The following is a 57,671-nucleotide window of genomic DNA, read 5'->3' as shown; positions in this document are numbered from 1 at the left end:
AAACGATGTTTCTTTCTTTATGTACCGGCCGGTCCTTCTTACTCGGTCCGGTCCCGTGCAGCTTGATTCACTGCTGATTGCAAATGATATGATTTGTTGTGTCCAGCCGCTTTTAAGCGATCCCGGTGATGTGTTTCAAACTGCTTCACAGAGAAATTGGAATGTCATTACCAATGGAGCGGTACGTCCGCTCTTAAATCCCTTAATATCGCTTCGCCGATCCAAGGCGGTTGTTTCTGCCTTTCTGCAGAGCAAAGGGGTGCCGGATATGGATGTGGAGATGATTGTGTATGCTCCGGACTGTTACATTGAGTATAAAGGGAGTAAGCCCGAGGGGTTCTTTGTTGACTTGAGAAATGAGGCAGCATGGTTCCAGAAAGTGAATCAGCATTCATTGCTTATAAAGCGAGGACAGATCGAATGTGTCGAAGCGCTGCTTGATGATAGCGAAACTGTCTCCGAGCCAAGGACAAGCTGATTAAAATCATTTGGATTTTTATGATTGTTGATTGAAGGCGAACGTGGTATATTTTTAGGCATAGTCTGTTTTTTGCATGAGATAAAAAGCAGATCTGGAAAGGCAATGGTGGAATGCTTTGATTCGATTTTTCGATGGCGATGATTGGAAAATTTCTCCCGCAGGAGGATTAACAGGAGAAGCCTTCATGGCGAGTTCAGGGGAAAATAAGCTTTTTATAAAGCGAAATTCTTCCCCTTTTCTTGCTGTCCTCTCTGCGGAGGGCATCGTCCCCAAGCTGCTTTGGACGCGGCGTATGGACAACGGTGATGTATTGACCGCGCAGAAGTGGATGAAAGGCCGAGTGCTGATGCCGAAAGAAATGTCTTCAGAGCAGGTTGCGGGTCTGTTGAAAAAAATTCACACATCTGAACCTCTCCTGAGCATGATGAGACGCTTGGGCAAGAAACCGATGACGACCACACAAATACTCAATCAATTGGAGAGCCGGGCCAAGGGACGAACTGAGACGCGAGCGCTCAGGCAATCCCTAAATCTTTTGAAAGATAGGGCCGAACTCGCCGAATTTCCGAATAAAATGGTCTGTCACTCAGATATTAATCATAATAATTGGTTGCTCAGTCACGATGAAAAAAGTTTATATCTTGTTGATTGGGATCAGGCTGTAATCGCTGATCCGGCTATGGATTTAGCGATGCTGCTTTACTGGTATGTCGAAGAAGATCAGTGGGAAAATTGGCTTGGTCTCTATGGACTCAAGCTCACGCGTTCTCTGAATTTGCGTCTTGTATGGCATATGGTGGCTATGACCTTAAGATTTATGTTTTGGCATCAGGAGCATGCCGAAATGAAAAAAATGATTTTATTCGAGAAAGATCTGCTTTGGCTCAATGAATATGCTGCGGATATTCTGCGTTAATGTATACGCTCGGATGATCTGATGCACTGAAAAAATCGTATGAAGCATCTTCCTGAAAAGGCGGGAGGATGCACTTTGTTGTGGATAAGAGCATTTGATCGAAGCAGTCCAATGTGGAATCAGGTTCCCGCCATGGTAAAATAGGAGAAAAACAATACAATAATTTGCCGTGAGCCGTCAAGCGGTATTCTAATTAGAGTTTCAAGTGAAAATAAGGGAGAGTTATTCATGAGAGTACGCCATAAACCTTGGGCAAAAGGAAAACTTGATCAGCATTCGGATATTGTGATTCAATCGCCTAAAGAGTATAGCGGCGAATGGCGTGATTTATTTAAGAGAGACGCGCCGCTTCACGTAGAAATAGGATCTGGAAAAGGCAGTTTCATTACGGGAATGGCCAAAAAATACCCAACAATTAATTTCATCGGCATAGAACTGCACGAGAGCGTAATCGTCACTGCTCTTGATCATTGTTTGGATGAAAACCTTAAAAACGTACGATTGATTAACGAGGATGCAAGAGGTTTAACTGAGTTCTTTGCCGAAGATGAAGTAGACGCGCTTTACCTGAATTTTTGCGATCCGTGGCCGAAAAAACGCCATGAAAAAAGAAGGCTGACCTATTCTGCTTTTCTTGCTCAATATGAATATGTATTAAAAAAGGGCGGCATCTTGAACTTTAAAACAGATAATCAGGGATTATTCGAATATTCGCTTGAGAGCTTCTCTAAGTATGGTTTTGTCCTTCAGAATATTAGTCTCGATCTGCACCATTCAGGGATGCAGAATAATGTAGTTACTGAATATGAAGAAAAATTTTCTGAAAAGGGTCAACGAATTTATCGCTGTGAAGCCATTTCCAGCGAATAATAAACCTCACTGTGCATCAAAGGCAGTGAGGTCCGGTTTGTCAGTGCTGCGCGGTCAATTCAAGAATCGTTCCGCTGTGCGCATCAGCAATGAAATCGAAATGGCGGTTGATTCCTCGGTCACTTGAGATCAGGCCGCCTTTATAGACCATATAATTCAAGCTGTCTCTTGACCAGATATGCGGGGAAAGATAGATCCAGGCACCTTCGATCGGCAACTGGTCATTTACTGCAGACTTGACCCGTTCCAGTATATGTTCCGAACTTAAAGCTTTTTTTTCACTTGTAAGACGGCAGTTGGCAACTCCGGCGAAATAGCCGGCGATTGCGCCAACCACAAGAGCTATTGTAAAGCGCCTGCTCATAATGATTTCTCCGCATCCTTTCCTACAGGGCAGTACCAGGCAGCTTTGTCCGGGCTGTATGGAATTTCCTGTATCCAGATTTCTCTTTCTTACTAAGTATAATGAATTCAAGCGATTATACCAAGGATAAACGTAAAGATTAAGAAAAGGGAAAGATGTTCGGCGAATCTTTAGTGGTAATATAACTCGTTAGAATCAATCACATGAAATGAATCAGAAAGAAGGGATGTTCATGATCATTATTGGCGTTGGAACCAAGAACCCAGCGAAGATCGATGCAGTCAGGCAATTACTTCAAGAAGGATCGATCGATGCAGAAGTCCGCAGTTTTGATGTTCCATCAGGTGTTTCCGCAATGCCGATGTCTGATCTTGAAACAAGGCAGGGAGCGATCAATCGTGCGAAGGCCGTGTTGGGCCAAAACCCCGAAATCAACTTTGGTATCGGAATGGAAGGCGGAGTGTCGGATATCGGGGGCGAGATGTACTTATGCAACTGGGCAGCAGGGGCGAATCGTGACGGTCGGGTGATCAGCGCAGGCGGGGCTCGAATTCTTCTCCCGGAAGTGCTTGCGGAAGGTATTCGTTCCGGCAACGAACTTGGCGACATTGCTGATGCATATGCCGATCAAAAGGACGTGAGCACTCATGGAGGCACAATCGGCATTTTAACGGAAGGACGCATCACGCGCACCGAGATGTTTTTACATATTTTAAAACTCATTGAAGGCATGTATGCGCATTGCAAGAACTGACTGTCTACCACCATGTATCCGGTCTATGCTAAACTAAGAGCATGTTATTTGATGACAGATGTTACCCTTAGTTGACGAGTGAATGATTGATAAGGGGCTGATAACTATGGATCGCGCCGAGCTGATAAAAATTCTGGAGCAAAGATTAAATACAGGAGACCGAACGATTCGTTTTGATCATAAGAAAGAAACGCTGCGCATTGATCAAACAGAAAGTGGCAAGGGAGTTACCTTGTCGATTGCTGAGCTGCAGCAACGCATTCAGGAAGGTGGTCGTGACGCGCTTGATCAGACTTTGATCGCTATTGATCGTGGGCTTAAAGCGATGGCTGCCTCACCCCATTTAAAAGGGAAAGAAAATCAAATTTTTCCGGTCATTCGTTCCGTGTCTTTTCCGGAGCGTACACGTGACGGTCATTTGCTGATTTCGAAAGAGCATACGGCTGAAACAAAGATTTTTTACGCGCTGGATCTTGGCCATGCATGCCGACTTATCGATGAGCCGTTTCTTGCTCAGGAAGGCATGGATAAACAAGCGATCATGGAACTTGCCATGTTCAATTTGAGTGCGCTTCCGACAACATTTAAAAAGGATGTTGTCCGACACAATACGTTTTATTTTGTCTCGATGAATGACGGCTATGAAGCCAGCAGGATTTTGAACCGGAAGCTGATTGGAACAATGCGTACCAAGGCGAAGGGCGATCTGACTGTTGCTGTGCCTCATCAGGATGTACTGATCTTCGGCGATATTGTTAATCCTGAAGGCTATGATATTCTCGCACAGATGACCATGAAATTTTATACAGCAGGCAGTCTGAGAATCACGATGCTGCCGTTCATTTTTGATGATAAGGGCGCACTTGAGCCGATTTTCATCATGGCGAATAAACGACCGATGACAGGCAAGCCGAAGAAGTAAGGGAAAAACAGTGCACGCATAACAGGTGTGCGGCAACATAATGGGCCGGAAGGGGATTGAATGAATGATTCTTTACTATAATCGTCAGGGGATTGGCGATATTTTAATCATTTACTTGAAAGACGGAGAGAAAGAAAAAAGCGAAACGAAAGGAAAGGTGACGCGAATTTTCGATGGAACCACGAATGAGACGCTCGGATTCAATATTTCTCATGCCTCACAGTTCTTAAAAAACCAACAGACCGGATTGCTCAATGCAGATACCGAACTCATCGAGCTACTGAATCAGAAACTGGCTGATGAGAAAATAGATTTTTCGCTTCCGAAAGCAGCCAAACCATTGATTGTGACCGGGTATGTCCGCCATTTAAAGGAGCATCCGAATTCGGATCATATGCATGTGTGTCAGGTGGAATGCGGAGATGAGATACTGCAGATTGTCTGTGGTGCACCTAATATCAACCAAGGTCAGAAGGTGGTTGTCGCCAGGCTGGGGGCGCTAATGCCGAACGGAACGATTATAAGGCCTACGGTGCTTCGAGGAGTGGTCTCTGACGGAATGATCTGTTCTGCTCGTGAATTGGCGCTTCCGAATGCGCCGCAAAAGAGAGGAATATTAGTGCTTGATTCGTCCATTCAAATAGGACAAGATTTTTATGCTTTCGTGGCAAAGAACATGCGCGTTTAATACAGAAGTATTGTGCGAAGGGGAGGTGAATGAAAAATGGTTGAACATTGGTGGCAGCGATTGTTTCGTTTGGATGACGATGCACAAATTCAGGGCAGCGAGCAAGGGGATCCGTCTGCTGCGGCTCCAGTCGGGCGTTTCAAAGATACCAACAGGCATGTTGAAGTAAAGATGCTTGCCAAGTATCCTGAGCATAGCACGCAGGCTGAGAGAAAATCGGTGAAGAATAAAAATGCAAATGAATTTATTCCTGATCAGGAGCAGCACGCAGCGCATTTGAGGAAGAAAGCGCCATTTCGCCTAACCAAGGTGCCCTCCCCTGTTTTCGGCTACCATCGGCCCTCAGAAACAATCAAATCGAAGAAACCCGATCCGTCTTTTTATCTAAACAACGATAAAGAAGAACAGGAAAAACGGCAGATACATGATCGGAAAAAAGATGAACAATTGCGTCCGACTGAATTGCCTCATTCTGCGGATCCCCCGGTGCTGGATCGGCAAATTACCGATCAACCGGCCGTGAGCAGAAAAAAAGAGGCATGTCACGATGATGCTAACGAGAAAATGCCTGTTCATCAAAAAACGGTTGGTCATGAAGCACATACCTTGTCAAAAAAAGCCGTTCACTCAGAACAAATGGAGACAGGCCGCATTAATGAATCAAGATCTTTTGAAGATGACGCAGAAAAAGAACGCCGTTCATCCCAAGAAAATGGCAAAACGGAACCGAAACAAAATCACCATGAGATACTTCGGGTGAGCAGCCGTCTGCCGCGTTCGCCGCATCGTCACGAAGCACAGTCAAAAATTCCGTTCAATGTTCTGATGTTTCATTCGGATCGCAAACCGAAACAAGCTACAGCTTCTGATCCCACTGCCGAGCCGCGGAGGGCAGGTGAATTGCAGCTGCCGCTCAAGTTGCTTAATGATTCAGAGCAGTCAGAGAAAGACAGCGATTCATGGATTTCGGATAAAAAAGAGACACTTGTTGAGACATTAGAAAACTTCCATGTCGATGCTGATGTCATTGGTTATGTTCAAGGCCCGAGTGTGACCCGATTTGACCTACATCTGCATCCGGGCGTGAAAATTAACAAAGTGCTCAGTTTAAATGAAGATATCAAATTGAGTCTTGCTGCAAGACAGATCCGTATTGCGCCGGTTCCCGGGACGAGTGCGGTGGGGATTGAAATACCGAATAAGGTGCGTAGGCCGGTATTGCTCAAAGAACTGCTTGCATCTACGGAATATATAAAGAGCCGGGCGCCTCTGACAGCGGCACTCGGTCAGGATGTTTCCGGGAATCAGGTGTTTACAGATCTGGCGAAGATGCCGCACGGTTTAATTGCCGGGGCCACGGGATCGGGAAAAAGTGTCTGTATTCATTCCTTGATCTTAAGCTTAATTTACCGGACATCGCCTGAGGAGCTTCGCTTTTTGCTGATCGATCCGAAGGTCGTAGAGTTGGCTCCGTATCAAGAAATACCGCATTTAGCAGCGCCTGTGATTACAGAACCGAAAGAAGCGGCCGCGGCACTCAAATGGGCTGTGGAAGAAATGGAGCAAAGATATCGTTTATTTGCTGACAATGCGGTGCGCGACATGGACGGCTATAATCGAAAGGTTCACTCAGGAGATGCAAGCGGCGAGAAGCTTCCCTACATAGTGATTATTATTGATGAACTTGCTGATTTGATGATGGTGGCCCCGCAAGACGTCGAAGAGTCGGTTTGCCGAATTGCTCAAAAAGCGAGAGCAGCAGGAATTCATTTGCTTGTCGCTACTCAGAGGCCGTCGGTAGATGTCATTACCGGATTAATCAAATCCAATATCCCAACCCGAATCGCTTTCAGTGTCTCTTCTCAAACGGATTCCAGAACCATTTTGGATTGCGGCGGTGCCGAACGATTACTGGGTCGCGGGGATCTGCTGTTCGCGGAAAATGGATCCAGAAGCTTGCGCAGGCTTCAGGCTTGTTATGTATCTGACGAAGAAATCAACCGGGTAACTCATGCATTCCAAAATGATCCCAAACCGGGCTATCTCTTTTCACCGGAGACGGTTCGGACTGATTATGAGCGATCCGAACAGGAAGATGAACTACTTAGTGAGGCTGCTGAGTTTGTTGTAAGTCAAGGGCAGGCTTCAGTGTCTGCCATTCAACGCCATTTTCGAGTCGGATACAATCGTGCAGCTCGTCTTGTCGATGAATTGGAAATGCGCAGCATTATTTCTGCGAATAATGGCAGCAAGCCGCGTCAGGTACTGGTTTCTAAGGAGAAACTGAAAGAACGTTTATCTGAAAACGAGCTGGAACAGTTCTGAGTGAGCCAGCATTTAGCTGGTGTACCTGGAAAAATAAAATATACTTTTACAATAGATTAAATAAAGGTTAAAATAAGTGTCGGGCATGATGGGCATTCATTTTGAAAGCCTGAATCACGCCCGAATTTTGTGCTTTCACCTTTGAAGAAGAATGATTGCACGTCCGCATTTGTCGATCGGTTTCTGTTTTTATTGATAATGACAAATCTGCAGCACACAGGATAGTCAATAATTGAGTATACTATTCATATTGCAGCGATTTAGTCATGCAAGAAGCAATTTATGGAGGTCATTGTATGACGAAATACCATTTTGTTGGCATAAAGGGTACAGGAATGAGCGCACTTGCCCAGATTCTTCAAGGTCTGCATCATGAAGTGCAGGGATCGGATTATGATAAGCGCTTTTTTACACAGAAGGCACTTGAGGATAAAAAAATAAAGATATTGCCCTTTACGGAAAAGAATATCTCTTCTGACGAAGTAGTGATCGCTGGAAACGCATTTCCGGATCAGCATGAAGAAATCGTTAAGGCTAAAGAAATTGGTGTACCCGTGTATCGGTATTATGATTTTTTAGGAGACTTGGCAAAGAAGTACACGAGTGTTGCGGTTACCGGAACACATGGCAAAACGTCAACGACAGGCCTGCTTTCTTTTGTCTTTGAAGCATTTGCGCCGACAGCATACTTGATTGGCGACGGCACCGGTGCAGGCAATGAAAAGGCTAAATATTTTATTTGGGAATCTTGTGAGTACAAACGGCATTTTCTTCATTCAAATCCGGATTATTGTTTGATTACCAATATTGAATTTGACCACTCGGATTATTACAAGGATTTGGAAGATGTCGTCAGCGCTTTTCAGGAACTGGCACTTAAGGTGAATAAGGCAGTTTTTGCCTGTGGCGATAATGAACAGCTGCAAATGATTAAATCAAATGTGCCGATTATTTATTACGGATTTAACGAAGAAAATGATTTTCAGGCAAGAAATGTGGCCTTCCTTCCTGATGACTCAGGAACTGAATTTGATGTCTATGTACGCAATGATCTCTATGGGCATTTCAAAATCACCGGTTATGGTAATCATAATGTGCTCAACGCACTTGGTGTTATTTCGTTCTGCAATTATATGAATGTGCCGATTGAACTCGTGAAGGAACGTCTTGCTCAATTTCATGGTGTCAAACGCAGATTCTCAGAAACAAAGCTCAAGCAAGATGATCAAGTATTGATTGACGATTATGCACACCATCCGACTGAAATCCGTGTGACGATCGAAGCGGCACGTGAAAAGTATCCGGATCGCAAGCTGGTGGCTATTTTTCAACCGCATACGTATTCCAGAACGATGACGTTTATGGATGAATTTGCAGCGTCTTTGGCAACAGCTGATGAAGTTTATCTTTGTGATATTTTTGGCTCCGCACGAGAGAAGAGCGGAAAAACATCCATTCATGATCTTCAGGATCGTATTGAAGGAGCTCACATTTTGCATAACAGCAACATCGAAGATTTGAAGCATTACCAACACAGTGTCTTGCTGTTTATGGGTGCCGGTGATATTCAAAAATATCAGAATGCTTATAAAGAAACCTTGTAACTCCTTTTCAGCGAATGCTTTCTGCCTTTTTTTACCGATTTTTAAATGGTAAGATAGGAGAGTGGACAAGTAATTCGTGATTTCGATCACGCACACGTATAGAAATGCGAGGATTCATCAAACTAATACGGAATCGATTGAAAGGGAGGATGTACGTTGATCATTATCCTGTATTTAGCAGTTGCGGTTATTGCCATAGCATTTGCCGTTCTTGTTTATTTCCTGTCACAAACATTGCGTGCTGCGCAGAAAACGATGGAAGACGTTGCATCAACGCTTGAAGATGTTCAAGTGCAGGTGAAGGGTTTAAACGATGAGACGACAGAACTCTTGCATCGGACGAACCTGCTCGCGGTTGATCTTCAGAGAAAATCCAAGAGCCTGAACAGCGTCTTCGATGCAATTGAAGGGTTTGGCGAATCTCTGGGTACGATTAATACGTCGGTTAAACGTGTAACGGCCAGCATTGAAAGCAAGGGCTTTGAAAATTCGGGTAAAATTGCACAAACCATGCAGTGGAGCAAAGCAGTGATGGATTTAATTCATCGTTGGCAGAACGCTCGTAAGTCGAATCAAGACTAAAATCTAGGGGGCTTTTCAATGGGACAGGGCGGAGTTGGCAATTCCGGAAAAGGCATCGCTTTTTTCTCCGGTCTTGTCGCCGGAGGCGTGCTCAGCGGATTCGTCATTTATCTGTTAGCAGCGCCTTCCGGGAAAAAAGTCGTGCGTCAGCTGCAGCATGAGAGCATCGTGCTGAAAGGCAAAAGTGCCGAACTGCTTCAAACAGCAAGGCGCAAGTCGATTGATTTGACTCATAAAATTTCGACTGCAAAAAGTGAAAAAAAAGAAGAGAAGGAACAAATGATTCCGATACCGAAGGATTACTGATTCGCTATGCGGCCTACGTATTGTTCTGTGCTCATCGCCAGTAATGAGACAATAACTGCAGAAATCTCCGCTTTTTCGCAGCTTGAACAAGAAAATATAGCGAAATAGGTAAAATTTTGATAATATTGGAATAGGCATCAATAGCTCATTGATGCGTATTTTGGTTACGATAAAATGAAAACGGTATAGAGCGTGAACCGGAGTTCAAGCTGACTATAGAAAAATTGGATGATTTTGAGGAGGAATGAGCATTGAGCGCAACGATTTATGATGTAGCCAGAGAAGCTGGTGTGTCGATGGCTACTGTTTCCCGAGTAGTGAACGGCAACCCAAATGTGAAACCAACAACAAGAAAAAAGGTTTCCGAAGCGATAAAAAGATTGGGATATCGTCCGAATGCCGTCGCCCGTGGACTCGCGAGCAAAAAGACAACGACAGTGGGTGTAATTATTCCTGATATTTCCAGTGTTTATTTTTCCGAGCTTGCGCGGGGTATTGAAGATATTGCAACAATGTACAAGTACAATATTATCTTGTGCAACTCGGATCAAAATAAGGACAAGGAAATTCATCTCATTCAAACACTTCTTGGCAAGCAGGTTGACGGGATCGTTTTTATGGGCGGCAAAATTGACCTGGAGCATATTGAAGAATTCAAGCAGTCTAATGTACCCGTCGTTCTGGCGTCGACTGTGGACGAGCAGCATGAAATTCCCTCGGTAAATATTGATTATGAACAAGCTGTGTTTGAAGTCATTTCAAAATTGATTGAGTCGGGCAATCAGCGTATCGGCTTTATTAACGGACCGGTGGATGTCCCGATTAATGGTAAATATAAGCTGAACGGCTATAAGGCCGCCCTTGAAGCGCAACATATTCCGTTTGAAGAATCGCTCGTAATTGAAGGAGATTATACTTATGAGTCCGGAAAGGAAGCAACAGCGCAATTTCTGAGTCAAGAAATCAAACCAACGGCGATTTTCGTCGATTCTGACGAAATGGCGATCGGAGCGATTCATGAGATTCAGGATGAAGGACTGAGGGTTCCGGAGGACATCGAGGTTGTCAGCAGTGAAAATACACGCCTTGTCCAAATGGTACGCCCGACACTGACCAGCATTGCTGAACCAACCTACGATGTTGGTGCTGTTGCTATGCGCTTACTGACTAAATTAATGAATAATGAAAAAGTTGAATCAATTACGGTTGTTCTTCCCCACCGAATTGATGTAAGAACATCGACAAAGTAAAAAAAGAAACAGAGAATAAGCAAGTCCCCCGCTTAAGGCTGAATTGCCTTAATAACGGGGGACTTTTAATTTGTTACTTTAATCATCAATATGAATTTCAAAAATATATTCCGCAAAAAACATAATCGTTTTATGGACGGATTTTACCGAGTATTTCCGGTTTGGCCGCATTCAGATCTGTATATGGGAAATGTGAGTTAAAGAAATCTGGTTTAATTCTAAAAAGACCGTTATCCTGTTGCTGATTTTCACCGTTCTGATCTTGATCGGTAACCGATTGATTATCCTGCTGCTGCGTCTGGTTGAAGGGTTCGAGTGCTTCAATTGCTTCTGTTGGTGTGTATTTTTCATTAATTAAATCATTAACCTCAAAGCCTGCGGCTCTGCAATATGTGGTCGTTTTGCCATCTGTCAGCCCACAGAAGGTTTCCTTTTTTACGCCCTGGGGCTGCTTAAACCGCTCCTTAGGGGCCATTAAATCCGGATCTACATGATACGCACTATTGGCAAATCCGGCGAAAAGCTGCTTACTTTGGTTTGAATAGGCATTTCGGTTAAGCTGTTGATTATGGGCATAGCCGATCCAAACCCCCATAGTAATATTTGGATTGGATGCGACAAGCCAACCGTCACGCCAATCTTGAGATGTTCCGGTTTTTCCGGCCCAATCCGCAGAGAAATTGAGCATACGAGGCAGAGAAGCACCTGTTCCGTATTTGAAGACATCGCGCATCATGTCAAGCATGAGATAATTCGTTTGTTTTGAGAATACCTTTACCGGCTTCGTTTCATGCTGATAAATAACTTTTCCGCTGCTGTCTGTAATTTTATCAATCATATAAGCGTCAATAAATTTTCCATTGTTCGCGAATGTTGTATACGCATTCGTGTTTTCCTCTATCGTTATGCCCTTTGTAATACCACCGAGCGCTGCCGAAACGTTATGGCCGTCTGACCCTACCAGCGAAGTGATGCCCATCTTCTCCAGATAGTCCGGTGCCTTGTTTGTAGCCATGCTTAATCGAGTAAAGACACTGATAGCAGGCAGATTGTGCGAAGCCGCCAGAGCAGCACGAGCAGTCTCAAACCCATGAAAGATCGAGCTCGACGAGGTTGAGGCATAATTGGTAGGCGAGTAAGTTTTGCCGTTGACCACACGCTTGTATGGTAGATCTGGAACGATTGAACCCGGCTGGATCAGGCCGAGCTCCATTGCCGGTGCGTAAACGAGCAGAGGCTTCATTGTTGAGCCATTCTGCCGAGTTACCTCAGTGGCATAATTCCACTGTGAACTGTCAAAGCCGCGGCCACCGACAAAGCTGACGATCTGCCCCGTTTTGTTATCAATAAGAACAGAGCCGACCTGCATTGGATCGATGACTTTTTCCATTTTTCCGTTCTTGTTTTTCACCTCTATTATTTGACCGTTTTTGTTTCGCGCATACTGATCGGGACTGTAGCCCGAATAATTTCGGGCAAATGATTCCATATCATCATAGATTGGTTTGCTAATGGTTGTATAAATGCGGTATCCGCCGTTTTCTAAATCAAGCGATGCGTTCTTCGTAAATTCCGTAAATAATGAATAATGTCTTTTTATTGAAGCATAGTTATATTTATGCATTTTTGCAATTTGTTCCAGACTTTGCTTTGGATACACTTCGCGATGCTCATAAACCACTTTTTTGTAGTTCGTATAATCATCATAAAGCGTGTCACTGCTGTAGCCCTGCTTTTGTGCCATCAGCTTTGCCAGAATGGTACTCGAACGGTTCTGTACTTCCTTTGACAAATATGGATAGTCGCTGTTAATTGATTTACCAGCTTTTGTGAAATGTTTCTTGTAATCGTACGTCAGCGCCTCGTCCATTTGTTTCTTACTGATGTAACCGGCGGTGTACATACGGTGCAGTACCGTATGCGCGCGATTGATTCCGGCAGAAAGATCTTTTTTTAATCCGCCGTGGTTTTGAAATGGGGAGTATGTAAATGGATTTTTTGGCAAGCCGGCGATAAACGCTGCTTGAGGAAGCGATAGTTTATTGGGCTTGACTCCGAAAATACCTTCGGCTGCAGTTGACGCGCCGGCAACATTTTTACCTGAAGCGTCACGCCCAAACGAGGCCATATTGAGGTAAGATTCAAGAATTTCGTCCTTCGTGAAGAAGCGTTCGAGTCGCAGCGCGAGCAATATTTCTTTAAACTTGCGATCAAGAGACACTTCATTAGTCAGTATTTGGTTTTTTACGAGCTGCTGAGTGATTGAACTGCCTCCGGTTACCTGCGGCTTATTGAGCAATTCCTCGGTACTGGCACGAAGAACAGCCTTGGGGACAACGCCATGATGCTGATAGAAAAGTTCGTCTTCCGTTGCAATCACAGCATGAATCAAATAGGGCGACATATTGCTTAACTTTGTTTTTGTTCGTACGAGATCGCTGTTCATTTTACCGATTGGAATGTTTCCCGCAAAATAACTGACACTGCTCTCAGAATAATTGCTGATATCTTGTTTTAACGTCTTATAGCTGAGAACCGGCTGATCGCGTACAAGTGCGGCGAAATAGCCTGAAACAGTGCCCGCTGCAAAAAATAATCCGATAACGGCAATGGATACTGTAAGCAGCAGCGAGTTCCAAAGAATACCGGTTATGGATTGAATGGTTTGGATGATTGAGCTTGAAGCCCATTTTTCCGCCAAACGGTCGAAAAAACCTGAAAAGCTTTTTAATAGGGCATGCATTCGCAAATCTCCTCTAAAATTTTAGAATTTAGTCCTTATTAGGATGTAACATTCTGAAAAATTTAATTAAAGCTTCTTATATATTAGCGTAAATAACAAAGGTTGAAAAGAAAAAAGCGAACAAATGGTTTCTGCCAATCCTGAACCTTCTTTTGCCTTTCGTTTTGTAAAATAAAAAAGCTTTCCGTCGAAACGGAAAGCTTTTTCACAACAAAATCGATTATTTTGAATAGAATTCGACGATCATTGCTTCTGTAATTTCAGCAGGAAGCTCTGAACGTTCCGGAAGACGTGTATAGGTGCCTTCCAGAGTCTTTTCGTCAAAGGTCAGATATTCAGGAACAAAGTTATTCGTTTCCAGAGCATCTTTGATAATTACGAGGTTGCGCGATTTTTCGCGAACGCCAATTGTTTCGCCGGGTTTTACACGGTAAGACGGAATATCAACGCGTTTACCGTTAACAGTGATGTGTCCGTGGTTTACAAGCTGACGTGACTGTCTGCGTGTTCTTGCGAGACCCAGACGATAAACAAGGTTATCGAGACGGGATTCAAGCAGAACCATGAAGTTTTCACCGTGAACACCTTTCATTTTTGAAGCATCGTCAAAAATGCGGCGGAATTGACGTTCGTTAATTCCATACATGAAACGCAACTTCTGTTTTTCTTGCTGCTGACGGCCATATTCAGACAACTTAATACGTTGAGTAGGACCATGTTGTCCCGGAGCATATGGGCGCCTTTCAAGTTCTTTACCTGTGCCGCTGAGCGAAATACCCAAGCGACGTGATTTTTTCCAAACCGGACCAGTATAGCGAGCCATTGAATGACTCCTCCTTCGTCATTTTATTCGAGAGTGCTATGAGACGGATCATCCGTTCGCAGCATTCTCTGGTCGGTATAAAATGACACCTCCGCATGCGCTCTAAAGATATTTTGCTATCTTGCACCTTCGCCCAGGCAGTCTAGGTTACGCAGTACACCTCTCTTTAACAAGAGGAACAAAATAGAAAGGCTTTAGACCCATACGGTGCTGCCTCATTTTACACGAAGGCAATTATACCTTTTTCGATCATAATTTGTCAAGCTTATAAATAGGCGACTAAGGTTTCCGCATACGCCTCAAGAAATTGCTGGTCGTCTTCGGAAAAACGGTCGCAAACCGGACTATCAATATCAAGTACGCCGAGCAGTTCACCATCTTTGATTAGTGGAATCACAATCTCTGAGCGTGATGCCGCATCACAGGCAATGTGGCCAGGAAATTCATGGACATCAGGTATGCGAAGAATTTCTCGTTCTTGAGCAGCCGTTCCGCACACCCCTTTTCCCATGGCAATGCGCACACAGGCGGTCTTCCCTTGAAATGGGCCGAGCACAAGTTCATTGTCCTCAATAAGATAGAAGCCGACCCAATTTATTGTATCGAGGCATTCGTTCAGCCACGCTGAAGCATTCGCCAGATTCGCTATTTGGTTTGATTCATCCTTAATTAGTGATTCAAGCACTTGAATTCTTGTTATATTGACAGAATTCATTTCTTTTCACCCCGATCAAAAGAGAAAGTACTTTAATTTTAGCAGAATGAATCGAATTTTTCAGCATATATGTCGAAAGGTTTTAAAAGGGTAGACGCCATTTAAGACGAACGTTTATAGTAAAGAGGTCAGTTGAAGACGGACTGTCAGCAAAAGAGAGGGGATCACAGGATGCCGACTAAGAGCGTCAATCCGACAAGTGGAAAAAAATCGAAAGACGCAGTGATTCATTCAGCACTTAAATTATTTAATATGAGCGGCTACGATGGAGTATCCGTGCGCGCGATTGCCTCGGATGCAGGGGTAAATATCGCGCTTGTTTCTTATTATTTCGGCGGAAAACAAGGCTTGTTAGAGCACCTGATGGCTGCGTTTTTTGAAGGCTATCTCAGTACTTTGGAGAAATCAGAAAAAGATTCGAAGGATCAGAATTCGCCTGTTGAACGATTGACCATCATTGCGGAGCAATTGATTCGCTATCAGCAGCGTTATTTTTATCTTTCGCGCTTTGTTCATCGTGAAATGACATTGGACAATCAACTGGTCAGGGAACTGATGTCGAGTTACTTAGTAAAGGAAAAGTTTCTTTTTGAACGCATATTTAAGCAAGTATTAAGTAATTCACAGATGAATCCATTGCAAGCGGAATTTGTAGCCATTGAATATCGAGACATGATCATCATGCCGTTTCTTCAGCCGCAATACTTAAGAGAAGTCTATTTTATGCAGCCGAGCGAGCATTCCTTTCTTATACAATATACGCGTCACATTCATGACTGGGCATGTCGCTTGTTCACTCATGAAAAGAAAATTTACAAGAATACGTAATCAACAGTACCTTTTATAGGAAGAAATACGGTGATATTTTTAAGTCTGCAAACCGAAGGGTGATTTTCCATAATATAGGAATGTCCAAGCTCACCGTACTGATGGAAAGAGGGCTTCGATCTTTGGTGATCCATTGCGGAACACGCGGAAGCCATGCGTTTTTGATATCTGTCCGTACAAAAACTTAAAAATGTTTTGAGTCCTTTCATTACCACAGAACGATTCAAGTTTCACCGATTAATCCGACAATCAGGATTAACCAAGGCGGGTTTGATCATGACGTTTCTCTCCCCAGATTGAATTATTGTTCCTCATCATCGCACTTCATCCATTATTTCAAGTGTTTGTCTATGATAAAAAGTACATTTAGCCTTGCTATTTAAATGAATTATTAATTGGCTGAAATAACAGTTGAAATTTCACATTCATATCTGTAATTTCCTTTTTAAATTTTAATTTGAAATATAGCATGAAAAACGAAAAAGGTAATCTAATCCTTTTCGAATGGTTGGTTTTCGTTCACTAAATATTATTTAATAGAGCAGTTTTTGTTTTATACTCTTGGCTTGACAGCAGTAAAGAAAACGGTTAAATACTTCTTCCCGAAAAGTCGTTTTGACAGTGAAAAAATCGCACATGTCTCAGCAAATATGCGGGTATGCAGAAGTATCTTCTCAAGTAACTTAGTACTAAATGATAATTAATTTATAATAGTTAAAAATTTCTAGAAAATAAATTATAATTATTATAAATAATATGAATATCGAGAAAAAAGTGAAAACTTATGAAAATTGTGTTAATAAGCTGCTAAATATATTTACTTTTCGTAAGATTTCCTTTAATTTTGAAATATAATTTATATCAGTTATAAATTGATGCTCAATATTGTTGATAATCATTATAAATACATTAATCTATTTTGTAATAATTATTATCGTATAGTTTTATAAAATGATAATAATTACAATGAATCGATTGATGAGGTGAACGGCAATAGTGAACGAATTTCTAAGTAACTGATAAAAAATTTAAAGAAGGAAGGCAGAAGTTAAGATGAGACAAGTGGCGATTTATGGTAAAGGCGGTATTGGAAAGTCGACGACGACACAGAATTTGGCAGCAGGACTTGCTGAAATGAAGAAAAAAATTATGATTGTTGGATGTGATCCAAAAGCAGACTCAACTCGGCTGGTGCTTGGCGGATTGGTTCAGAAAACGGTTCTGGATACGCTGAGAGAAAATGGGGAAGATGTGAAACTTGATGCTGTCTTGAAAGAAGGATATGGAGACATTAAAGGTGTGGAGTCAGGCGGTCCTGAACCTGGTGTTGGTTGCGCGGGACGCGGAATCATTACATCCATTGGTTTGCTTGAACGACTAGGTGCGTACGATGAAGATTTGGATTATGTTTTTTATGATGTCTTGGGGGATGTTGTGTGCGGCGGTTTCGCCATGCCAATTCGTGAAGGAAAGGCGAAGGAGATTTATATTGTATGCTCAGGCGAGATGATGGCACTTTATGCCGCCAACAACATATGTAAAGGAATTACAAAATACGCACAGCGAGGCGGCGTTCGTTTAGGAGGACTCATTTGCAATTCACGTAAAGTTGAAGGAGAAGCAGAACTTGTGGCTGCCGTAGCAAAAGAGATTGGAACTCAGATGATCCATTTTGTACCAAGAGACAAAGCGGTTACCCGAGCAGAGATCAATAAGAAAACAGTAATTGATTACAGCCCTGAAGAGAAGCAGGCAGATGAATATCGCGCTTTGGCACAAAAAATTGATGATAATGATATGTTTGTCATTCCGAAGCCAATGAAGATTGAAAAGTTAGAGGAAATTTTACGGGAACACGGTATTCTGGACTGATTGGAATGCTTTAAATCGACGTCCAAATACTGTAAGGTAGCTGTCGAGTTGGAATATTTGATCAATGTTATAAAAACTGCTCTGTGACATACGAACGTAGGAACAGTGATGATGCGCAAGGGACAACGCCGGCAGATAAGAGAGTTTCTGAGACGATGTACTTTAACTATTAGTGATTGGAGGAATTGTAATCATGCCCTATCATTTGTTTAAAGTGAGTGAATGCATTCCCGAGAGAGAGAAACACGTTGTCGAAAAAGGAAAAGATGAAGAGATAACCGATGCACTACCACTTGGCTATTTGAATACAATTCCCGGAACGCTTTCGGAAAGAGGATGCGTATACTGCGGCGCAAAACATGTTATTGGAACACCGATGAAAGATGTCATACACATGAGTCATGGTCCTATAGGATGTACTTATGATACATGGCAGACAAAACGATATATTAGTGATAATGACAATTTTCAGATTAAATATACTTTTGCGACGGATGTCAAAGAATCGAACGTTATTTTCGGAGCTAATGAACTATTAAAAGACAATATCATTGCTGCTTTTAAAGCATTCCCCGAAATAAAACGGTTGACGATCTATCAGACTTGCGGCACTGCGTTAATCGGAGATGACCTTGAATCTATAGCAAAAGAAGTCATGGATGAAATGCCGGAAGTAGATATCTTTGTGTGCAATGCACCTGGATTCGCGGGGCCAAGCCAGTCGGGCGGTCATCATAAAATCAATATCGCATGGGTAGAAAACAAGGTAGGCACGCATGAGCCTAAGATTACAAGCGATTATACGATTAATTATGTAGGTGAGTACAATATTCAAGGTGACCAGGAAGTCATGCAGGACTATTTTAAACGAATGGGAATACAGATTATTTCTACATTTACCGGAAATGGTTCGTATGACGATTTAAGAGGCATGCACCGTGCAAAGCTGAATGTTCTTGAATGTGCACGTTCCGCAGAATATATCTGTAATGAATTGAGAAAACGATATGGAATTCCAAGAATGGATATTGATGGATTTGGCTTTAAACCATTGTCGGATTCGCTTAGAAAGATTGGAATATTTTTTGGAATTGAAGAACGAGCCGAGGCCATTGTTAAGGAAGAAACCGCTAGATGGAAACCGGAACTCGATTGGTATAAAGAACGGCTGAAAGGCAAAAGAGTATGCTTGTGGCCGGGCGGTTCTAAATTATGGCACTGGGCACATGTCATACATGAAGAAATGGGCGTAGAAGTCGTTTCTGTATATACAAAGTTCGGTCATCAGGGCGACATGGAGAAAGGCATATCGAGATGTGATTGTGAGGGAGCTTTGGCCATCGACGATCCGAATGAACTTGAATCACTTGAAGCAATGGAGACGTTAAAACCCGATGTTATTTTTACTGGAAAAAGACCGGGTGAATACGCGAAGAAAATCGGTGTCCCTTATATTAACGCACATGCCTATCACAATGGTCCCTATAAAGGATTTGAAGGCTGGGTCAGATTTGCACGTGATATATACAATGCGATTTATTCACCGGTCCATGAACTGTCCTTTGTTGACATCACAAAGGATGAAATAACCGAAGAGAATAGCTTTGTGACTCGGAGAATGAAATCGGATATCAATTTAAGCAAAGAAATTGTGGATTCAACGTCAATCAGAGAATATACGGGTAATTTTGATTGCGTTTCTCATCTTAGAGAAAAAAGTTATCCATACTTGGAAGAGCAAATAGAAAAGCATAAACAAATGGCTGAGTAATATACGATGGAGGTGCGCATCTGTGAAAGATGATATGGAAGAGAAAGTCGATCAGCTCGTAAACTACATCATGAAAAATTGTCTATGGCAGTTTAATTCTCGGGCATGGGACAGAGAAAACCAAAACGAAGGAATTCTTAAAAGGACCATGCAGGTTTTATGTGATGAACCGGTTGAAAAGGACACACCGGCCGGAAAGTATTATTGGGCTGAAGCCGTCTACTTGGCGAGACTCTACAAAAGTGAATTTAAGTGGATCAATGATATGAGCAAAGAAGAAATCAAAGTCCTGATAAAGAAGTTGAAAGAGAAGATTGATTACTTGACCATCTCTGGATCATTGAATGAAGAACTTAAAAATCCGCTATATTGAGGAAGGGATGTTAGCATGGCTTGTGTGGTAAAGGAAAAAGAACGTGCGGGTATTATAAACCCTATATTTACATGCCAGCCTGCCGGTGCGCAATACGTCAGTATTGGCATAAAAGATTGCATTGGTCTGGTTCATGGCGGTCAAGGATGTTGTATGTTTGTAAGACTGATCTTCTCTCAGCACTTTAAAGAAAGTTTCGAACTTGCTTCTTCATCATTGCATGAAGATGCTGCTGTCTTCGGCGGCCTGAATCGTGTTGAGCAGGGAGTGGATGTACTTTTAATGAGATATCCGAATTTAAAAGTTATACCGGTGATTTCTACCTGCTCGACAGAAATTATCGGCGACGATATAGACGGTGTGATAACAAATTTAAATGATGGACTTTTAAAGGAAAAATATCCGGGAAGAGAAGTACATCTTGTTCCCATTCATACACCAAGCTTTGTCGGAAGCATGGTAAGCGGATATGATATAGCCGTAGAGTCGTTTGTAAGAGCATTTGCAAAGAAGGATAAACCAAATGGGAAGATAAATCTGATTACCGGCTGGGTAAACCCTGGTGATGTCAGGGAGTTAAAGCATATTTTAAAAGAAATGGATATAGATGCGACCGTCCTATTTGAAATCGAAAAATTTGATGCTCCATTAATGCCTAAGGAACAGGCACAGCCTCATGGAGAGACGACAATTGATGATCTAACAGGTACTGCAAATGCGATTGGAACCATTGCGCTTAACAAATATGAAGGCGGAAAAGCAGCTGAATATCTCGAAGATACATTTGATGTACCGGCTGTAATCGGACCTTCGCCGATTGGAATACGAAACACGGATCTATTTTTAAAGAAATTGAGTCAGATGACGGGAAAGCCGATTCCAAAGTCATTGGCTTATGAACGTGGGGTTGCTCTTGATGCTCTGACCGATTTAACCCATATGTTCTTTGCGGATAAAAAAGTAGCCATTTTCGGTAATCCCGATCTTGTAATAAGCCTTGCAGAATTTTGCATTGATCTTGAAATGAAACCGGTGCTCTTACTTCTTGGGGATGACAACCGAAGTTACAAAAACGATCCGCGCATAACACAACTTCAGGAAAAAGTTGATTTTGATATGGATATCATTTTGAATGCCGATTTATTCGAATTGGAAGATCGGATTAAAAAAGGTTTGAAACTGGATCTGATCATGGGGCATTCTAAAGGTAGATTTGTAGCTATGGATAATAAAATTCCAATGTTAAGAGTGGGATTCCCTGTATTTGACAGAGCAGGTTACTACAGACATCCAAGAGTTGGATATAACGGTGCCGTATGGCTTGCGGAAGAAATGGCAAATGTAATGTTTAATGATATGGAATATAAGCGTAATAAAGAATGGCTGCTTGCAATGTGGTAAACAATCGTTAATGGTCTGAGATGTTACCCTATATTGTTGGCATACGGAGATAAGGCTGTTCAGTGTTTGAGAATGCTCAAAAAAGCTACTTTTTGCGAAAAAATAACTTATTCAAGCAGGGGCGAGATCCTTTCCGTTCATTTATTTAAAATAAATTATTCTATACTGAGTCGGATCTTTGGAATCGTTTGATCTGTCACATGTTGCTTGTCACCTCAAAATGGTCGACAGAAATTCAATTATATGACAGAATTTTCGAATTTATTGTGCGCGCCATTCAAATTAAAAGATGAGGAGATTGTCATTTGAAAGGGATATCGTACAAACAGAGAATTTGTAATGATAAAGAAAGAATTGATCGATTTTTAATCGAAAAAAGAGTTGGATCATTGGGAATGAGTGATAAATCCAAACCCTATACGATACCTGTAAACTACGTGTTCTTAAATGGAAAAATTTATATCCATGGTTTAGGAACAGGCAGAAAGAATCATATTTTACGGGAAAACGCTCATGTTTGTTTTACTGTATTTGAAGAATTGGGTACTGTAAAAAGCTCGGTTCCCTGTAAATGCGATACTTCTTATTTTAGTGTTGTTATCTTTGGCAAGGCAATGCTCGTGGAAGATCCAAATGAAAAAATTGAAGCGTTGGGAAAATTTTTGGAAAAGTTTACTCCGGGTCTTTTTGACAAGAATGTCTTGAAACAAGTTGTTGAAAGATACCATTCATCGTTGAACAATAAAGCGGTATCTGTATATTGTATCTGTCCGGAACATCTAACTGCAAAAGAAAACCCAGTAGATATGAATCATATGTTTACCGCTATTGAAAAAATGAGATGATTTCCTGAAGCCGGCAGTTGAACATTTTGTCTTGGATACAAATTGCCGCACCTTGCATGGGACCACTATAAAAATGGAAGGAGGAAGATTCTTGATGAGTGAGGACACGATAAGCGAAAATAAAGAATTGGAAAATTTGAAAGACCGGATACTCGAAGCGCTTGAAGATGTTATTGATCCGGAATTGTCCGTAGATATTATTAATCTTGGTTTGATATACAGCGTTGGTATTGATGATGAGAAGAATGTTCTAATAAACATGACCTTGACGTTTATGGGCTGTCCGCTTGCGGGATCGCTTTCCTATGATGTAAAACGTACCTTAAAAAAAATCAAAGAAATAAACGAAGTCGAAGTGAATTTTGTTTGGAATCCGCCGTGGACAAAAGACCGGATGACTCGAAAGGCAAAAATTGCTTTAGGCTTGTGCAACTAGGACGCAATAAAAATCGGACAGTCACTTAATTATTTCTTATCCGTCTCTCATGATCGGCCGACGAATTGATCTGCATATGTAATGAAACGGTGACAAAAGGGGTAAAGGAGGGAAATAGTGATGGATAAAATGAATACGAGTGAAACAATGAGTATGAATGAAAAAAATGATCCTCGCTCGCGTATCTCATGGAATTTCAATAACAATGCGCAAAAGAAAAAAATAGCGGTCCTAAATGATGAAATTCATTTAGAAGAAAGAACCAGGGAACATCCTTGTTTTGGTCCCGGTGCATGCAGAAATGCCAGAGTACATCTCCCAATAGCCCCCAGATGTAATATCCAGTGCAATTATTGTGTCCGAAAATTCGACTGCTGTAATGAAAGTCGACCGGGTGTTACGTCAAAAGTATTATCGGCAAATGAAGCTTTTGAACAATATATTGAATTGAAAAAACATCTTAAAAACCTGAAAGTGGTTGGGATAGCCGGACCGGGAGATGCATTGGCAAATTTTGAGGAAACAAAAAAAACGCTGAAACTCATTCGCATGTATGATCCGGAGGTTACCTTTTGTATTTCGACCAATGGGTTAATGCTGCCTTTTTATGCTAGGGAATTGGTTGAGTTGGGAGTGACCCATTTTACTGTAACGGTGAATGCTGTAGATGTAGAAATCGGGGCGAAAATCTATAAACATATCAACTATTTTGGAAAGCTATACTCCGGACGAGAGGCAGCGACTATTCTGATGGCTAATCAGCTTGCCGGATTGAAATTATTAAAAGAATATGAAGTGGTTACAAAAATAAATTGTGTTGCTTTGAAAGGAATTAACGACCATCATATTCCGGATGTTATAAAAAAAGTCAAAGATCTGGGTATCTACATGTCCAATATTATGCCGCATATTCCGGTCGTTGGTTCAGTATTTGAATATTTAGATACGTTGAAGAGTGAGGATATTGATGAATTGCGAAATGTTTGTGAAATTGACCTTAAGCAAATGCGCCACTGCAGACAATGCCGGGCGGATGCTGTAGGAACGCTTGATAATGACTTATCCCTATCTGAAATTTATCGGCAGTGTTCTACGAAATGTACAGTGAAAGAAAAAATGAAACCGAAACAAAACCTTAATTCATCCACGTATTCTTCTGATGAAGAACGTAAAAAACGTGATCGTTCACACTTAAAACGCTATGCGGTTGCCACAAGCAATGGGGCAATCGTAGATACACATTTCGGTCAGGCTGAAGAATTCTATATTTACGAAAGTGACGGTAAAACCACACAGTTTGTTGAGAAGAGAAGGGTTGAGCATTACTGTAACGGTTATGATGATTGCCAAAAGAGAAAAGAAGATAAGTGGGAGGGAATATTGAAAACGATCGTTGATTGCAGCGGGGTTCTGGCACTGAGAATTGGCAAAGTGCCCAATAAAAAGCTGTTGGATATGGGCATTGATCCTATTGTGACTGTTGATACTGTTGCCCATGCCGTTAATCAGGCGGCACAGTCGGCTCGCTCATTCAAATGATAGACAAAAAGTTCCGAATGTTTAAAATGAACAAAAAATAGTGTTTGCGTCTATGCCAAACCGCAATGAACAAGAAAGCCGCTTTGTAAGCAGCATTTCACAGAAAATGAAATCAAAACAAAAGGAACTGATTGAGGGTGGTAGGCCATGGAAAATTTTGATCTGATCGATGATCAAACGATCCGGGTACGGACAGGTGGTGTCTTCGGTTCTATAGAATCTTATCGTTGCTATTCGACCGGTGAGTTGGAAGGTATCCAGTTATCTGATAAAATCATGATCGTCACTCAAATTGGCGAATTAGTTCCTTTTTATACCGAGACGGCACGCAGGAAAAACAAATATTCGATTGAGTTTTATAAGGACGCGGCGATCAAAGCAGTATCTTTGGAAAACCAACAGGAAATTTACACACCGATCGGAGACTTTCCGGCCGAATTTGTCACTTTTTATAATACCGGAGAATTAAACCGTTTTTTTCCTCTTGATGGGAAAATCAGCGGATTTTGGACGGAAGACGATGAAAGATCCTTGCAAACGCCACTGACTTTTGATCTGGGCTTTACTAAGTTTAAGGCGTTCATTAATTGTGTTGCACTGTGGAAGGATGGTGGCATTCGCAGCATCACTTTATTTCCGGGGGAAGTGATTAATATAAAAACAGCTCTCGGAGAAATTGCGGCAAGAAACGGGTTTTCGTTGTATCCGTCGGGAGAACTGGAATCATTAGAACCGGCGGGACCCGCTATTGTCCATACGCCGATCGGTTTAATGACAATTTTTGATCCGGATGCTCTTGGCATTACTGCGGACAGTAACTCGTTAGTCTTTGATAAAAAAGGACGTGTGATTAAACTGATCACATCAGAAAACAGGATCGATGTTCGGAATGAGGAAGGTTATTTAGAGAAAATCGAACCAAAGCTTGTTGTTAATCAGCTTGATGGCGAAACGATGGTTCGCAAAGGAATCGCCATTTGCTTTAATTATGAAAGGGATCAGGTTGTCATGAACAATGGAGATGGAGAATGTTGTTTTTCTCTTTCGAATTCCGGATTTACGATTGAAACGGTAGAAAATCCTTATTGGACATGTTCGCCGTCACAATGTGCGGGATGTTCAATGGCGACTTTCTGTTTTAAGAGTTAGTGATCAGAAGACCTGGCTTCATCAAGCCCTTGCGTAAGGTGAAGGCTTAATCTTTAGTTGTGACGGTCATGGATGGGGCTAAGGTCCGATGAACCGCAGGAAGCAATTCGCAGGATACGGCGGCTGTGACGTTGTTCATAGGCTGAGATGATTTTCGCGTTTCGTACAGGACATACGCGTGCTTAGCGAAGGCTCCTTTATTTGCCGGATCACTCACCTGCCCCGCTAATCGTCTAAGATTTTACTTTCTTATTTTGTATAAAAATAGATTGATAAAAGCATTTGTTTGCAGATGTTAAGGGGGAGCAAAAAGATTTAGGGAGGATGTTCATAATGATCAGAGCAAAAAAAACGATGGATGGGAATACCGCTGCCGCATACGCGAGTTACCCTTTTATTGAAGTTGCGGCCATCTATCCGATTACGCCTTCATCACCTATGGCTGAAGCAACAGAAATCTGGTCTGCCGAAGGGCTGAAAAATATATTTGGTGAACGCGTGCATATTTACGAAATGCAGAGTGAGGCAGGCGCGGCGGGAACAATGCACGGAAGTTTAAACGCCGGTGCATTGACGACGACCTATACCGCCAGCCAGGGCTTACTGTTGATGGTCCCGAATATGTATAAAATCGCGGGAGAACTGCTTCCCTGTGTTATTAATGTTACGGCACGCGCGCTTGCTTCCCATTCGCTGAGTATTTTCGGCGATCATCAGGACGTATATGCATGTCGGCAAACCGGTTTTGCCATGCTTGCAGAGTCAAATCCGCAGGAAGTTATGGATCTGACGCCGGTCGCTTATCTGGCCACATTGAAAGGAAGAATTCCTTTTGTAAATTTCTTTGATGGCTTTCGTACCAGTCATGAAATCCAAAAAATCGAATCCTGGGATTACGCGGAACTTGCGAAAATGGTTGATCAGGACAGTCTGAGCGCATTCAGAAACCGCGCCTTGAATCCCGAACACCCAACGATGCGCGGCAGTCATCAAAACGACGATGTGTATTTTCAAAATCGCGAAGCCTGTAATTCGTATTACGATGCATTTCCTGAAATTGTGGAAGATTATATGAATCAAATCAATCAGAAAATCGGTACGAATTACAAGCTGTTCAATTATTATGGCTCTCCCGAAGCGGAGCGTGTGATCATTGCCATGGGTTCCTTCTGTGACGTCGTTGAAGAAGTTGTCGATTATTTATTGGCGCAGGGGGAGAAAATCGGCCTGATCAAAGTTCGCTTATATCGACCGTTCTCTGTCGCTCATTTTCTCGATGTACTTCCGGAGAGCGTTGTAAAAATTGCTGTGATGGATCGAACCAAAGAACCGGGTTCGTCCGGAGAGCCACTGTATCTTGACGTCATCAGAGCGCTTTATGGAAAAACGACTGCGACAATCGTTGGCGGTCGTTATGGTTTATCGTCTAAGGATACACCACCGTCAACCGTTTTTGCAATTTTCGATGAGTTAAAAAAAGAAAAGCCAAAAGAACAATTTACAGTTGGAATTGTTGATGATGTGACCCATTTAAGTCTTAATGAGCGTACCGATACTCCGATTACCACGCCGCCGGATATCTTTTCGTGTAAATTCTGGGGTATTGGCGGTGATGGGACGGTCGGGGCAAATAAAAATTCAATTAAGATTATTGGTGATCACACCAATAAATATGTTCAAGGTTATTTCCAGTATGATTCGAAAAAAACCGGCGGGGTCACAATCAGTCATTTGCGTTTCGGCATTAGTAAGATCAAGTCCCCTTACTATGTCAGAAAAGCCGATTTTGTCGCCTGTCATAATCCGTCTTATATTGAGAAACAATTTCGCATCGTTGAGGATGTCAAACCCGGCGGTACTTTTTTGATTAATTCTCAATGGACAGATGAACAGTTATCGGAAAAGTTAGGCACGGATGCCGTCAAATATATTGAAGAAAATCAGATTCAGGTTTATGCAATTAACGCGACGGATATTGCCCGTAAAATAGGCATGGGAAAAAGGACAAATACGATTTTGCAAAGCGCTTTTTTCACACTTTCAGAGATTATCCCTCAGCAACAGGCAATTCGGCTGATGAAAGAGTTTGCCTATAAAAGCTATGGAGCAAAAGGTGATCACATTGTTCAGGCAAATTATGAGGCGATTGATGAAGGTACGAAGAATATTCGCCGCGTCAAATTACAGTCAATCAGCTCAAAAAAAACATATCATTTTTCTTTGAAGGCCGATACAAAGAATTCAGATTTAGTCAATATGGTAGAGCATATCCAGCATCCCGTCAGCCGTATGGAGGGAGACGATTTACCTGTTTCGGCATTCGTTCCTCATGTGGACGGCACTTATGAGCTTGGTGCGGCGGGCTTTGAAAAAAGAGGCGTCGCAGTCGAGGTCCCTGAATGGAATCCGGATCTGTGCATTCAATGCAATCGCTGCGCCTTTGTTTGTCCGCACGCAGCTATTCGTCCGTTTGCTTTAACGAATGAGGAAGCAGGTGCACTGCCAAGTCAGGCGAAAATCACGCCAATGAAGGGAAGAGGCGTAGAAAATTATCAATATATTCAAACGGTTAGTCCTCTCGATTGTATGGGCTGCACGGTCTGTATCGATTCTTGTCTGAAACCCGGTGCATTGACGATGAAGTCACGTGAAAGCCAGATGGATCAGCAGCCGGTATTCGACTACCTGGTTGACCACGTCGATAAGAAACCGGGCATGATGAACGCCTCAACAGTGAAAGGAAGCCAGTTTAATAAACCGTTGCTTGAATTTTCTGGGTCCTGCGCCGGTTGCGCGGAAACATCTTATGCACGGCTGATTACCCAATTGTTCGGTGATCGAATGCTTATCTCCAATGCGACAGGCTGCTCTTCGATTTGGGGAGGTCCGGCGGCAGCTTGTCCCTATGCAACAACCTTGGATAATAAAGGGCCGGCATGGTCCAACAGTTTGTTTGAAGATAATGCGGAAAATGGTCTCGGCTTGTACCTGGGACAGAAAGCGATCCGTGAACGATTAATCAAGCTCGTGCGCGATCTTGCCAATTCAGTGGATGATCCAGCATTGAAGAAAGCGGCTGTCGACTATCTGCAATCGAAAGACGACGGAGAGAAGAATAAAAATGCGACAAAGACGCTTCTCAAAGAATCAAAGCGCCTCTCTGATCATGATGAACGCTTGAAGATACTGATTAAGAATAAGGACTATCTTGGTAAAAAATCAGTCTGGATCTTCGGCGGCGATGGCTGGGCGTATGATATTGATTCGGCGGGCTTAGATCACATACTTGCTACCGGAGAAGACGTAAATGTATTTATTTTTGATACGGAAGTTTATTCGAATACCGGCGGGCAGGCATCGAAAGCGAGCCGTATCGGTCAGGTTGCACAGTTTGCTCATTCAGGGAATGAGCGTGCGAAAAAAAATCTGACGGAAATGGCCATGATCTATCGCAACGTGTATCTTGCGCAAGTTTCCATGGGCGCCGATTTGAATCAAACACTGAAGGCTATTGTTGAAGCAGAAAGTTATCATGGCCCTTCGCTGATCATCGGTTACTCACCTTGTGAGATGCACGGCATTAAAGGAGGTATGGCGAATTCGCAAAAAGAGATGAAGCGAGCAGTTGAGACCGGTTATTGGCATAATTTCCGATTTGATCCGAGAAATAGTGCCAATGGAAAAAATCCGCTAACCATCGATTCGCGAGAGCCAACAGGTGATTATCTCGATTTTATTAAAAACGAAAACAGATATACCCGTCTGCAGCGAACCTTTCCTGAACGGGCGGAGAAGCTATTTGAACAGGCAAGAGTAATTGGTCAGACACGCTATCGTTATTTAAAGAAATTACAGGCCCTTTATGAACCGAGTGAATCGTTTGATTCGATGCCAACAAAATAATAAATAGAGGAGTAGGTGAAAATGGCATATAAAATCAACGAATTTTGTATCGGCTGCGGTGCATGTGAATCGGAATGCGGGAGCGAAGCGATCTCTTTTGATGGTGTCCAGTATACGATTGATCCTGCACGTTGCACGGAATGCGGAATTTGTGCAGATGTCTGTCCGAACGAAGCGATTGAGCCGCCAAAATAATCATTGTATTTGTAATTGCCCAACATAGGGAGTAGAGGGCACTAGCGATTCAGCAGGAACAAATTTCGTGGATTTCGGATCGAAGGAGGTAATCAGGGTGTTCACTATGCTTCGGGAAGACTTGGCAAATGTATTCGATCAGGATCCGGCGGCGCGAAGTAAATTAGAAGTCATCCTGACTTATTCCGGGATGCATGCTATTTGGAATTATCGTATTGCTCATTGGTTTTGGAAAAAACATTGTTTTTTCATCGGTCGTGTACTGTCCCAGTTTGCGCGTTTCATGACAGGGATTGAAATTCATCCCGGTGCCGTTATCGGAAGACGTTTTTTTATCGATCACGGGACAGGCATTGTGATTGGTGAAACCTGTGAAATCGGTAATGATGTAACTTTATTTCAGGGGGTTACGCTTGGAGGAACAGGAAAGGAAAAAGGGAAACGGCACCCGACAATTGGTGATGATGTATTGATTTCCTGCGGAGCTCGTGTACTTGGATCGATCATAATCGGCAATCATTCAAAAATCGGCGCAGGGTCTGTCGTTCTGCACGATGTACCGTCGAATGCAACCGTTGTCGGTATTCCCGGCCGAATTGTCCGTCAAAATGGATTGAAGGTGCACCAGCATGATCTGGATCATACAAATCTTCCAGACCCTGTTGCAGACAAATTAAATGAGCTAGAAAGACAGATTTGTGATTTAAGGGAGCATGTCATGGCAGCACACATTGAATATAAAAGGGAACATTCAAAAAAGCAGATTGAAAGCACGAGAGTACTCTACAAATAAACTCTGATTATCAATGGAGGTTCTCTTAAGCTGAACTAAGCGAACGAAAAAAAACGATAGCAGTACGGCTTATGGCTTGATCATTTGGAAAAATTACTGAAGGGCATTTATAGCAGCTCGCTGTCAGTGAATAATAGAATTTTTAAACTATGGGGATGATAAAATGGTCAAGATCATCGATCGAACTTTATCTTGTCTGGATGATTACTCGATAGATAAAATTTCACTGAAGCGATTATTGACTTTGTTGTTACAAATAAACTGCGATAAGGTTGAACTCTCAGAAAAAATCTATCAAGCTATAAAACCGCTTCCGCCACAGGAAAACTATGTGCTAAGAATCAATAATCTTTCGAATCGAGATAGATATCCGGAATTTAATGAATTTGTTTGTGAAAATTTCCATAGTGTTGAAGACCAATCCGTAACGACAGAAATTAAAATTGATCATGTTACTGAAGTTGACAAGTTGAACCACTATTTCCAGTTTCGAAAGATACGGGTCAGCGGATTGGATGATGCGATGCTCCACGACTATGAAACGATTTTTAAAAAGATTCGCGGGGTGACTGGTGAGACAATAGAATTTTGCCCGATGAATCGGCTTAAATGTGCGACTGCAATCGCTTCGGAATGGGACGTTTCGTGCAACAATGCAACGATTGTCACTTCATTTGGTGCGTTAAAGGATTGTACGCCGCTTGAGGAATTGATGCTCACTCTTCATATTCATCGACGGTTAATAGATAAGTATGAGTGTCAGAATTTTTTGCGAATAAAGGAATTGATTGAAAGCATCATACACGTTCCTTTTTTGAAACACAAGGCAATTATCGGGAGCGAAATTTTCCATGTTGAATCGGGTATTCATATCGACGGTATTCGAAAAAATCCATATTGTTATGAGCCTTATGATCCGGAATTCGTCGGTCAAAAGCGGCAGATCATTTTAGGAAAGAAAAGTGGGAGGGCATCAATTGTATTAAAAATAAAGGAGCTGAATCTTAACTTAGACGAACGGCTTTTGCCGCAGATTTTACAAAAGGTCAAAATGTTAAGTATCAATAAAAACGATAAAATAAGCGATGCGGAATTCAGAAAAATTGTCGACGAAGTCGTCAAAATGGGCTGTGTCAATTAATGGGAAGGTAGAATCTCTTAAACGATGAATCAGGAGATGAGTTCGATGAAAGAGCGAAAATATATTGTTGATACCACTTTAAGAGATGGCGAACAGTCCCCGTCGGTAAATTTTACGCGTCAGCAAAAAATTACCATTGCTTCTTTGTTGGATAATGCCGGCGTCAGCCAAATTGAAGTAGGCATACCATCAGAAAGCACCTATGAAAAAGAAACCATTTGTCAAATCATTGAAAATATGAAAAATGCAAAGATAGCCGTCTGGTCCAGACTTTCATTGAGCGATTTACAGCACTGCATTGACTGTCGGCCGGATATTATTCATATCAGTATCCCGGTTTCAGATGTTCAAATTCATTCAAAGCTTCAAAAGGACAAAAATTGGATACTGGAGCAATTATTTGCTTGTCTGGAGCTGCTGATTAATTATCGAATGAAAAATATATCGATTGGCTTTGAAGACGCTTTTCGTTCAAATGATGAGTTCATGAATCAAATTACTGCTATTTTGCTGGATTTTAACATTAGAAGAATTCGGTTATCAGATACGGTCGGTATCGCAACCCCTTCTTTATGCAGATATAAATTTGGACAATTGTCGCTGTCTGCCAAGCCTCAACCGGAGTTTGGGTTTCATGGACATAACGATTTGGGCATGGCATTGGCCAATACCATTGAATCTCTAAAAAGTTTCTGCAGCTATGCGGATACAACATTGCTGGGTATTGGGGAAAGAACAGGAAACTGCGATTTTTTACAGCTGATTCGCATTACTCGGCCCATCTTTAATTTTGGAGTGTCTATTGAAAAAGCAGAGAAACTCCCAAAAGAATTTTTAAAAATCACGAGTCTGGCATAACGTAACCATACACATCAGCGTTCAAAAAGGATTAAAAATCAGAAAAAATAGACTGCTTTCGCTTACTTTATTCACTGAAAATTGCATTTATTTCAATGGTGATCATTTTCTATGAAAATAGAAACGGCACCTTTATTTTTGTAGAGGAGCGATAACGATCAGTTAAAATATGCATAAAACGGGGGATGGACTACATGGCTAAGATCGTCGTGTTTTCATCGGAAAACGGGCTGTGCTCATTTAGAGTGGCCGATCAATTGATTGTTTATGAAAAGCTCGAAACAAGATGGGGAATTAAAAAGAAAATAAAAGTAAATAATCAACAGCCGCGCTCTATTCAGGCACAAAGAAAGTATGTTGAGGATCTGCTTCCTTTAATTAAGGATTGCAGAATTCTTGTCGGGAAAGAGATTAGCGGAATTCCTTTGGTCGTTTTTGATAAAGCAGGGTTTCATATTTTTCAGGCAAATCAAATATCGGATGAGCATTTTGAAGAAGTCATCAGGGAGATTCATTCGATTGAAAGGGACAATAGAGCCAAGAAAGAACTATCGAAAAAAGCAGCTCCGAAATTAACTAAAAACAAAGGGGTCTATTTTTTAGATTTGATCAAGCTTCAGGAGCAGTTCCCTGAGGTCACATCAAAACAGGCGCTAAAAGGATTTTTATCTCAGACCCCCTTTTTAGAACTGCATTTATATTGCAGGCACACGCCGCCTTGGATCAAAAAAGACGGCAAATATATCGTTGAGTCTAAACCGGTAAAAAGCGATCAATATATTGTGATCAAGCCAAACCATAAATAGTAAAGGCAGAGAACGGCAGATTTATTTTTATTGTGTTGCTTTTGAATTTTAAAGAACGGACTGTATGCTGTAAAGGCAGTGGATGGCCGGTCCGTATTTTAAAAAAGGCTAATGAAATCGGAGGACAACTATGGAACCAAAAAAGGCCAGAGAATCATTTTCAGTAACATCAATTCACGTTTTGCCAAACGACACAAACAATCACGGCACATTTTTCGGTGGAAAACTGATGATGCATGTGGACAATATTTCATTAACTGCTGCTACGCGTCATTCGCGCAGGCTTGTTGTCACTGCTTCAATAGATTCGGTTGATTTTCTGCGGCCGATTTACGCCGGTTCGTCGGTTTGCTTAGAGGCGTTTGTAACTTGGAGTCACAACACATCCATGGAAGTATTTGTTAAAATAATTGATGAAAATCTCAGAACCGGCGTGCGTCAATTATGCACGACGTGTTTTTTGACTTTTGTAGCGCTTGATGATCATGGGAAACCGACTCCGGTTCCTAAAGTAATTCCTGAAAGTGAGGAGGAGCAGATTCTTTTTGAAAGCGCGGAAGAACGTTATCTGAGCCGAAAAAAACGCAAGCAGCAAACAAAGACGTTTACTTCCGGGTTGACACTTGAAAAGCCTTGGGAATAACTGAGGTTTACATCATTTTGCGCCACAAGAATCTCCAAAGCATGTCCTGCTAATAATGGCCAATAAAATTAAATTGAAGGAAGGTCAAAAGTTGCTACATAACCATTTTAAGGATGGAACAAAAGAATTAACCTTATTACAAACAGATTTTTAGCAGGTAACAATCGAACAAGATTGTACGACTTATACGAGTCAATGGAAATCCTGTTGGGAAAGCATATTTATCTGATCAAATAATTGGCCCTGGTCATGTCTGTCATGAGCATGGCTGATTATTTTTTTCAAGAATAATGGCCAATTGCGGAGAATGCGTGCCAAATGGATCGCAATAGACACACAGTTTTATTCATACGCGTACAGGAAAAGCTAAAGTTTCCTCATCGATTTTTTATTTACATGAAGTCCCAGTACATTAAAATCGACAGTTTCTTTAATTTATTGACCTTAAATCACTTTATTTTGTTACAATATAATCATTACATCACTGTGTGCGTTCCATGCGAGAATGGGGGAAATTCCGTATGTTGTTTGTGTTAGTCGGTCTGATCATAGTTATTGTCTTTATTGTTGCTTATGGCACTTGGATGAGGAAGAGAACGTTTGGCGCTATTGATGAGTCGGAGAAGCGCCGAGTGGAACTCATGAATCGTCCGATAGCAAAAGAGCTTTCGAAAATTAAACAGCTTAATATGGCCGGAGATACAGAAACAAAATTTGATAAATGGCATAAGGACTGGGATACGATTATGAGTCAATCGCTTCCCGGAATCGAAGAGACACTCTTTAATGCGGAAGAACTGACGGAAAAGTATCGCTTCCACAAAGCAGAGCTTCTTATTAAAGAAGTAAACAAAAAAATGGATACGATTGAGAAGCATATTAAGGAAATCTTAAGCGAATTGAATATCATCGTAGAGAGTGAAACGAAGAATCGCGAAGATGTTACGCCGATTAAAGAGATTGTCCATCAAATAAAAAAGGACATTATTACAAAACGAAGCCAATTCGGCCGCACCCTCTCCGTGCTCGAAAGTTCTATTAAAGAAACTGAAGATAAATTAAGAAAATATGAGTCGGAGACAGAAAATGGAAATTACCTAGATGCACGGCAAATATTAATCAGTGTCAGAAAAGATGCCGATCAGCTTGATGATCAGATCAAACGCGTTCCCGAATTGTATCGCGATCTTGAAAAAACCATTCCGGACCAGATTCGCGAGCTGCGGCAGGGCGAGCAGGAAATGAACGAAAAGGGCTATCTGCTGGTCCATTTGCAAATGAACAGTCAGCTGGAAGAGGCAGAGAAGCATCGGCAACTGCTTGTAACGGCAGTTGATCATCTTGAACTTGATGAGGCGGATGAGGGATTGAAAGGTGTCCATGAACAGTTGGACTGGCTCTATGCGCAGCTTGAAAGAGAAGTCGTCAGCAGGCGCAGGCTTCAAGAAATAACACCGCCGATTGAGGAACATTTGGATCGTGTTGAGGGAAAGATTAAGCAATTGAATGATGAAACCGAAAACATCAGGGACAGTTATCATATTACCGATGAAGATCTGAAAATGCAGCGCGATCTAAGTAAATCGTTTCAAAAGCTGGAAAATACATTCACTGAATCGCAAGGTAACGAAAACGAAGAACCGTTCAGTGTGATCTTTACGAAACTCGAACGCTTAAAAAAAGAATTGACGGACATGGAGACAGTGGCAGACGAATTTAATGCTAAAATCAAAGCGCTGCGTAAAGATGAGATGAATGCACGTCAGCAGATTCAACAGTTAAAGCGCCAGTTATTTGAAACAAAACAAGTGATTCTTAAGAGCAATCTGCCAGGTGTGCCCGGCTCCTTTGCAGCGGCACTTCAAAAAGCAGGCGAACAGCTTAAGTCCGTGTACCGGAAATTGGATGATAAGCCATTGAATATGGCAATTGTTCAGACCTTACTGGATCATGCCGGTGAAGACATCGATGACGTCTTTCATCAGGCGGAGAAATTGGTTGATACAGCAAAATTTGCTGAGGAAATGATTCAGTACGGCAACCGTTACCGAACAGATAATCCGGAGATTGATCAGGCTCTAAAAACGGCAGAACAGTATTTTAGAAATTATGACTACCAAGCGTCGGTAGAAACTGCGGTACGTGCGGTTGAAAAGAAAGAGCCGAAGATATTGAAACGTGCCGAACTATTTGCCGACCGCCAAGCGTGAATGATGACAAAAATGAAAAACTCATGTTAAGATTCAGGCAAGGTGGGCAGTAATGAATTAAAGTCAAATGCCGAACTTTGCGGTTTTCTGAAAGGAGTCACCTATTTTCATGATTTATTTAGATAACAGTGCAACGACACAACCGTATCCGGAAGTTATGGACACTTATCGAACGGTTTCTGAATACTATTTTGCAAATCCGTCGTCACTCCATAGTTTAGGCGGAAAGAGTGAACACCTTCTTACGCGCTCGCGCGAACAGGCGGCCGCGCTTCTTGAAATCGAACCGAATGAAATTGTGTTTACTTCCGGAGGTACCGAGGGGAACAATCTTGCGATTAAAGGTGCGGCATTCGCTTACCGGAACCGAGGCAGACATTTAATCACTACAACAATTGAGCATGCCTCGGCCGGCAATGCATTTGCTCAGTTAGAAGCACTTGGATTTGAAGTCACTTATTTGCCGGTCAACAGTGACGGCCGGGTATCGTTCGATGAATTTATAAAAGCATATCGCAAGGATACGATTCTTGTGTCCATAATGCATGTGAATAACGAAGTCGGTACGATTCAGCCGATCGAACAAATCGGCAATTTTTTAAAGCAAAAACCGAAGACCGTTTTTCATGTTGATAATGTTCAAGGCTTTTCAAAGGTTCCGCTGCATTTAAAGGAAAGCGGTATTGATCTGTGTACGGTTTCCGGACATAAAATTCATGGACCAAAAGGTACCGGGATACTCTATGTACGTAAGGGAACACAGCTTTCTCCGCTGTTTGCCGGCGGCGGTCAGGAGCATCAATTCCGGTCAGGTACTGAAAATCTGCCGGGCATTTGCGGGATGGTCAAGGCGCTTCGCATGACCCTGGAGAATGAGCGCGAGGGTATTGATCATTTAATGAAGCTGCAACAGCAGCTATTTGATGGATTGGCGAAGATTGAAGGAGCTGTTGTTCATACACCGAAACATTTTTCGTCTCCTCACATTGTCAATGTGTCGTTTCTTGGAATTAAATCGGAAGTGCTGGTGCATATCTTAGAAAAAAATGACATTTATGTGTCGACCAAATCTGCCTGCTCGTCAAAAGAAAGCGGAGCAAGCGGTACATTAACAGCGATGGGCATATCAGATCAAGAAGCAGAACAGGCAATACGGATCAGCATGGCCTACGAGACAACAGAATCGGATCTAGGTGTGTTTCTGCAAACACTGACCGAAAAAGTTGGCCAGTTAAAGACTGTAATGAGGTGAATTGAGTGATTTATGATTATTTGGTGGTTCGTTTCGGAGAGATCACCTTGAAAGGCAAGAATAAAAAACAATTCGTTATTAAGCTGGAAAATGATGTACGCGAAAAGCTGCGCCAATTTCCTCAGGCAGAAATTAAACGCCATTTTGATGACCTGGAAATTAAATTAAATAATGAAAAGTCAGCCGATGTACTCAATGTTTTGAAAAAGGTTTTCGGTATTCAGAATATCTCACCGGCGATTAAAGTAGGTACAGATCTTGATGAAATCCGTGCAGGCGTTCTTAGAGTAGCTGAACAAGAAAAAGGTGCACAGACATTTAAAATTGCTGCGCGTCGAAAAGATAAACGTTACCCGATCCATGGAAGCGAGCTGAATCAAGATCTGGGCGGAACTGTATTGAGGCATTGTGATTGGCTGAATGTTGATGTACACAATCCGGACTTGATGATACGCGTTGAAGTCGGCTACCATGAAGCACGTATTTATGGAAAAGAAGTTGTCGGGGTCGGCGGACTTCCGGTAGGCACAAGCGGTAAGGTTATGCTGCTCTTATCCGGTGGAATCGACAGTCCGGTTGCTGCCTATTTAACAGCAAAAAGAGGAGCTTTGATTGAAGCGATTCATTTTCAGAGCCCGCCGTATACAAGTGATCGTGCCAAACAGAAAGTAATCGACTTATCGAAGAGACTGCGTGAGTTCGGCGGCAAATTTGTCCTGCATCTTGTCCCCTTTACGAATGCGCAAGTTGCGATTCGCGATGCGGTACCTGAAGATTACCGAATCACAATTATGCGCCGCCTGATGTTTCGTATTGCTGAAAAAACAGCTTTGAAACGAGGAGCGATGGCACTCGCGACAGGTGAGAGCCTGGGTCAGGTGGCAAGTCAGACGCTGGAGAGCATGAATACAATCAATGCGGTCACTAATCTGCCGATTCTCCGTCCATTGATTGCAATGGACAAACTTGATATTGCTCAGATTGCAAAGCAGATTGATACGTATGAAATTTCCATCCGTCCGTACGAAGATTGCTGCACAATCTTTCTGCCCAAAGCGCCGAGAACACGGCCGGATCGGACTCATGCAGAACGCTTTGAACACAAGCTTGCTGTTGATGCATTAGTCAATGAAGCTGTTGAAGGTATAGAAACGATCGTTATTGATTCAGGTTCAACTCAAGACGCTGTGAGCGAGCTCTTATAATCGGCAGCCAGTTATTGAATTGAAATAATTACCATTCCTCCTTGTGCATGTAGAACTCAGACTCTGCACAATATAATGGCACAAGGAGGTGAGAGACATGGCAGAAAATAATAGCAATCAGATCCTTGTTCCAGGTGCGGAAAAAGCACTTGAACAAATGAAAACGGAAATCGCTTCTGAATTTGGTGTACAACTTGGCCCTGATACAACTTCACGCGCTAACGGTTCTGTTGGTGGTGAAATTACGAAGCGCCTCGTAGCAACTGCATTGAGCAGCGGCAAGTTCTAATCTGGAATGAACCTTCAAAAAAGATCTTTAAAGAGCGGCTTCGGCCGCTCTTTTTCAATTTGTTGAATTTACTTTAAACTGTATGAATCGAGTTGACAGAAAAAAGAATGCCTATTGACTATTTCAGGTATTTCCTCTAGAATACACATTACATACTTTACTGTGCTAATGAGATGAAGCGATTGAAGGTTTCTTTTTTTATACGATAAGATCGTTTATAATTTTAAGGATTATAGTTTAAGCGGTCCGGCAGAACGCCGCTTCCTGCGGCCTACCGGGCACCAGACCTTCCACGGCTGTCGCAACGAATCCTTTGCATTCGCCAGAGGCTTGGCGAATGCAAGTTTTCTAATCCATTTCATACATAATTAAATAAAGAGAATGAACCTTGAGAGGAAGAAACGACTGATGTCACAACCCTATATGTTTGAAAAACCGCTCGGGCTGAGAGATACACTACCGCGAGCACAACAGGAAATTTCACGATTAGAGCTCATTTTTCAGCGTGAGCTGCAGCGCTGGGGTTACGATTTTATTAAGACTCCTGCTTTGGAATATGCGGAAACGATTGGTCGGGCATCAGCGATTGCTGACAATCGTCTGTTTAAATTTCTAGACGCTGAGGGGCATCCTGTGGTTTTACGTCCCGATATGACAACGCCGATTGCCAGAATAGCAGCATCCAGCTTAAGGGATGCACCTCTTCCCCTTCGTCTGGCGTATACGGCCGACCTTTATCGGAGCCAGCGCAAGGAGGGCGGCCATCCAAGCGAATTCGAACAGACGGGAGCAGAGCTTATTGGCGACGCAACCCCCTATGCGGATGTTGAAGTGATTTCATTAATGATGAGCCTTCTTGAAAAAAGCGGACTCGCATCGGTGAGACTCGCCGTCGGTCATGTCGGCTTTGTGAATGCCTTTTTCTATGATCTTGTTAAAGATAAAGAAATTGTAAAACGGCTGCGGAATCTGCTGTACAATAAAAACGATGTTGGTTTTCATGAATATGTCGCATCATTGAATTTGCCGGATAATGCGTCAAAACGGCTGAATACATTCGTTGATTCCCGAAGAATGAATAATGAAGAAACATTGGCCTACATTGAGACCCTGGTATCGGGCTCCGCGACGCCGGTACATTCCTATTATCGGAATATTTTAGAATTGATTCATTTACTTAAACTGGATCATTTGGAATCACGGATTGATTTAGATATCACACTTGTCCCTCATTTAAGTTATTACACCGGATTCGTTTTCCAAGGGTTTGGCGGCAATCTCGGCTTCCCGGTTGCGAGTGGAGGAAGATATGATGACCTGCTTGCAAAATTTAATCGTCCATGCCCCGCCACCGGATTTGGAATTCGGCTTGACAGGCTGATGAGTGCTATTAAAATTCCTGAAGATAAAAGAGCCAAACGCAAAAGTGCAGTCATCTATAATCGCGAAAATGCAGGAACTGCGATGCGATTTGCTGCTGAGGAAAGAGAAAAAGGCCGCGCCGTTGTTCTGCAGCATGCCGATGGGATTGACAACCCGGATCAATTCGAACAGCAGTTTGAAACGGTTAACTATTTTTTGGATAGAACGGAGACAGGAGAATGAATCAATCAGTAATAACGATAGCGATGCCTAAAGGAAGAATTTTCGGTGATGCATGCCGTCTCTTAAGAAATGCCGGATTTCAGCTGCCGGATACGTTTGAAACAACAAGGAAGCTGATTCTTGATCTGGAATCCGAGCCGTTTCGTTTTATTCTCGCAAAGCCTGTTGATGTGCCGACTTATGTTGAATATGGGGCAGCAGATCTTGGTATTTCCGGGAAAGACGTACTGCTTGAGAGTGGAAGAGATGTTTATGAAATGGTCGATTTGGGAATCAGCAAATGCCATATGGCGGTTGCCGGACTTCCGGCTCATCAAAATCATAATCCATTTCTTAAGATCGCGACAAAATATCCGAATATTGCCTCCGATTTTTATCGCAGACGCGGAGAACAGGTGGATTTGATCGCCTTGAATGGTTCTATTGAACTGGCTCCTATTGTGGGCCTTGCCGATGCCATTGTCGATATCGTTTCTACAGGGCAGACGCTGAAGGAAAACGGACTTGTAGAGTATAACCGGCTCCTCGATATCAGTTCAAGACTGATTGTCAATCCGGTCAGCTATCGTTTGAAAAAAACACTGATCGATCAAATTGTTGAAAAAATGATCAGAGCAACGGAGGGGACCAAGATTGGAATGGATTAAGGATGGAAATCTGGATTTCTTAAACAAAAGAAAAGTAGAGGCTAAGGAAGAGGCACAAAAGTCGGTTGCGTCCATCATTGCAGCAGTAAAATCTGATGGAGACGAAGCGTTGAAGAACTACACGAAGCAATTTGACGGCATTGACCTTGATTCCATTCGTGTGACTGAGGAAGCGATGCATGAAGCCGCATCCCGCGTTCCGGAACAGGTGTTAAAAGCAATCAAACAAGCCGCAAGCAACATCCGTGCCTTTCACGAAAAACAAGTACCGAAGTCTTGGACAGAGACTGTAAAAGAGGGAGTTGTGCTTGGTCAAAAAGTAACCGCACTAGACTCAGTCGGCGTCTATGTCCCGGGTGGCACAGCTTGCTATCCGTCATCGGTTCTTATGGGCGCTATCCCCGCACTTGTGGCAGGGGTCAAACGCGTTGTGCTTGTTTCTCCCCCGCAAAAAAACGGGTGGATTGCAGACGGCGTACTAGCTGCGGCACTGGAGATCGGTGTTCATGAAATCGATCAGGTCGGCGGCGCACAAGCCATTGCGGCACTGGCTTACGGAACAGAGTCCATAAAACCTGTGGACAAGATTGTCGGACCCGGCAATCTCTATGTCATGCTTGCGAAAAAACATGTATTCGGTGATGTCGCGATCGACAGCCTTGCAGGTCCAAGTGAAATTGCTGTTGTGGCGGATGAGACGGCCGATGCTTCATGGATTGCGGCGGATCTCTTATCTCAGGCTGAACACGACCGGCTCTCTATGCCGATACTTGTGACAACTTCCGAAGCGTTTGGAATTAAGGTAGAAAAAGAAGTTGAAAAACAGCTTCAAGAGTTGCCCCGGGTTGAGATTGCCTCCGCTTCGGTATATAAACAGGGAAAAATCATTTTGGCAGCAGATGGTCACGAAGCTGCGGCAGTCATTAACAGGATCGCACCAGAACATCTGGAGCTTGCAACGCGTGATCCGCATGAAATTTTTGATTTGATCCATAATGCAGGAGCTATTTTCTTGGGCAAGTACAGCTCGGAACCGGTCGGTGATTATTTCGCGGGTCCGAATCATATCATTCCGACCAATGGTTCGGCACGCTATGCCAGTCCTCTTGGCGTCGAAAGCTTTATCAAACATTCAAGTATTATTGAATACAGCGATGAGGCACTTCAAGCGAACGGACAGGCAATTGCTGCATTTGCCCGTTTTGAGGGGCTGGAAGGGCACGCACGTGCAGTAGAAAAAAGAATGAAAGGTGCGGTGATTCATGGATAAAAGGACGGGCTACGTGGAACGTGATACTTTTGAGACACAAATTAAGTTAAAATTTTCCATTGACGGAAATGGCGAATCACATCTTGAGACAGGTGTGCCTTTTCTGACTCATATGCTTACGTTGTTTACCAAGCATGGGTTGTTCTCACTTGATGTGGATGCACAAGGCGATACTGAGGTCGATGATCATCATACGACCGAAGATATCGGGATTTGTCTCGGTAAAGCGATCCGTGAGGCCGTTGGTGATAAAAAGGGCATCAATCGCTACGGCTATGCGGTTGTTCCGATGGATGAGGCACTGTCGGAGGTCGCTATTGATTTAAGCGGGAGACCTTATTTTGTTTTTAACGGGGAACTTCCTTCACAGAGGGTCGGAACATTCGATACAGAGCTTGTAAAGGAATTTCTTGACAAATTATGTATCGAGGCTCAGATGAATCTTCATGTGACCATTCGTTATGGAGAAAATACCCACCATATGATTGAATCGGTATTCAAGGCACTCGGTCGCGCCCTTGACGCAGCGACTGTTCAAAATCCAAGAATTCAAGGGGTTCTGTCGACGAAAGGAACACTGGGATGATCGGAATTGTAGATTATGGCATGGGCAACCTGTACAGTCTCAGTCAAGCATTGAAAAGGCTTGAACAATCCTATATTATCAGTGATGACCCTGGCGAACTGGACACAACCGATGGATTGATTTTGCCGGGGGTCGGCGCTTTTAAGGATGCCATGGGCTTGCTTAAAGAGAAGCATTTGAGTGACTATTTAAGTCGTTGTGCACAAACAAAACCGCTGCTTGGCATTTGTCTCGGTATGCAGCTCCTGTTTGATGAGAGTGAAGAAGGTGTTCTGACAAAGGGGCTCGGCCTGATTCCCGGCCGCATCTTTCGTTTTCCAGGTGTAACGAATGAAGGCGTTCGCTATAAAGTGCCTCATATGGGTTGGAACACATTGACTTTTGTCAATTCCCAGTCTGCCTTGATTCAGGGGCTGGAACCAAATTATGCGTATTTTGTTCATTCTTACTATGCAGACCTGAAAAACAGCAATACGCTGATTGCTGTCGCAGATTACTATGGTCATGTACCTGCCATCGTCGGCAAAGGCCTCGTATTTGGTACTCAGTTCCACCCGGAAAAAAGTGGTGTGTTCGGTCAAGCCTTGCTAAAAAATTACTTGCGGCTGGTGTCCCAAATAGATGATTCATGTTCATGCGGAGAGGAGAAGTGCTGATGTTCACAATCTATCCTGCGATTGATTTAATTGACAGCAAATGTGTGCGGCTGTTTCAAGGAGATTATGATCAATCCACGATTTATGGTGACGATCCCGTCGCTATTGCGCGTTCCTTTTTCGAGCAAGGAGCTGAATGGCTTCATGTCGTCGATCTTGACGGAGCGAAAGCAGGAAGCCCGGTCAATCATGATTTAATTACACAAATGGCTGCAGAGGTGCCGATCAACATCGAGGTCGGAGGCGGCATCCGTTCGATTGAAACAGTGGAAAACTATTTAAATCAAGGGGTTAAACGTGTGATTTTGGGCAGTTCGGCAATCAGTGATCCGGAATTTTGTAAATTAGCGTTAAGCTGCTATCCAGAAGCTGTCGCTATTGGACTGGATGTGAAGAACGGCAAGGTAGCGGTTCGGGGCTGGCTTGAGGTCTCTGATTTGAGTGCTGCCGATCTCGCCAAACGATTGATTCAGGAGGGTGCCCGGCAGTTCATCTATACGGATATCTCAAGAGACGGCGCGCTTCAAGGCGCTAATGTTGTGGCCGCCGAACAGCTTGCCGACGAAATCGGCAAGCCTGTTGTTGTCTCGGGGGGCGTGACGACACTTGAGGAAATCACGGAGATGATTGGTAATCGCCGAGTAAGCGGCGCGATTATCGGCAAAGCGCTCTATACGAACCAGATCGCGCTCAGCGATGTGATCAAGGCGGTGAAGCTCTGATGCTCGCAAAACGAATCATACCGTGTTTGGACGTGAAAGACGGCCGTGTGGTCAAAGGAAAACAATTTGTGCAATTGCGTGATGCGGGCGATCCTGTGGAACTTGCCATGTTCTACAATCATGAAGGCGCGGATGAACTTGTTTTTCTTGATATATCGGCATCGAATGAAGGACGAAACACGATGGTCGAAGTCGTGAAGCAGGTTGCGGCCAAACTCAACATTCCGTTCACGGTCGGAGGCGGCATCCGTTCATTGGAGAATATTAAAACCCTGCTGCGCGCAGGCGCCGATAAGGTATCCTTGAACAGCTCAGCCGTAGCGAATCCTGAATTGATCACTGAAGGTGCCAATTTTTTCGGTAATCAGTGTATTGTGTGCGCGATTGATGCACGGCTGAATTCGGAAACCGGTACATATAAGGTTTATACTCATGGCGGACAAAAAGAAACACCGCTTGACGCTGTTGTGTGGGCGAAGAAGGCGGTTGATCTCGGCGCAGGAGAAATCTTGCTGACAAGTATGGATCAAGATGGTGAAAAGAATGGATTTGAACTGAATCTGACGAGGAAAATCAGCGAAGCGGTTGACGTTCCGGTCATCGCTTCCGGAGGCGCCGGGAAAGCGTCCGATTTTCTTGATGCATTTGAAGAAGGCAAAGCGGATGCCGCGCTTGCTGCTTCGATTTTTCACTATAAAGAAACATCGGTAGCGAGTGTAAAGAAGTTTTTAAAACAAAAAGGAGTGGCCATTCGATGAATATCGAAACACTGAAATTTGATCATAACGGACTTATTCCTGCAATTGTTCAGGATGCTCAAAGCAAAGAAATCCTGATGATGGCTTATATGAACAAGGAATCGATTGCAAAATCACAGGAAAGCGGCGAGACGTGGTTCTTCAGCCGCGAACGCCAGGAACTGTGGCACAAAGGTGCGACATCAGGCAATACGCAGAAAATTGTTGACTGGTCGGTGGATTGCGATGCTGATGCGTTACTTGTCAAAGTAAACCCTGCCGGTCCGGCGTGCCATACAGGAAAATACAGCTGCTTCGTCCCGGAAAAGAGTGATAAGCAGGAAGCTGTTGCAGCCGGAGCCGACCGCTTTGAGATTCTTTCCGAATTGGAGCATGTTATTGCCGAGCGTGAAACAGAACGTCCAGAAGGTACGTATACGACGTACTTGTTCAACGAAGGAATTGACAAGATCCTTAAGAAAATAGGAGAAGAGACATCGGAAGTCATCATTGCTGCGAAAAACCGATCGGTCGCCGAATTGGAATGGGAAGTGTCCGATGTCATCTATCACACCTTAGTGATGCTGCGCGAACAAAAGGTCGGATTTGACCGCGTACTGCGCGTTCTGGAAAAGCGGCACCGCGACAAGAGCGAATTCCAGCGTGAGAAAGCAAAAGATATTGACTAACTATTTTTTCTGCCCGGGAGGATGACCTCTCGGGTTTTTTACAAAAAGGAATTATAAAAGGGATAAGAAATAAGTAGGTGCCTCGTATAAGAAAAGCTACGGTTTGATCTGCGATAAGATTTATCCAAACTAAGATCTTTTTACATGTTTTGGGTTGATTTGCCGGATACTATCTACAAAAGCATGAAAAAGGAGCGTTTGCGGTGCGCCTGCTTATCATTTTTTCGGCAGTGTTTGTGAGTCTCTTGGTGCTCGTTTTTTTTATCATTATGAGAAGTACACTCACAATCCATGTCAAATTCCTGATCAGTATGCGCCGGCTGCAATGGAATACAGAATTTTATTTGTGGGGAAAACACATTTGGACAATTAAATCAGGTAAGCAAACAGAACCGGTAAAGAAGAGCACAGGAGCGACGGTAGATAACAAAGATGCACGCAACCGTCAAAAAATTAATCCGAAATTATGGCAGAAACAGATGGATCAAAGCCTTGATTTGCTGCGCGCATGGAAACTTGACGAGCATGTAATTGTTAAACATGTAGTTTGGGTGACGACCTGCGGTACCGGTGATGCAGCGGAAACGGCTTTGCTCAGCGGTATCATTTGGTCCATTAAGGCATCAATTTTGCCATGGATCGCACAATTTTGCAGTGACCATCCGAGAATTAATGTTGTACCGGCTTTTCAAAGAAAAACGCTGAATTCAAATCTTTCATGCATGTTTCAAGTGAAGATCGGAGACGCTATAGCTATGATCAAGAAAATCAGAGGCCAGTGGAAAGAAGGTTAAACATATGGCAGATCATCCGATACAGGGTTTGATGAAGACCGCGCTTGAAAGCCTGCAGGCCATGGTAGATGTCGGCACAATTGTCGGAGATCCAATTGAAACCGAAGATGGGCATACCATTATTACTTTGTCAAAAGTAGGGTTTGGTTTTGTTGCCGGCGGCAGCGAGTTTACAACAAAAAATGAAAATCAGGATGAGGATTTAACCGAAGATACCGAAGCCTATTTGCCGTTTGGCGGCGGTACGGGCGGCGGCGTTTCCATTACACCGATCGCCTTCCTGATTATCGGGCGCGAGGGTGTCAAGACCATTCATTTGGACAACACAACTCATTTATATGAACGATTAATTGATCTTGCTCCGCAAACGATTGAAAAGATTAAAGAGGTTATTGAAAAGAATGGCGGAACTGGCGCTTCGAAACGAAAGAGACGCAGAAATGATTGGCAGGACGATGATGTTTAACACGAATAGCTTTTTCTGATGCAGAATGATCATGGGCTGTCATTCTGTTTTTTTCGTGCGTAAAAAATTTTAATGAAAATTCTTTGCGTTTCAAAATAGATAGACTCAGTGGAAAAAGAAGCACTTATAATATGAGAGATATGAAAATATTTTTCGTCTGATTGAAACAGATGGATCAGCATTTACGTAAATAGTGACGATTGTTCATGAACGTATCACTGTTGTGTGACAATTGCCCTGTATCCGTTTTTAGTCTATAGTAAATATAGGAGTGAGCGTGATCATGACTGGAAGAAGACGAATGAAAGATGAGCAGGGATGGATGTCTCAGGTATTTACATTAATTAATATGGGCAACCTTTTGTTAAAAAAGATACATAATCTCTATCAAACCAGTCAGTACTCGCCATTTTATGGTCAAATATATATGACGAATTCAGGAATTAAGCGGGTAATCTTTTCAGCTTAGCTGTATAATATACATTGTAAGCGCTTTATACTTGGGGGATATCATTTTGCAGACAACGATAGTAAGTGAACTCTTTTCAGTATACGATCAAGCAGCACTTTTTATTAAGAAAAATAAACAAACGGATTATTTAACCGGTTTATGTGAAGCTGCTGAGGGATTGGCTCAAGACGCGATCCATGATGATAAACTGGCGGATAAGCTAAAACCTCTTTATGATCGTTATTACAGCCAAACAATGACTGCTGAAGATGTCAGGCGTGCCCTGCAGCTTGCCATTCTAAAGGGAATGAAAGCCTCGCCGCAGCCGAATCATGAGTTGACTCCGGATACTTTAGTACTTTTAATCGGTCACATGATTACCATGCTTGAAGGAAAAAGGCCGTTCTCGATACTTGATCCTGCGGTTGGAACGGCAAATCTATTAACCGGTATTTTGAATCAGTCGGAAACCGATGAGATAAAAGCCTATGGCATCGATGCGGATCCATTGTTAATCCGTCTTGCGGCTGCAAATGCAAATCTGCAGCAAAAAGAAATACAGCTCTTTCATCAAGACGGGCTGAAACCAATTCTGATCGATCCGGTTGATGTTGTCGTCTGCGATGTTCCTGTCGGTATTTATCCTGATCAAGACTCAGCAAAAGTTTATACATTAAAAGATGTTGCTGAAAAGCCACTGACTCATTTTTTATTTATAGAGCAGGGACTGAACAGGTTGAAGACGGAAGGATATTTTCTTTCACTTGTCCCAAATCATCTTTTTTCCGATGATCGCAACCACGTTTTTCATGATTTTCTTCAAAGAAATGCAACGATTCTTGCGTTGATCCAGCTTCCGTCTTCTCTGTTTACTAAGGCAGATCAAGCAAAGAGCATCCTTTTGATGCAGAAGAAATCGGGAGAAGCGGCACTGACCAAGCAAGCACTTCTTGCAGAAATGCCTGATTTCTCAAATGAAGTGAAGATGCGCAAATTCGTGCAGCAGCTGGATCATTGGTTTCTGCACCGTTCGGTTTAAGAAGACGAGAGGGTGATCAACAATGGCATTAATTCTCGCGATCAACGCAGGCAGCTCATCATTGAAATTTCAACTTCTTGATATGCCTGCTGAGCATTTGGTAACCAAGGGTTCTGTTGAACGTATTGGTTTGTCGGATTCGATTTTTACAATTAGTGTACGTGGTGAAAAAAAACAGGAGATCGCTTCGATTTCAGATCATGAAGTGGCGGTTCGTATTTTGCTTGAGCGACTTACTGAATTGAAAATTGTCCACTCCTTAAAGGAAATTGAAGGAATCGGCCATCGTGTCGTCCATGGTGGAGAAACATTTGATGATTCTGCGCTGGTGACCGATGATGTGATTAAGAAAATTGAAGAATTGTCCGATCTTGCGCCGTTGCATAACCCGGCAAACTTAGTCGGCATACGTGCGTTTCGAGAAGTGCTTCCTGATGTTCCTGAAGTTGTCGTATTCGATACAGCTTTTCATCAAAGCATGGGCAGTGAGGCGTATTTGTACAGTCTTCCCTATGATTACTACAAGCAGTTCGGTATTCGCAAATACGGATTTCACGGTACGAGTCACAAATATGTTGCTTATCGGGCCGCAGAGCTGCTTAAGCTTCCCATTGATGATCTGCGCCTGATTTCCTGCCACTTGGGAAATGGTGCCAGTATTACCGCTGTCAGGGGCGGCAAATCAATGGATACATCCATGGGCTTCACGCCGCTTGCCGGTTTGACAATGGGGACGCGTTCCGGTGACATTGATCCGGCACTCATCCCTTATATCATGGATAAAACCGGCATGAACGCCACTGAAGTAATTAACGTACTGAATAAAAAGAGCGGATTGCTCGGCCTGTCCGGATTCTCTAGCGATCTAAGAGATATCGAAAAGGAAGCGAAAAGAGGAAACAAACGGGCAAGGCTTGCAATCGAAGTATTCGTTGAACGGATTCAAAAGTATATCGGATCATTCGCAGCGAAGATGAACGGCGTCGATGCGATTGTGTTTACTGCCGGTATTGGTGAGCATAGTTCGATGGTCCGCGCGCACGTGCTTGAAGGACTCGGATTCATGGGTATTGAGTGGGACGCAGAAAAAAATAAGATTAACGGTAAGGAAATCTCGATCAATACCGATCAATCGAAGGTTAAAATTCTTGTCATTCCGACCAATGAAGAGGTAATGATCGCGCGTGATACCGTCCGGCTTTCGAAAAAACATCAGGAAATCTGAATTTAAACAATTAGAAACCGCCAAGCCTTTTTCGGGGGACGAAGTTACTGTCGCGACGGCCATGGATGCCTGCCTGAATCAGGTGGGCCGCAGGATACGGTGACTCTGGCGTTACTCATTGGATGTGGGCGACGTTAGTCGAAAATCACGTATTAAACTTTACAATATAATCTATTTGCGAAAAAATGCGTTGCAGGACTTGGACCTGCAACGCATTTTGGGCTAAAGGCGAGAAGAGATTGACGTTCACTTGGAATTGCATCGAACATGTCTGAAATCAACTGATGATTTGAAGTTTCTTTGGATAATGAGTCAATGTCTCCGGTCCGTTTTCGTTTAAATAGACATCGTCTTCGATTCGGACGCCGCCGATTTCGGGAACGTAAATGCCCGGTTCAATTGTAAATACCATGCCGGTTGTTAATGTTTTATTATTTGCCGCACTCATGGACGGCTGCTCATGCTCGCCGAGTCCCAGACCATGTCCAAGCCGATGGGTAAAATAATCACCATACCCGGCATCAGTAATTACTTTTCTGGCTACTATGTCCAGATCACCGATTCTAAGCCCCTGACGGACGGCTTTGATTGCAGTCAGATTTGCTTGCAGTGTTGTTTCATAAATTTTGTACTGTTCGTCGGAGGCATGTTTGTAACATACGGTCCGCGTGATATCAGAGCAGTAGCCGTCAATCACAACGCCTAGATCGAAAAGAACGAAATCACCTTCACGGATCTGACGGTTCCCAGGATAGCCGTGTGGCTTTGCCGTATTTTCTCCGGCAAGAACCATCGTATCGAACGCCATCTCAGAATAGCCTTGCTTGGCCAGTTCGTGCTCAATTTCCGCAATGATTGCTGTTTCTGTTCGGCCTTTTTTAATTGCATCGATACCTAATTTAACTGCGTAATCCGCAACCTCTCCTGCTTTTTTCATTGCAGCAAGTTCGCTTGCATCCTTAATATTGCGCATGCCGGCAAGAAAATTTTCAATGGACTGGAATACGATCTGGGCGTCAATAGCTTTTAATGCCAAAGCTTTGTTATATGGCAGAGTACTTGGTTCGATAAATACTTTACTGAATGCAGCATGCCGGCCGCTTAAAGCTTTTTTAACCGAATCCCATGGGTCCTGATCGTCGCGATAGCCGATCACCTCATGGCCGAAATCAGAAGCTTGTGCTTGACCAACTTCGAGTTCCGGACAAATTAAGAAAGGTTCATCATCCGGAAAGAGAAACAAACCAAGAAAACGTTCGTGAGGATCACATTTAAAATGAGTAAGATAGAAGACATTTGTCGGATCGGCAATATAGGCGAACCTGCCTTCCTGCTTACGCAGCCAAGCTTCAATTTGCTCCATTTTCTCTGACAATTAAGGTCACTCCAGTTTGTTCGTAATACTAATAATGTATCACAATTTAAATGAATCAGGGGTTCATTCGCGAGGATTTCGTAAGAAAAAGAGAGTAGATTCACTACTCACTGTCTGCTCCCATCCTGTATTATGCGAATTCTGGTCTATCTAGTGTATAATAAATTTTAAATCAATAAGGTGAATGAATAAAAAGTTTTTGCTGTTAAAAAACGAACTGATGTTCTATAATAAGGAGTGACATAATAAATGAAAATTACCTATGTCGGTCATTCGACAATTTTAATTGAAACGGCCAAAGGAAATTTAATCATCGATCCTTTTATTAGCGGAAATCAGAAAACACCTCTAACTATTGATGATCTGCCCAAGATTGATGCCATTCTTTTGACCCATGGGCATGGCGATCACATTGAAGATACTCAGCCGATCGCCGAACGTGATGGCGCTCTGGTTGTCGCCATTGCCGAGCTTGCGACCTACTTTGGCTGGAAGGGGTTGAACGTCCATGGCATGTCTATCGGCGGTTCGCACGAATTTTCGTTTGGGACAGTCAAGATGACCCAGGCATTCCACGGTTCGAGCATCACGGACAGTGCCCGCCGGCAGATCATTTATGCGGGCATGCCCGCCGGTCTTTTACTGACCATTGAAGGAAAGACAATCTATCATGCAGGAGATACTGCACTTTTCTCTGATATGAAATTAATTGGTGAACAAAATAGTCCTGATCTGGCACTTTTACCGATTGGTGATAACTTCACAATGGGACCTGACGATGCGTTGCAGGCAGCAAAATGGCTTAAGGCAAAGACTGTCGTTCCGATTCACTACAATACATTTCCCGTTATTGTTCAGGATGCCGGGAAATTTGCCGATCAGCTTGATGGACATGGATATGTCTTGTCGCCTGGTCAAACACTAAACTTGTAAAGATCCGTTTGGAGCGATTGATATGGAGACAAAACATGACCAAATAGTAAAATATATAGCTGATCTTGAAATTGGAAGCAAGATCTCTGTTCGACAGACAGCTAAAGTGCTTCAAGTGAGCGAAGGGACGGCATATCGGGCGATCAAAGATGCGGAAATCCGCGGATTGGTCAGCACGGTTGAACGTGTCGGGACGATTCGGATTGAACAGAAAACACAAGAAAGTATTGAAAAACTGACATTCAAAACGGTCGTCAATATCGTTGACGGACAAGTACTCGGGGGAATCGCCGGCCTTTCACGAATACTGAATCACTTTGTTATCGGTGCGATGGAAATGGATGCAATGAAACGTTACATAGGTGCGAATGACCTGATGATTGTCGGAAATCGCGAATCCGTTCACGAATATGCACTTAAAGAAGGGGCTGCGGTGTTGATTACCGGCGGTTTCAATACAAGCGACCGAGTAAAAAGGCTCGCTGATCAAACACAGCTCCCGGTGATTTCTACTTCATATGACACCTTTACCGTAGCAGCGAAAATTAATCGGGCGATTTATGATCAACTGATTAAAAAGGAGATTGTTCATGTTTCAGATATTATGATTCCTTTTGCTCAAACGCAGTTTATGTTTACTTACGATTCGCCGAAACGATGGTATGAATTAAATCATCGTACATCGCACAGTGGTTTCCCGGTTGTGGATCAGCAGATGAAAGTGGTCGGTATTGCGGCAATGAAGGATATTTTGAAGGATCAAAAGGCTCAGACGATTGAAGAAGTGATGACGCCAATGCCGCTTGTTGTCAATCCGACAACCTCTGTTGCGGCGGCCGCGCATCGTATGATCTGGGAAGGCGTCGATGGTTTGCCGGTTGTTGATATGCAGCATCATCTCCTTGGGATGATCACACGTCGTGATGTGCTTAAAGCACTGCAGATGATTCAGCAGCAGCCGCAAATGGGTGAAACGATTGAAGACATTGTATCGTCCCAGCTTAAGGATTATTCAGAAGACAATCATTATATGTTTCAATTCAATGTAACACCGCAAATGAGCGATTATTTAGGTTCGGTTTCACATGGGGTCATGACTTCAATGGTGGCGACCGTGTGCCGGCGCGTACTGAATCATTTGCGTCGAAGCGATCTAGTTGTGGATAACCTCTCATTTTACTTTTTCAAGCCGGTGCAATTGGAACAAACTGTAACGGTGCGTCCGAAAATTCTTGAAATGACACGAAGAAACGGAAAAATGGATATCGAGTTATTTGTCGATGGTCAGCTCTGCGGAAAGGCGTTGCTGAATGCTCAATTCATCGACCGTTACTAAGGCCGATTAGGTAATGCAGACTGCGAATCACCGACCGATTTAAGGAGGATTTTCATTGATTGACAAAATAATGAATCTGATTAAACAATACAAGACGATTATTATACACAGACATGTTCGTCCCGATCCGGATGCCCTTGGCTCTCAGGGAGGACTTGCCTTCCTGATCAAAGATAATTTTTCGGACAAGAACGTTTATATTGTCGGCGAAGAATCCGATTCGCTGAAATTTCTCATTCAAATGGATCAAATTGACGACGCGGTTTATAAAAATGCATTGGTAATTGTCTGCGATACAGCGAACCGGGAGCGTATTTCTGATGAGCGTTACAGCTGCGGTGCACATCTGGTAAAAATTGATCATCATCCGGTCGTTGATTCCTATGGGGAACCTGAATGGGTGAATACGGAATCGAGTTCAACGAGTGAAATGCTTTGCTCAATTTATCGAAGCCATCCGGAATTCACTCTATCGAAAGAGGCGGCGCGTCTGCTTTATGCGGGCATTGTCGGCGATACCGGACGATTTCAATACAGCAATGTTACCGCAGACACCTTTCTTGCAGCGGCAGAGCTTGTCAGGCTGCCTTTTAATCGTCAAGCTTTCTTTGCTCAACTGTATGAGCGCAGTCTGGAGCAGACCCGCTTGAACGGCTATGTTCTGGAACAGTTCACGCTAACTGAAGAAGGCGTGGGTTATGTGAAGCTGACTCAAGAAGTGATTCGCTCCTATCACTTGACTTCATCTGATGCATCGGCGCTTGTCAATTGTTTTTCCAATGTTGCCCATATCAAGGCGTGGGTTCTGTTTTCAGAAGAAGGTGAGGTGATTCGAGCAAGAATCAGATCGAAAGCCCCCGCTATTAATCAATTGGCCGCAAAATATCATGGAGGCGGACATCCAATGGCATCCGGGGCAACCGTGGCGAGCTGGGAAGAAGCAGATCTGCTCATTGCAGATTTGCGTGCGCTCTGTGCGCAATAAATGTTACCGGATCCTTATTATTAATTACAAAACTAAGAAATAAGTTATAAAAAAGGGGTAAAGACGCATGCCGTTTGTGCATCTTCATGTACATAGTGAATATAGCTTGCTGGACAGTACGTGCCGGATCGACGATTTGGTTGATCTGGCTAAACGTACCGGACAAAAGGCGCTTGCGCTGACTGATCGGAATGTGATGTACGGCGTCATTCCTTTTTACCGTAGATGCATACGGGAAGGTATTCATCCGCTGATTGGGCTAGAACTGGCAATTGATGAGGAAACAGCTGGGGAACATGCAGCGCGTTCAAAACATTCGCAGGAGATACCGGCACTTATCCTATTGGCACAAAACAATTTGGGCTATCAGCATCTTGTCAGACTTGCTTCACTTGTACAGTTCAGTAATCGCGGGTGTATTTCCTTACCTCAGTTAAAAGAATATGCAGAAGGTTTGATTGCTTTATCTGGCGGGCCGGGTGGGCCGATCAATCGCTTTCTTACTTTAGGGGACGAGGCGCGTGCAAACCGGCTTGCGGAAAAGCTGCATGCTCTTTTTGACAATCGCTTTTTTCTTGAAATTCAGCGGAACGGAAATTTAAATGAACAGCAAAAAATCGAACGACAGCTGCGGGAACTTGGAAAGCGGTACTCGATTCGCCTGATTGCTACCAACAGTATTCACTATCTCGATAAAGAAGACGAGAGAGCACATGCCTGTCTCACGTGCATACGCGAGGGCACGAAGTTAACAGACCGTCAGCAAACTGGTTATGATTTTGATTTTAAATCAACTGATGAAATGACGCGCAGATTTACCGATCTGCCTGAGGCTGTTTCATTGACGGGAGAAATTGCTGCAGTGTGTAACGTCACTTTCTCATTTGACCGCGTACGATTTCCGGACTTTCCGCTCCCCAGGGGCGAATCTGCTGAACAGCGATTGCTGTCGTTATGCAAAAAAGGATTAAAGGAACGCTATTCAAATACAACGGAACAGATTAAGCAGCGTCTTCGCTATGAATTATCCGTCATTAATGAGATGGGCTTTAATGATTACTTTCTCATTGTTGCCGATCTTGTCGCGCATGCGCGTATGGCAGGATATATGCCTGGACCCGGTCGCGGTTCAGCTGCGGGTTCGCTTGTGGCTTATGTATTGAAAATCACTGAAGTTGATCCAATTAAATATCAGTTGCTTTTTGAACGCTTTTTAAATCCGGAACGGGTGACGATGCCGGATATTGATTTAGATTTTCCTGACGTCGATCGCGACAAAATGATTGACTATGCATGCGAAAAATACGGACATGCGCATGTTGCTCAGATCATCACGTTCGGCACATTGGCGGCGCGTGCGGCGATCCGTGATGTGAGCAGAGTGCTTGGGAGCGATCCACGGCTCGTTGACCGCATTGCACATCTGATCCCCGCTGTTCCGAAAATGACATTGGAAAAGGCACTTAACGGTTCGGATAAATTGCGAAGCCTTGTACAGTCATCTGCTGCGGCAGACAATCTTGTTGCTCTCGCACGCCGAATAGAGGGGCTTCCCCGACATTCGTCCATTCATGCTGCAGGTGTTATTTTCAGTGATCAACCGTTAACGGACACTGTCCCAGTTCAAAAAGGCCATGATAACGTCTCTGTGACGCAATACCCGATGGATGTACTGGAAGCTTTAGGGTTATTAAAGATCGATTTTCTTGGTTTGCGCAACCTGACTTTTATGAGAGAAGTCCTTCAAAGAACGGCTGCATTCAGAGACGGAACTCTGACTGCTGATTCAATCCCTCTCAATGATTCTGAAACATTTCGATTACTCAGCCGCGGGGATACAATGGGTGTCTTTCAATTGGAGTCGGATGGCATGAGACAAGTGCTTCGTAAACTTCAGCCGACTGAATTTGAAGACATTGTTGCCGTTAATGCCCTTTATCGTCCGGGGCCATCTCAATTTATCGATCATTATGTGCGGCGGAAACACGGAGAGGAAAAAGTGGTTTATCCACATTCCGATCTGGAACCGATCCTTCGCCAAACATACGGTGTGCTTGTTTATCAAGAGCAGATCATGCAAATTGCCGTTAAAATGGCAGGCTATTCGCTTGGTCAGGCAGACATTCTCAGGCGCGCGGTCGGGAAGAAGAAACGCGGGCTTCTTGAAGATCAAAAGAAAACATTTATGTCAGGATGCGTGCAGAACCACTATTCGGAAGCGGTTGCCAGTCAAATTTTTGATTTAATCGTCCGATTTGCCAACTATGGATTCAATCGTTCACACGCTGTTGCCTACAGCTTTGTCTCGTATCGTCTCGCTTATTTGAAGGCGCATTATCCTCAAGCCTTTATGGCTGCACATCTTACCGGAATCGTTGGCAATCCTAATAAGATTGAAGCGACCATTCGCGAATTGCAAAATTGCGGCATTCGCTTGCTTCCGCCAGCAGTAAACGAAAGCTTAAGCAGTTTTGAACCTTCAGGAGATAACATACGTTTCGGCTTGACTGGCATCAAGAATGTCGGCAACGGAGCGGTTGATGTAATCATAGCCGAACGGAATAAGAACGGAGCTTATCAAAATCTGTACGATTTTTGCCGCCGAGTGCCGGTGCGAAAAGTAAATCGAAAGGCGATCGAATCAATGATTTTTGCCGGAGCGTTTGATCCATTCAGTATTGATCGTGCCGTACTGCTTGCCACACTTGATCACGCATTAAGCTTAGGTGAAGAAGAACAGAAACTGGCTGGCGGGCAAACCTCTTTTCCCATTTCCGGAGTGGATGAAGCGGATTACGTTGACGTGCCGCCGCTCAGCGCAACAGAAAAAATGCGCTACGAAAGCGAGGTGCTTGGTTTTTATCTATCTGCGCATCCGATCAGTGAATACAGATCCCGTCTGCCAAAATCGTTTGTGACGGTCAGCGAAGCTGAGACCCTTCAGGAAGGGCAAATAGCAACCTTGGCAGTAATGATTGAACAAGTGAAACGCATTCGTACAAAGTCGGGACAACCGATGGCATTTTTTTCTGCAAGCGATGAAACGGGTTTGATTGACACCGTTTGTTTCCCCGCGTCGTATGAAAAGGTTGAGGAGATTCTTCGTGATGGGCAAATGGTGGTAATCCGTGCAAAATATTCGAAAGGAAAAAAAGACAATCAGGCGCAACTGGTGCTCATGCAGGCTCTGCGTATGCAAGATTATCTGACCGGCTTTCAATCGGTGCTTTTCTTGAAAATTGACCGCGCACATTACCATCCGCAATTGCTTGAACAAGTAAAAGCAGCAATTGCAAAGCAGCC

General features: G+C 43.2%; 53 protein-coding genes (2 of these 53 running past the window's edge). 48 read left to right on the top strand and 5 right to left on the bottom strand.

From position 1 onward, the window contains the following. The 3 genes from NIE88_RS03755 to trmB all read left to right on the top strand — a co-directional run. A protein-coding gene (locus NIE88_RS03755; RefSeq protein ID WP_253058984.1) for a hypothetical protein crosses the window boundary here: on the top strand, positions 1-478 show its 3' portion. Its footprint begins 308 nt before the window's first position; 478 of the gene's 786 nt are visible here — the last part of the coding sequence; the start codon falls outside the window, past its left edge; the stop codon is at positions 476-478. A 187-nt stretch (positions 479-665) separates the two neighbouring features. Further along, positions 666-1,397, top strand: coding sequence for a phosphotransferase family protein (locus NIE88_RS03750; RefSeq protein WP_253058982.1), 732 nt, complete (start codon positions 666-668; stop codon positions 1,395-1,397). Between the two features lie 228 nt (positions 1,398-1,625). Continuing rightward, the gene (gene trmB, locus NIE88_RS03745; RefSeq protein WP_253058980.1) at positions 1,626-2,267 is read left to right on the top strand and encodes a tRNA (guanosine(46)-N7)-methyltransferase TrmB; all 642 of its coding nucleotides are present in this window, start codon (positions 1,626-1,628) and stop codon (positions 2,265-2,267) included. 40 nt (positions 2,268-2,307) lie between these two features. Here the strand turns inward: trmB and NIE88_RS03740 are convergent, their stop codons facing one another. Then, positions 2,308-2,631 carry a hypothetical protein gene (locus NIE88_RS03740; protein ID WP_253058978.1) on the bottom strand — a complete coding sequence of 108 codons (324 nt, stop codon included), beginning with the start codon at positions 2,629-2,631 and terminating at the stop codon, positions 2,308-2,310. A gap of 232 nt (positions 2,632-2,863) precedes the next feature. Here NIE88_RS03740 and NIE88_RS03735 point away from each other — a divergent pair, with 232 nt between their 5' ends. The 8 genes from NIE88_RS03735 (at position 2,864) to ccpA (ending at position 11,062) form a co-directional block, all read left to right on the top strand. Next, positions 2,864-3,385 (top strand): DUF84 family protein, encoded by a 522-nt coding sequence (locus NIE88_RS03735; RefSeq protein ID WP_253058976.1) that lies wholly within the window; start codon positions 2,864-2,866, stop codon positions 3,383-3,385. A 106-nt stretch (positions 3,386-3,491) separates the two neighbouring features. Next, positions 3,492-4,307, top strand: coding sequence for a DUF1444 family protein (locus NIE88_RS03730; RefSeq protein ID WP_253058966.1), 816 nt, complete (start codon positions 3,492-3,494; stop codon positions 4,305-4,307). Between the two features lie 64 nt (positions 4,308-4,371). Beyond that, positions 4,372-4,995 carry a YtpR family tRNA-binding protein gene (gene ytpR / locus NIE88_RS03725; protein ID WP_253058964.1) on the top strand — a complete coding sequence of 208 codons (624 nt, stop codon included), beginning with the start codon at positions 4,372-4,374 and terminating at the stop codon, positions 4,993-4,995. A gap of 36 nt (positions 4,996-5,031) precedes the next feature. Then, positions 5,032-7,320 carry a DNA translocase FtsK gene (locus NIE88_RS03720; RefSeq protein WP_253058962.1) on the top strand — a complete coding sequence of 763 codons (2,289 nt, stop codon included), beginning with the start codon at positions 5,032-5,034 and terminating at the stop codon, positions 7,318-7,320. A 296-nt stretch (positions 7,321-7,616) separates the two neighbouring features. Next, a complete protein-coding gene (gene murC, locus NIE88_RS03715; protein ID WP_253058960.1) occupies positions 7,617-8,924 on the top strand; it encodes a UDP-N-acetylmuramate--L-alanine ligase in 1,308 nt (435 codons plus the stop codon). 156 nt (positions 8,925-9,080) lie between these two features. After that, entirely contained in the window at positions 9,081-9,506 is a 426-nt protein-coding gene (locus NIE88_RS03710; protein ID WP_253058957.1) for a DUF948 domain-containing protein, read from the top strand. An 18-nt stretch (positions 9,507-9,524) separates the two neighbouring features. Next, a complete protein-coding gene (locus NIE88_RS03705) occupies positions 9,525-9,812 on the top strand; it encodes a YtxH domain-containing protein (protein ID WP_253058948.1) in 288 nt (95 codons plus the stop codon). A 251-nt stretch (positions 9,813-10,063) separates the two neighbouring features. Next, the gene (gene ccpA / locus NIE88_RS03700; RefSeq protein WP_253058946.1) at positions 10,064-11,062 is read left to right on the top strand and encodes a catabolite control protein A; all 999 of its coding nucleotides are present in this window, start codon (positions 10,064-10,066) and stop codon (positions 11,060-11,062) included. A 130-nt stretch (positions 11,063-11,192) separates the two neighbouring features. Here the strand turns inward: ccpA and NIE88_RS03695 are convergent, their stop codons facing one another. From NIE88_RS03695 to msrC, 3 genes are all read right to left on the bottom strand, one after another. Continuing rightward, entirely contained in the window at positions 11,193-13,805 is a 2,613-nt protein-coding gene (locus NIE88_RS03695; RefSeq protein WP_253058944.1) for a transglycosylase domain-containing protein, read from the bottom strand. 220 nt (positions 13,806-14,025) lie between these two features. Further along, entirely contained in the window at positions 14,026-14,628 is a 603-nt protein-coding gene (gene rpsD / locus NIE88_RS03690) for a 30S ribosomal protein S4 (protein WP_253058942.1), read from the bottom strand. Positions 14,629-14,893: 265 nt separating this feature from the next. Continuing rightward, positions 14,894-15,343: a free L-methionine (R)-S-oxide reductase MsrC gene (gene msrC, locus NIE88_RS03685; RefSeq protein ID WP_253058932.1), complete on the bottom strand. Its 450-nt coding sequence runs from the start codon at positions 15,341-15,343 to the stop codon at positions 14,894-14,896. A gap of 171 nt (positions 15,344-15,514) precedes the next feature. Here msrC and refZ point away from each other — a divergent pair, with 171 nt between their 5' ends. From refZ to NIE88_RS03520, 33 genes are all read left to right on the top strand, one after another. Continuing rightward, the gene (gene refZ / locus NIE88_RS03680) at positions 15,515-16,171 is read left to right on the top strand and encodes a forespore capture DNA-binding protein RefZ (protein WP_253058930.1); all 657 of its coding nucleotides are present in this window, start codon (positions 15,515-15,517) and stop codon (positions 16,169-16,171) included. Positions 16,172-17,224: 1,053 nt separating this feature from the next. Then, complete coding sequence (gene nifH, locus NIE88_RS03675; protein WP_253058928.1) at positions 17,225-18,043, top strand: nitrogenase iron protein; 819 nt, start codon at positions 17,225-17,227, stop codon at positions 18,041-18,043. Between the two features lie 193 nt (positions 18,044-18,236). Further along, positions 18,237-19,814 carry a nitrogenase iron-iron protein, alpha chain gene (gene anfD, locus NIE88_RS03670; RefSeq protein ID WP_253058926.1) on the top strand — a complete coding sequence of 526 codons (1,578 nt, stop codon included), beginning with the start codon at positions 18,237-18,239 and terminating at the stop codon, positions 19,812-19,814. A 22-nt stretch (positions 19,815-19,836) separates the two neighbouring features. Then, positions 19,837-20,187 carry a Fe-only nitrogenase subunit delta gene (gene anfG / locus NIE88_RS03665; protein ID WP_253058924.1) on the top strand — a complete coding sequence of 117 codons (351 nt, stop codon included), beginning with the start codon at positions 19,837-19,839 and terminating at the stop codon, positions 20,185-20,187. Between the two features lie 15 nt (positions 20,188-20,202). Next, complete coding sequence (gene anfK, locus NIE88_RS03660; RefSeq protein WP_253058922.1) at positions 20,203-21,588, top strand: Fe-only nitrogenase subunit beta; 1,386 nt, start codon at positions 20,203-20,205, stop codon at positions 21,586-21,588. A gap of 305 nt (positions 21,589-21,893) precedes the next feature. Then, positions 21,894-22,433 carry a pyridoxamine 5'-phosphate oxidase family protein gene (locus NIE88_RS03655; protein ID WP_253058920.1) on the top strand — a complete coding sequence of 180 codons (540 nt, stop codon included), beginning with the start codon at positions 21,894-21,896 and terminating at the stop codon, positions 22,431-22,433. A gap of 94 nt (positions 22,434-22,527) precedes the next feature. Continuing rightward, positions 22,528-22,869: a metal-sulfur cluster assembly factor gene (locus NIE88_RS03650; RefSeq protein ID WP_253059231.1), complete on the top strand. Its 342-nt coding sequence runs from the start codon at positions 22,528-22,530 to the stop codon at positions 22,867-22,869. Between the two features lie 120 nt (positions 22,870-22,989). Beyond that, positions 22,990-24,408, top strand: a complete 1,419-nt coding sequence (nifB, locus tag NIE88_RS03645) for a nitrogenase cofactor biosynthesis protein NifB (protein WP_253058918.1) — start codon at positions 22,990-22,992, stop codon at positions 24,406-24,408. 147 nt (positions 24,409-24,555) lie between these two features. After that, positions 24,556-25,557, top strand: coding sequence for a hypothetical protein (locus NIE88_RS03640; RefSeq protein WP_253058917.1), 1,002 nt, complete (start codon positions 24,556-24,558; stop codon positions 25,555-25,557). Positions 25,558-25,890: 333 nt separating this feature from the next. After that, the gene (nifJ, locus tag NIE88_RS03635; protein ID WP_253058915.1) at positions 25,891-29,460 is read left to right on the top strand and encodes a pyruvate:ferredoxin (flavodoxin) oxidoreductase; all 3,570 of its coding nucleotides are present in this window, start codon (positions 25,891-25,893) and stop codon (positions 29,458-29,460) included. Between the two features lie 21 nt (positions 29,461-29,481). Continuing rightward, entirely contained in the window at positions 29,482-29,655 is a 174-nt protein-coding gene (gene fdxA, locus NIE88_RS03630; protein WP_253058913.1) for a 4Fe-4S ferredoxin, read from the top strand. Positions 29,656-29,761: 106 nt separating this feature from the next. Beyond that, positions 29,762-30,448 carry a serine O-acetyltransferase EpsC gene (gene epsC / locus NIE88_RS03625; RefSeq protein WP_253059229.1) on the top strand — a complete coding sequence of 229 codons (687 nt, stop codon included), beginning with the start codon at positions 29,762-29,764 and terminating at the stop codon, positions 30,446-30,448. A gap of 163 nt (positions 30,449-30,611) precedes the next feature. Next, on the top strand, positions 30,612-31,589 hold the full coding sequence (locus tag NIE88_RS03620; protein WP_253058911.1) for a homocitrate synthase/isopropylmalate synthase family protein: 978 nt from the start codon (positions 30,612-30,614) through the stop codon (positions 31,587-31,589). Between the two features lie 45 nt (positions 31,590-31,634). Beyond that, positions 31,635-32,447: a hydroxymethylglutaryl-CoA lyase-like TIM-barrel protein gene (locus NIE88_RS03615; RefSeq protein WP_253058909.1), complete on the top strand. Its 813-nt coding sequence runs from the start codon at positions 31,635-31,637 to the stop codon at positions 32,445-32,447. A 194-nt stretch (positions 32,448-32,641) separates the two neighbouring features. Further along, positions 32,642-33,253 (top strand): Fe-only nitrogenase accessory AnfO family protein, encoded by a 612-nt coding sequence (locus tag NIE88_RS03610; RefSeq protein WP_253058907.1) that lies wholly within the window; start codon positions 32,642-32,644, stop codon positions 33,251-33,253. Between the two features lie 130 nt (positions 33,254-33,383). Further along, entirely contained in the window at positions 33,384-33,896 is a 513-nt protein-coding gene (locus NIE88_RS03605) for an acyl-CoA thioesterase (RefSeq protein ID WP_253058905.1), read from the top strand. Positions 33,897-34,417: 521 nt separating this feature from the next. Then, complete coding sequence (locus NIE88_RS03600; RefSeq protein WP_253058904.1) at positions 34,418-36,106, top strand: septation ring formation regulator EzrA; 1,689 nt, start codon at positions 34,418-34,420, stop codon at positions 36,104-36,106. Between the two features lie 109 nt (positions 36,107-36,215). Next, positions 36,216-37,358 (top strand): cysteine desulfurase family protein, encoded by a 1,143-nt coding sequence (locus NIE88_RS03595; protein WP_253058893.1) that lies wholly within the window; start codon positions 36,216-36,218, stop codon positions 37,356-37,358. A gap of 5 nt (positions 37,359-37,363) precedes the next feature. Next, positions 37,364-38,563, top strand: a complete 1,200-nt coding sequence (gene thiI / locus NIE88_RS03590; RefSeq protein ID WP_253058891.1) for a tRNA uracil 4-sulfurtransferase ThiI — start codon at positions 37,364-37,366, stop codon at positions 38,561-38,563. Positions 38,564-38,660: 97 nt separating this feature from the next. After that, entirely contained in the window at positions 38,661-38,852 is a 192-nt protein-coding gene (locus tag NIE88_RS03585) for an alpha/beta-type small acid-soluble spore protein (RefSeq protein WP_093671926.1), read from the top strand. A 408-nt stretch (positions 38,853-39,260) separates the two neighbouring features. Continuing rightward, positions 39,261-40,457: an ATP phosphoribosyltransferase regulatory subunit gene (locus NIE88_RS03580; protein WP_253058889.1), complete on the top strand. Its 1,197-nt coding sequence runs from the start codon at positions 39,261-39,263 to the stop codon at positions 40,455-40,457. Then, on the top strand, positions 40,454-41,104 hold the full coding sequence (hisG, locus tag NIE88_RS03575) for an ATP phosphoribosyltransferase (protein ID WP_253058887.1): 651 nt from the start codon (positions 40,454-40,456) through the stop codon (positions 41,102-41,104). The genes NIE88_RS03580 and hisG overlap by 4 nt, the downstream gene beginning before the upstream one ends. Beyond that, positions 41,091-42,374 (top strand): histidinol dehydrogenase, encoded by a 1,284-nt coding sequence (gene hisD / locus NIE88_RS03570; protein ID WP_253058885.1) that lies wholly within the window; start codon positions 41,091-41,093, stop codon positions 42,372-42,374. The genes hisG and hisD overlap by 14 nt, the downstream gene beginning before the upstream one ends. Further along, positions 42,367-42,960 carry an imidazoleglycerol-phosphate dehydratase HisB gene (gene hisB / locus NIE88_RS03565; RefSeq protein WP_253058883.1) on the top strand — a complete coding sequence of 198 codons (594 nt, stop codon included), beginning with the start codon at positions 42,367-42,369 and terminating at the stop codon, positions 42,958-42,960. Before hisD ends, hisB begins: the two co-directional genes overlap by 8 nt. Next, on the top strand, positions 42,957-43,616 hold the full coding sequence (gene hisH / locus NIE88_RS03560; RefSeq protein ID WP_253058881.1) for an imidazole glycerol phosphate synthase subunit HisH: 660 nt from the start codon (positions 42,957-42,959) through the stop codon (positions 43,614-43,616). The genes hisB and hisH overlap by 4 nt, the downstream gene beginning before the upstream one ends. Next, positions 43,616-44,338 (top strand): 1-(5-phosphoribosyl)-5-[(5-phosphoribosylamino)methylideneamino]imidazole-4-carboxamide isomerase, encoded by a 723-nt coding sequence (hisA, locus tag NIE88_RS03555; protein WP_290446291.1) that lies wholly within the window; start codon positions 43,616-43,618, stop codon positions 44,336-44,338. The genes hisH and hisA overlap by 1 nt, the downstream gene beginning before the upstream one ends. Continuing rightward, a complete protein-coding gene (hisF, locus tag NIE88_RS03550; protein ID WP_253058877.1) occupies positions 44,338-45,096 on the top strand; it encodes an imidazole glycerol phosphate synthase subunit HisF in 759 nt (252 codons plus the stop codon). The genes hisA and hisF overlap by 1 nt, the downstream gene beginning before the upstream one ends. Continuing rightward, positions 45,093-45,764, top strand: a complete 672-nt coding sequence (hisIE, locus tag NIE88_RS03545; RefSeq protein ID WP_253058875.1) for a bifunctional phosphoribosyl-AMP cyclohydrolase/phosphoribosyl-ATP diphosphatase HisIE — start codon at positions 45,093-45,095, stop codon at positions 45,762-45,764. Before hisF ends, hisIE begins: the two co-directional genes overlap by 4 nt. A gap of 203 nt (positions 45,765-45,967) precedes the next feature. Further along, the gene (locus NIE88_RS03540) at positions 45,968-46,558 is read left to right on the top strand and encodes a DUF2953 domain-containing protein (protein ID WP_253058873.1); all 591 of its coding nucleotides are present in this window, start codon (positions 45,968-45,970) and stop codon (positions 46,556-46,558) included. 4 nt (positions 46,559-46,562) lie between these two features. Continuing rightward, on the top strand, positions 46,563-47,024 hold the full coding sequence (gene ytfJ, locus NIE88_RS03535; RefSeq protein ID WP_253058871.1) for a GerW family sporulation protein: 462 nt from the start codon (positions 46,563-46,565) through the stop codon (positions 47,022-47,024). A 283-nt stretch (positions 47,025-47,307) separates the two neighbouring features. Further along, positions 47,308-47,493, top strand: a complete 186-nt coding sequence (locus tag NIE88_RS03530) for a hypothetical protein (RefSeq protein WP_253058869.1) — start codon at positions 47,308-47,310, stop codon at positions 47,491-47,493. Between the two features lie 46 nt (positions 47,494-47,539). After that, complete coding sequence (locus NIE88_RS03525) at positions 47,540-48,514, top strand: class I SAM-dependent methyltransferase (protein ID WP_253058867.1); 975 nt, start codon at positions 47,540-47,542, stop codon at positions 48,512-48,514. Between the two features lie 22 nt (positions 48,515-48,536). Further along, positions 48,537-49,739, top strand: a complete 1,203-nt coding sequence (locus NIE88_RS03520; RefSeq protein ID WP_253058865.1) for an acetate/propionate family kinase — start codon at positions 48,537-48,539, stop codon at positions 49,737-49,739. A gap of 277 nt (positions 49,740-50,016) precedes the next feature. Here the strand turns inward: NIE88_RS03520 and NIE88_RS03515 are convergent, their stop codons facing one another. Then, positions 50,017-51,114 carry a M24 family metallopeptidase gene (locus NIE88_RS03515; protein WP_290446290.1) on the bottom strand — a complete coding sequence of 366 codons (1,098 nt, stop codon included), beginning with the start codon at positions 51,112-51,114 and terminating at the stop codon, positions 50,017-50,019. Between the two features lie 249 nt (positions 51,115-51,363). On the opposite strand from NIE88_RS03515, the gene NIE88_RS03510 reads away from it, so the two are divergent. The 4 genes from NIE88_RS03510 to dnaE all read left to right on the top strand — a co-directional run. Next, positions 51,364-52,047 carry a metal-dependent hydrolase gene (locus NIE88_RS03510; protein ID WP_253058863.1) on the top strand — a complete coding sequence of 228 codons (684 nt, stop codon included), beginning with the start codon at positions 51,364-51,366 and terminating at the stop codon, positions 52,045-52,047. Between the two features lie 22 nt (positions 52,048-52,069). After that, positions 52,070-53,383 carry a DRTGG domain-containing protein gene (locus tag NIE88_RS03505; protein WP_253058861.1) on the top strand — a complete coding sequence of 438 codons (1,314 nt, stop codon included), beginning with the start codon at positions 52,070-52,072 and terminating at the stop codon, positions 53,381-53,383. A 70-nt stretch (positions 53,384-53,453) separates the two neighbouring features. Then, positions 53,454-54,368: a DHH family phosphoesterase gene (locus tag NIE88_RS03500; RefSeq protein ID WP_373689401.1), complete on the top strand. Its 915-nt coding sequence runs from the start codon at positions 53,454-53,456 to the stop codon at positions 54,366-54,368. Between the two features lie 67 nt (positions 54,369-54,435). Continuing rightward, positions 54,436-57,671, top strand: the 5' portion of a protein-coding gene (gene dnaE / locus NIE88_RS03495) for a DNA polymerase III subunit alpha (RefSeq protein ID WP_253058850.1). Its footprint extends 160 nt past the window's final position; the window shows 3,236 of its 3,396 coding nt (coding positions 1-3,236); its start codon is at positions 54,436-54,438; its stop codon lies off the right edge, out of view.

Source organism: Sporolactobacillus shoreicorticis, assembly GCF_024125445.1.
GTDB classification, from domain to species: Bacteria; Bacillota; Bacilli; order Bacillales; family Sporolactobacillaceae; genus Sporolactobacillus; species Sporolactobacillus shoreicorticis.
Note: the sequence above shows the minus strand (reverse complement) of the source record. Positions and strands in the feature narration are given on the sequence as shown.

Bases quoted from the DNA above. Each gene is read 5' to 3' on its own strand.
- NIE88_RS03750 (WP_253058982.1), top strand. From the start codon at position 666: ATGGCGAGTTCAGGGGAAAATAAGCTTTTTATAAAGCGAAATTCTTCC.
- trmB (WP_253058980.1), top strand. From the start codon at position 1,626: ATGAGAGTACGCCATAAACCTTGGGCAAAAGGAAAACTTGATCAGCAT.
- NIE88_RS03740 (WP_253058978.1), bottom strand. From the start codon at position 2,631: ATGAGCAGGCGCTTTACAATAGCTCTTGTGGTTGGCGCAATCGCCGGC.
- NIE88_RS03735 (WP_253058976.1), top strand. From the start codon at position 2,864: ATGATCATTATTGGCGTTGGAACCAAGAACCCAGCGAAGATCGATGCA.
- NIE88_RS03730 (WP_253058966.1), top strand. From the start codon at position 3,492: ATGGATCGCGCCGAGCTGATAAAAATTCTGGAGCAAAGATTAAATACA.
- ytpR (WP_253058964.1), top strand. From the start codon at position 4,372: ATGATTCTTTACTATAATCGTCAGGGGATTGGCGATATTTTAATCATT.
- NIE88_RS03720 (WP_253058962.1), top strand. From the start codon at position 5,032: ATGGTTGAACATTGGTGGCAGCGATTGTTTCGTTTGGATGACGATGCA.
- murC (WP_253058960.1), top strand. From the start codon at position 7,617: ATGACGAAATACCATTTTGTTGGCATAAAGGGTACAGGAATGAGCGCA.
- NIE88_RS03705 (WP_253058948.1), top strand. From the start codon at position 9,525: ATGGGACAGGGCGGAGTTGGCAATTCCGGAAAAGGCATCGCTTTTTTC.
- NIE88_RS03695 (WP_253058944.1), bottom strand. From the start codon at position 13,805: ATGCATGCCCTATTAAAAAGCTTTTCAGGTTTTTTCGACCGTTTGGCG.
- rpsD (WP_253058942.1), bottom strand. From the start codon at position 14,628: ATGGCTCGCTATACTGGTCCGGTTTGGAAAAAATCACGTCGCTTGGGT.
- msrC (WP_253058932.1), bottom strand. From the start codon at position 15,343: ATGAATTCTGTCAATATAACAAGAATTCAAGTGCTTGAATCACTAATT.
- refZ (WP_253058930.1), top strand. From the start codon at position 15,515: ATGCCGACTAAGAGCGTCAATCCGACAAGTGGAAAAAAATCGAAAGAC.
- nifH (WP_253058928.1), top strand. From the start codon at position 17,225: ATGAGACAAGTGGCGATTTATGGTAAAGGCGGTATTGGAAAGTCGACG.
- anfD (WP_253058926.1), top strand. From the start codon at position 18,237: ATGCCCTATCATTTGTTTAAAGTGAGTGAATGCATTCCCGAGAGAGAG.
- anfK (WP_253058922.1), top strand. From the start codon at position 20,203: ATGGCTTGTGTGGTAAAGGAAAAAGAACGTGCGGGTATTATAAACCCT.
- NIE88_RS03650 (WP_253059231.1), top strand. From the start codon at position 22,528: ATGAGTGAGGACACGATAAGCGAAAATAAAGAATTGGAAAATTTGAAA.
- nifB (WP_253058918.1), top strand. From the start codon at position 22,990: ATGGATAAAATGAATACGAGTGAAACAATGAGTATGAATGAAAAAAAT.
- NIE88_RS03640 (WP_253058917.1), top strand. From the start codon at position 24,556: ATGGAAAATTTTGATCTGATCGATGATCAAACGATCCGGGTACGGACA.
- nifJ (WP_253058915.1), top strand. From the start codon at position 25,891: ATGATCAGAGCAAAAAAAACGATGGATGGGAATACCGCTGCCGCATAC.
- fdxA (WP_253058913.1), top strand. From the start codon at position 29,482: ATGGCATATAAAATCAACGAATTTTGTATCGGCTGCGGTGCATGTGAA.
- epsC (WP_253059229.1), top strand. From the start codon at position 29,762: ATGCTTCGGGAAGACTTGGCAAATGTATTCGATCAGGATCCGGCGGCG.
- NIE88_RS03620 (WP_253058911.1), top strand. From the start codon at position 30,612: ATGGTCAAGATCATCGATCGAACTTTATCTTGTCTGGATGATTACTCG.
- NIE88_RS03615 (WP_253058909.1), top strand. From the start codon at position 31,635: ATGAAAGAGCGAAAATATATTGTTGATACCACTTTAAGAGATGGCGAA.
- NIE88_RS03610 (WP_253058907.1), top strand. From the start codon at position 32,642: ATGGCTAAGATCGTCGTGTTTTCATCGGAAAACGGGCTGTGCTCATTT.
- NIE88_RS03605 (WP_253058905.1), top strand. From the start codon at position 33,384: ATGGAACCAAAAAAGGCCAGAGAATCATTTTCAGTAACATCAATTCAC.
- NIE88_RS03600 (WP_253058904.1), top strand. From the start codon at position 34,418: ATGTTGTTTGTGTTAGTCGGTCTGATCATAGTTATTGTCTTTATTGTT.
- NIE88_RS03595 (WP_253058893.1), top strand. From the start codon at position 36,216: ATGATTTATTTAGATAACAGTGCAACGACACAACCGTATCCGGAAGTT.
- NIE88_RS03585 (WP_093671926.1), top strand. From the start codon at position 38,661: ATGGCAGAAAATAATAGCAATCAGATCCTTGTTCCAGGTGCGGAAAAA.
- NIE88_RS03580 (WP_253058889.1), top strand. From the start codon at position 39,261: ATGTCACAACCCTATATGTTTGAAAAACCGCTCGGGCTGAGAGATACA.
- hisG (WP_253058887.1), top strand. From the start codon at position 40,454: ATGAATCAATCAGTAATAACGATAGCGATGCCTAAAGGAAGAATTTTC.
- hisB (WP_253058883.1), top strand. From the start codon at position 42,367: ATGGATAAAAGGACGGGCTACGTGGAACGTGATACTTTTGAGACACAA.
- hisH (WP_253058881.1), top strand. From the start codon at position 42,957: ATGATCGGAATTGTAGATTATGGCATGGGCAACCTGTACAGTCTCAGT.
- hisA (WP_290446291.1), top strand. From the start codon at position 43,616: ATGTTCACAATCTATCCTGCGATTGATTTAATTGACAGCAAATGTGTG.
- hisF (WP_253058877.1), top strand. From the start codon at position 44,338: ATGCTCGCAAAACGAATCATACCGTGTTTGGACGTGAAAGACGGCCGT.
- hisIE (WP_253058875.1), top strand. From the start codon at position 45,093: ATGAATATCGAAACACTGAAATTTGATCATAACGGACTTATTCCTGCA.
- ytfJ (WP_253058871.1), top strand. From the start codon at position 46,563: ATGGCAGATCATCCGATACAGGGTTTGATGAAGACCGCGCTTGAAAGC.
- NIE88_RS03530 (WP_253058869.1), top strand. From the start codon at position 47,308: ATGACTGGAAGAAGACGAATGAAAGATGAGCAGGGATGGATGTCTCAG.
- NIE88_RS03520 (WP_253058865.1), top strand. From the start codon at position 48,537: ATGGCATTAATTCTCGCGATCAACGCAGGCAGCTCATCATTGAAATTT.
- NIE88_RS03510 (WP_253058863.1), top strand. From the start codon at position 51,364: ATGAAAATTACCTATGTCGGTCATTCGACAATTTTAATTGAAACGGCC.
- NIE88_RS03505 (WP_253058861.1), top strand. From the start codon at position 52,070: ATGGAGACAAAACATGACCAAATAGTAAAATATATAGCTGATCTTGAA.
- NIE88_RS03500 (WP_373689401.1), top strand. From the start codon at position 53,454: ATGAATCTGATTAAACAATACAAGACGATTATTATACACAGACATGTT.